The organism is Chryseobacterium gossypii (assembly GCF_041361455.1).
Taxonomy (GTDB): Bacteria; Bacteroidota; Bacteroidia; order Flavobacteriales; family Weeksellaceae; genus Chryseobacterium; species Chryseobacterium gossypii.
In genome coordinates this window covers 1-57,671 of record NZ_JBGCUR010000006.1, presented here as the reverse complement: position 1 = coordinate 57,671, position 57,671 = coordinate 1, and the positions used below count along the sequence as shown (strand labels likewise).

Annotated in this window: 50 protein-coding genes and 1 riboswitch (1 of these 51 running past the window's edge); of the genes, 29 read left to right on the top strand and 21 right to left on the bottom strand. The window is 38.3% G+C overall.

All coding sequences use genetic code 11. The annotated features are described in order from the left end of the window. From ABMQ40_RS05480 to ABMQ40_RS05460, 5 genes are all read right to left on the bottom strand, one after another. A protein-coding gene (locus tag ABMQ40_RS05480; protein ID WP_370897356.1) for a TonB-dependent receptor domain-containing protein crosses the window boundary here: on the bottom strand, positions 1 to 1,866 show its 5' portion. Its footprint begins 420 nt before the window's first position; 1,866 of the gene's 2,286 nt are visible here — the first part of the coding sequence; the start codon lies at positions 1,864 to 1,866; the stop codon falls past the left edge of the window. Between the two features lie 728 nt (positions 1,867 to 2,594). Continuing rightward, the gene (locus tag ABMQ40_RS05475; protein WP_370897354.1) at positions 2,595 to 2,936 is read right to left on the bottom strand and encodes a DUF3817 domain-containing protein; all 342 of its coding nucleotides are present in this window, start codon (positions 2,934 to 2,936) and stop codon (positions 2,595 to 2,597) included. A 68-nt stretch (positions 2,937 to 3,004) separates the two neighbouring features. Then, complete coding sequence (gene nadD / locus ABMQ40_RS05470) at positions 3,005 to 3,589, bottom strand: nicotinate (nicotinamide) nucleotide adenylyltransferase (RefSeq protein WP_370897352.1); 585 nt, start codon at positions 3,587 to 3,589, stop codon at positions 3,005 to 3,007. A gap of 7 nt (positions 3,590 to 3,596) precedes the next feature. Continuing rightward, the gene (recJ, locus tag ABMQ40_RS05465) at positions 3,597 to 5,315 is read right to left on the bottom strand and encodes a single-stranded-DNA-specific exonuclease RecJ (RefSeq protein WP_370897350.1); all 1,719 of its coding nucleotides are present in this window, start codon (positions 5,313 to 5,315) and stop codon (positions 3,597 to 3,599) included. 100 nt (positions 5,316 to 5,415) lie between these two features. After that, positions 5,416 to 7,038: an ABC-F family ATP-binding cassette domain-containing protein gene (locus ABMQ40_RS05460; protein ID WP_370897348.1), complete on the bottom strand. Its 1,623-nt coding sequence runs from the start codon at positions 7,036 to 7,038 to the stop codon at positions 5,416 to 5,418. Between the two features lie 121 nt (positions 7,039 to 7,159). On the opposite strand from ABMQ40_RS05460, the gene smpB reads away from it, so the two are divergent. The 5 genes from smpB (at position 7,160) to ABMQ40_RS05435 (ending at position 11,868) form a co-directional block, all read left to right on the top strand. After that, positions 7,160 to 7,618 carry an SsrA-binding protein SmpB gene (gene smpB / locus ABMQ40_RS05455; RefSeq protein WP_370897509.1) on the top strand — a complete coding sequence of 153 codons (459 nt, stop codon included), beginning with the start codon at positions 7,160 to 7,162 and terminating at the stop codon, positions 7,616 to 7,618. A 77-nt stretch (positions 7,619 to 7,695) separates the two neighbouring features. Continuing rightward, positions 7,696 to 9,180, top strand: coding sequence for an OmpA family protein (locus ABMQ40_RS05450; protein WP_370897346.1), 1,485 nt, complete (start codon positions 7,696 to 7,698; stop codon positions 9,178 to 9,180). Between the two features lie 94 nt (positions 9,181 to 9,274). Further along, the gene (locus tag ABMQ40_RS05445; protein ID WP_370897344.1) at positions 9,275 to 10,015 is read left to right on the top strand and encodes a YebC/PmpR family DNA-binding transcriptional regulator; all 741 of its coding nucleotides are present in this window, start codon (positions 9,275 to 9,277) and stop codon (positions 10,013 to 10,015) included. A 57-nt stretch (positions 10,016 to 10,072) separates the two neighbouring features. Next, positions 10,073 to 10,897 carry a UDP-2,3-diacylglucosamine diphosphatase gene (locus ABMQ40_RS05440; protein WP_370897342.1) on the top strand — a complete coding sequence of 275 codons (825 nt, stop codon included), beginning with the start codon at positions 10,073 to 10,075 and terminating at the stop codon, positions 10,895 to 10,897. Further along, positions 10,897 to 11,868 carry a glycosyltransferase family protein gene (locus ABMQ40_RS05435; protein ID WP_370897340.1) on the top strand — a complete coding sequence of 324 codons (972 nt, stop codon included), beginning with the start codon at positions 10,897 to 10,899 and terminating at the stop codon, positions 11,866 to 11,868. Before ABMQ40_RS05440 ends, ABMQ40_RS05435 begins: the two co-directional genes overlap by 1 nt. On the opposite strand, the gene ABMQ40_RS05430 is transcribed toward ABMQ40_RS05435, so the two are convergent. Then, positions 11,857 to 12,147: a GNAT family N-acetyltransferase gene (locus tag ABMQ40_RS05430; RefSeq protein ID WP_370897338.1), complete on the bottom strand. Its 291-nt coding sequence runs from the start codon at positions 12,145 to 12,147 to the stop codon at positions 11,857 to 11,859. The genes ABMQ40_RS05435 and ABMQ40_RS05430 overlap by 12 nt on opposite strands. Before the next feature lie 71 nt (positions 12,148 to 12,218). Beyond that, on the bottom strand, positions 12,219 to 12,968 hold the full coding sequence (locus ABMQ40_RS05425; RefSeq protein WP_370897336.1) for an RDD family protein: 750 nt from the start codon (positions 12,966 to 12,968) through the stop codon (positions 12,219 to 12,221). Between the two features lie 27 nt (positions 12,969 to 12,995). Here ABMQ40_RS05425 and ABMQ40_RS05420 point away from each other — a divergent pair, with 27 nt between their 5' ends. The 7 genes from ABMQ40_RS05420 to ABMQ40_RS05390 all read left to right on the top strand — a co-directional run bounded on the left by ABMQ40_RS05420 (position 12,996) and on the right by ABMQ40_RS05390 (position 19,889). Beyond that, on the top strand, positions 12,996 to 13,979 hold the full coding sequence (locus ABMQ40_RS05420; protein ID WP_370897334.1) for a stage II sporulation protein M: 984 nt from the start codon (positions 12,996 to 12,998) through the stop codon (positions 13,977 to 13,979). Continuing rightward, positions 13,963 to 14,925: a DUF4013 domain-containing protein gene (locus ABMQ40_RS05415; protein WP_370897332.1), complete on the top strand. Its 963-nt coding sequence runs from the start codon at positions 13,963 to 13,965 to the stop codon at positions 14,923 to 14,925. The genes ABMQ40_RS05420 and ABMQ40_RS05415 overlap by 17 nt, the downstream gene beginning before the upstream one ends. Beyond that, positions 14,918 to 15,712 (top strand): DUF4129 domain-containing protein, encoded by a 795-nt coding sequence (locus tag ABMQ40_RS05410; RefSeq protein ID WP_370897330.1) that lies wholly within the window; start codon positions 14,918 to 14,920, stop codon positions 15,710 to 15,712. Before ABMQ40_RS05415 ends, ABMQ40_RS05410 begins: the two co-directional genes overlap by 8 nt. Before the next feature lie 14 nt (positions 15,713 to 15,726). Next, positions 15,727 to 16,884, top strand: coding sequence for a DUF4350 domain-containing protein (locus tag ABMQ40_RS05405; RefSeq protein ID WP_370897328.1), 1,158 nt, complete (start codon positions 15,727 to 15,729; stop codon positions 16,882 to 16,884). 88 nt (positions 16,885 to 16,972) lie between these two features. Further along, complete coding sequence (locus ABMQ40_RS05400; protein WP_370897326.1) at positions 16,973 to 17,995, top strand: AAA family ATPase; 1,023 nt, start codon at positions 16,973 to 16,975, stop codon at positions 17,993 to 17,995. A 94-nt stretch (positions 17,996 to 18,089) separates the two neighbouring features. After that, positions 18,090 to 19,412: a DUF58 domain-containing protein gene (locus ABMQ40_RS05395; protein ID WP_370897324.1), complete on the top strand. Its 1,323-nt coding sequence runs from the start codon at positions 18,090 to 18,092 to the stop codon at positions 19,410 to 19,412. 57 nt (positions 19,413 to 19,469) lie between these two features. Beyond that, positions 19,470 to 19,889: an OsmC family protein gene (locus tag ABMQ40_RS05390; RefSeq protein WP_370897322.1), complete on the top strand. Its 420-nt coding sequence runs from the start codon at positions 19,470 to 19,472 to the stop codon at positions 19,887 to 19,889. A gap of 114 nt (positions 19,890 to 20,003) precedes the next feature. Here the strand turns inward: ABMQ40_RS05390 and ABMQ40_RS05385 are convergent, their stop codons facing one another. Continuing rightward, the gene (locus ABMQ40_RS05385) at positions 20,004 to 21,683 is read right to left on the bottom strand and encodes a T9SS type A sorting domain-containing protein (RefSeq protein WP_370897320.1); all 1,680 of its coding nucleotides are present in this window, start codon (positions 21,681 to 21,683) and stop codon (positions 20,004 to 20,006) included. A gap of 198 nt (positions 21,684 to 21,881) precedes the next feature. Next, on the bottom strand, positions 21,882 to 24,497 hold the full coding sequence (locus tag ABMQ40_RS05380) for an MGH1-like glycoside hydrolase domain-containing protein (RefSeq protein ID WP_370897318.1): 2,616 nt from the start codon (positions 24,495 to 24,497) through the stop codon (positions 21,882 to 21,884). A 189-nt stretch (positions 24,498 to 24,686) separates the two neighbouring features. Beyond that, positions 24,687 to 24,795: riboswitch (SAM riboswitch) on the top strand. Between the two features lie 59 nt (positions 24,796 to 24,854). Between ABMQ40_RS05380 and ABMQ40_RS05375 the strand changes: the two genes are divergently transcribed. The 7 genes from ABMQ40_RS05375 (at position 24,855) to metF (ending at position 34,500) form a co-directional block, all read left to right on the top strand. Continuing rightward, positions 24,855 to 25,793 carry an alpha/beta fold hydrolase gene (locus tag ABMQ40_RS05375; protein ID WP_370897316.1) on the top strand — a complete coding sequence of 313 codons (939 nt, stop codon included), beginning with the start codon at positions 24,855 to 24,857 and terminating at the stop codon, positions 25,791 to 25,793. Positions 25,794 to 25,796: 3 nt separating this feature from the next. Beyond that, complete coding sequence (locus tag ABMQ40_RS05370) at positions 25,797 to 27,335, top strand: ACT domain-containing protein (protein WP_370897314.1); 1,539 nt, start codon at positions 25,797 to 25,799, stop codon at positions 27,333 to 27,335. A gap of 86 nt (positions 27,336 to 27,421) precedes the next feature. Beyond that, positions 27,422 to 28,588, top strand: a complete 1,167-nt coding sequence (locus ABMQ40_RS05365; protein ID WP_370897312.1) for an O-succinylhomoserine sulfhydrylase — start codon at positions 27,422 to 27,424, stop codon at positions 28,586 to 28,588. Positions 28,589 to 28,600: 12 nt separating this feature from the next. After that, positions 28,601 to 29,614, top strand: a complete 1,014-nt coding sequence (locus ABMQ40_RS05360) for a homocysteine S-methyltransferase family protein (protein ID WP_370897310.1) — start codon at positions 28,601 to 28,603, stop codon at positions 29,612 to 29,614. Between the two features lie 84 nt (positions 29,615 to 29,698). Next, positions 29,699 to 30,787 (top strand): fatty acid desaturase family protein, encoded by a 1,089-nt coding sequence (locus ABMQ40_RS05355; RefSeq protein ID WP_370897308.1) that lies wholly within the window; start codon positions 29,699 to 29,701, stop codon positions 30,785 to 30,787. 7 nt (positions 30,788 to 30,794) lie between these two features. After that, positions 30,795 to 33,452: a methionine synthase gene (metH, locus tag ABMQ40_RS05350; protein ID WP_370897306.1), complete on the top strand. Its 2,658-nt coding sequence runs from the start codon at positions 30,795 to 30,797 to the stop codon at positions 33,450 to 33,452. Positions 33,453 to 33,540: 88 nt separating this feature from the next. Then, positions 33,541 to 34,500, top strand: coding sequence for a methylenetetrahydrofolate reductase [NAD(P)H] (metF, locus tag ABMQ40_RS05345; RefSeq protein WP_370897304.1), 960 nt, complete (start codon positions 33,541 to 33,543; stop codon positions 34,498 to 34,500). Positions 34,501 to 34,539: 39 nt separating this feature from the next. Here metF and ABMQ40_RS05340 read toward each other — a convergent pair whose 3' ends face one another. After that, positions 34,540 to 35,208, bottom strand: a complete 669-nt coding sequence (locus tag ABMQ40_RS05340; protein WP_370897302.1) for a hypothetical protein — start codon at positions 35,206 to 35,208, stop codon at positions 34,540 to 34,542. A 78-nt stretch (positions 35,209 to 35,286) separates the two neighbouring features. Beyond that, positions 35,287 to 36,441 (bottom strand): hypothetical protein, encoded by a 1,155-nt coding sequence (locus tag ABMQ40_RS05335; RefSeq protein WP_370897300.1) that lies wholly within the window; start codon positions 36,439 to 36,441, stop codon positions 35,287 to 35,289. Between the two features lie 88 nt (positions 36,442 to 36,529). Between ABMQ40_RS05335 and folE the strand changes: the two genes are divergently transcribed. From folE to ABMQ40_RS05300, 7 genes are all read left to right on the top strand, one after another. Further along, on the top strand, positions 36,530 to 37,195 hold the full coding sequence (gene folE / locus ABMQ40_RS05330) for a GTP cyclohydrolase I FolE (RefSeq protein ID WP_370897298.1): 666 nt from the start codon (positions 36,530 to 36,532) through the stop codon (positions 37,193 to 37,195). A gap of 128 nt (positions 37,196 to 37,323) precedes the next feature. After that, a complete protein-coding gene (cysS, locus tag ABMQ40_RS05325) occupies positions 37,324 to 38,790 on the top strand; it encodes a cysteine--tRNA ligase (RefSeq protein WP_370897296.1) in 1,467 nt (488 codons plus the stop codon). A gap of 154 nt (positions 38,791 to 38,944) precedes the next feature. Continuing rightward, positions 38,945 to 40,111, top strand: a complete 1,167-nt coding sequence (locus ABMQ40_RS05320) for a T9SS type A sorting domain-containing protein (protein ID WP_370897294.1) — start codon at positions 38,945 to 38,947, stop codon at positions 40,109 to 40,111. 125 nt (positions 40,112 to 40,236) lie between these two features. Beyond that, the gene (locus ABMQ40_RS05315) at positions 40,237 to 42,888 is read left to right on the top strand and encodes a 4-alpha-glucanotransferase (RefSeq protein ID WP_370897292.1); all 2,652 of its coding nucleotides are present in this window, start codon (positions 40,237 to 40,239) and stop codon (positions 42,886 to 42,888) included. 139 nt (positions 42,889 to 43,027) lie between these two features. Continuing rightward, the gene (locus ABMQ40_RS05310) at positions 43,028 to 44,011 is read left to right on the top strand and encodes a hypothetical protein (protein ID WP_370897290.1); all 984 of its coding nucleotides are present in this window, start codon (positions 43,028 to 43,030) and stop codon (positions 44,009 to 44,011) included. Positions 44,012 to 44,176: 165 nt separating this feature from the next. Then, the gene (locus tag ABMQ40_RS05305; protein ID WP_370897288.1) at positions 44,177 to 44,626 is read left to right on the top strand and encodes a DUF4890 domain-containing protein; all 450 of its coding nucleotides are present in this window, start codon (positions 44,177 to 44,179) and stop codon (positions 44,624 to 44,626) included. 126 nt (positions 44,627 to 44,752) lie between these two features. After that, complete coding sequence (locus tag ABMQ40_RS05300; protein WP_370897286.1) at positions 44,753 to 45,262, top strand: ferritin; 510 nt, start codon at positions 44,753 to 44,755, stop codon at positions 45,260 to 45,262. Positions 45,263 to 45,350: 88 nt separating this feature from the next. On the opposite strand, the gene ABMQ40_RS05295 is transcribed toward ABMQ40_RS05300, so the two are convergent. From ABMQ40_RS05295 to ABMQ40_RS05285, 3 genes are all read right to left on the bottom strand, one after another. Then, positions 45,351 to 45,527: an alpha/beta hydrolase family protein gene (locus ABMQ40_RS05295; RefSeq protein WP_370897507.1), complete on the bottom strand. Its 177-nt coding sequence runs from the start codon at positions 45,525 to 45,527 to the stop codon at positions 45,351 to 45,353. A 35-nt stretch (positions 45,528 to 45,562) separates the two neighbouring features. Next, positions 45,563 to 45,712, bottom strand: coding sequence for a hypothetical protein (locus ABMQ40_RS05290; RefSeq protein ID WP_370897284.1), 150 nt, complete (start codon positions 45,710 to 45,712; stop codon positions 45,563 to 45,565). A gap of 313 nt (positions 45,713 to 46,025) precedes the next feature. Beyond that, entirely contained in the window at positions 46,026 to 49,166 is a 3,141-nt protein-coding gene (locus ABMQ40_RS05285) for a UvrD-helicase domain-containing protein (RefSeq protein ID WP_370897282.1), read from the bottom strand. A gap of 182 nt (positions 49,167 to 49,348) precedes the next feature. Between ABMQ40_RS05285 and ABMQ40_RS05280 the strand changes: the two genes are divergently transcribed. The 3 genes from ABMQ40_RS05280 to ABMQ40_RS05270 all read left to right on the top strand — a co-directional run bounded on the left by ABMQ40_RS05280 (position 49,349) and on the right by ABMQ40_RS05270 (position 51,718). Continuing rightward, complete coding sequence (locus ABMQ40_RS05280; protein WP_370897280.1) at positions 49,349 to 50,098, top strand: carboxypeptidase-like regulatory domain-containing protein; 750 nt, start codon at positions 49,349 to 49,351, stop codon at positions 50,096 to 50,098. Positions 50,099 to 50,104: 6 nt separating this feature from the next. Next, a complete protein-coding gene (locus tag ABMQ40_RS05275; protein WP_370897278.1) occupies positions 50,105 to 50,890 on the top strand; it encodes a carboxypeptidase-like regulatory domain-containing protein in 786 nt (261 codons plus the stop codon). A gap of 93 nt (positions 50,891 to 50,983) precedes the next feature. Next, on the top strand, positions 50,984 to 51,718 hold the full coding sequence (locus ABMQ40_RS05270; RefSeq protein WP_370897276.1) for an SIMPL domain-containing protein: 735 nt from the start codon (positions 50,984 to 50,986) through the stop codon (positions 51,716 to 51,718). 147 nt (positions 51,719 to 51,865) lie between these two features. Here ABMQ40_RS05270 and ABMQ40_RS05265 read toward each other — a convergent pair whose 3' ends face one another. The 7 genes from ABMQ40_RS05265 to ABMQ40_RS05235 form a co-directional block, all read right to left on the bottom strand. Next, on the bottom strand, positions 51,866 to 52,378 hold the full coding sequence (locus tag ABMQ40_RS05265) for a GNAT family N-acetyltransferase (protein ID WP_370897274.1): 513 nt from the start codon (positions 52,376 to 52,378) through the stop codon (positions 51,866 to 51,868). Between the two features lies 1 nt (position 52,379). Then, positions 52,380 to 52,601 carry a PspC family transcriptional regulator gene (locus tag ABMQ40_RS05260; RefSeq protein WP_007839346.1) on the bottom strand — a complete coding sequence of 74 codons (222 nt, stop codon included), beginning with the start codon at positions 52,599 to 52,601 and terminating at the stop codon, positions 52,380 to 52,382. A gap of 2 nt (positions 52,602 to 52,603) precedes the next feature. Beyond that, positions 52,604 to 53,866 carry a DUF2851 family protein gene (locus ABMQ40_RS05255; RefSeq protein WP_370897272.1) on the bottom strand — a complete coding sequence of 421 codons (1,263 nt, stop codon included), beginning with the start codon at positions 53,864 to 53,866 and terminating at the stop codon, positions 52,604 to 52,606. A gap of 913 nt (positions 53,867 to 54,779) precedes the next feature. Then, positions 54,780 to 55,295, bottom strand: a complete 516-nt coding sequence (locus ABMQ40_RS05250) for a hypothetical protein (RefSeq protein WP_370897270.1) — start codon at positions 55,293 to 55,295, stop codon at positions 54,780 to 54,782. Then, entirely contained in the window at positions 55,259 to 55,603 is a 345-nt protein-coding gene (locus ABMQ40_RS05245; protein ID WP_370897505.1) for an RHS repeat domain-containing protein, read from the bottom strand. Before ABMQ40_RS05245 ends, ABMQ40_RS05250 begins: the two co-directional genes overlap by 37 nt. A gap of 18 nt (positions 55,604 to 55,621) precedes the next feature. Continuing rightward, positions 55,622 to 56,074 (bottom strand): hypothetical protein, encoded by a 453-nt coding sequence (locus tag ABMQ40_RS05240; RefSeq protein WP_370897268.1) that lies wholly within the window; start codon positions 56,072 to 56,074, stop codon positions 55,622 to 55,624. Then, positions 56,074 to 57,671: RHS repeat domain-containing protein (locus ABMQ40_RS05235; RefSeq protein WP_370897266.1), on the bottom strand; the 1,598-nt coding region annotated here is incomplete at its 5' end. The genes ABMQ40_RS05235 and ABMQ40_RS05240, both read right to left, overlap by 1 nt.

Below are 57,671 nucleotides of genomic sequence, written 5' to 3'. Positions count from 1 at the left end.
AAGAAAAGTATCGCCGGACGTAGGGTCTACCGCCAAAGACCCGTTGTTGATATTATGCTGTACCCCTGCATTAAAGTTCAGAGTTAAATATTGTTTGAAGAAGGTCTTCTGGATCCCCACCATAGCAGACATTTCCTGTTTATCCCCAAAGTTTGTCCGGATGTAGCGCAATACGTTCTGTGTTCCTACAGTTCCGTCCACTGATTTCACAAAACCCTGCAAAGGGACCTGGGTGATCTGATCCTTGAAATAAGAGTGGTTCAGGATCAGAAAGTATGAGTTCTTATACATATAGGTCAGCTCCTGATTATAAGTGGAAGAGGCCTTCACAAAAGGGTTGTTTTGTGTATAATTAAATTCCGTAATATAATTTCTTACAGGATTAAGCTCCCAGAAGCTGGGCCTCCTCATTCTGCTGGAGAATGAATAGGAGATGTTATTTTTATCATTGATCGCATAGTTGAAGCTTAAATAAGGCAGCAGATTATTATAGTTCCTCTCAATTCTTCTGTATTCAGGAGCGGCATTGTCTGAGGTTCCCAGACTGTTAGTGATCTCGTATCGGGCCCCTATTTTCCCTGAAAACTTGTCTGAAAACTTTTTCTCTACCGTTAAATAGGCGCCATAGATATTTTCATCATAAATGAAATGATTGAATTCTTCAGAATTTATCGGAGCCGGCAAAAGCTGTTGATCAGGGCCCGTAAACAGGGTAGTGTAGTTTTTGGTATCATTATCGGTTTTTGTCCTGTTGAAATTTCCGCCAACGGATATGGTAAGATCATTTTTAAACTTTTGAATATAATCTGCCGTTCCGGAGAAGTTATTAATGATCTGGGGTATATCCTGAATGATCTGCTTTCCTATTGTGGAATAATCAGAAAGCGTTCCGGGAACCATGGTTCGGTTATCAGAATACTGGAACCTTTTATAATTGAGGTAAGCTGCATTTACATTTAATTTGCTCCCTAAGGAATCAAGTTTCAATTCATAGTTTAAATTTACAGAGTTATTGTAGTTACGGGCATCTTCTTTATTTTTTGTCTTGGTGTAAGTATTTTTTACGGTTCCGTCTGTATTATATTCAGATAAAGTATTGAACAGGTCGATCGTTGAATTGTAGCTTTTGTTAGCCCATGAGTTCCAGGATAATGCCAGATTGCTTTTCTCGGTCAGCTGATAGTCGATATTAAGGTAGCCGCCAATGTTTTTATTAGGATCGTCAATATCACCTACAGATTCATTTTTTACCTGATCGGTTCCGTTCCGTAAGATATAGGTTTGAGGCTGGATATTTTCGCCGCCGTTGAGGTTGGCATTGATTCCTAATTTATCTTTTCTGTAATTCACGGAAAAGCTGGCCTGGCTTGAATTATATTTATTCTGGGTGTTGGCCATTCTCATATTTCCGTTTGTACCATCGCTCATCTTTTTCTTCAGTATAATATTGATGATCCCATCCGAAGACTCTACCTGGTATTCGCTTCCCGGAACTGTGATCACTTCAATTTTCTGGATATTTTCTGCCGGGGTATTTTTCAGGAACTGTACCAGAGATTCTGTATCCATATTAGTTTTTCTCCCGTTAATATAGATCAGGGCATTGTTTTTTCCCGCAATTTTTAATGTTTTATCATCTATGGTTGACAAAAGTGGGGTTTGTTTTAAAAGGTCAAAGGTGGTATTACCTTTGGCAACCGGTGATGCTGCTACATCATAGACAAAGCGATCACTCTGTTTCTTGAATACCTGTTTGGTCAGGGTTACTCCCTCTATGGTTTTGGTTTTTACCGAATCTGATTTCTTTTGTTGTGCGAAAGCTAATCCGCTGAAAAATATGGCTGCAATGAGAATAGGCGCTTTCATGACTTTATTTTTAATGTGTTATTAGCTTGTATTTGTTATTATTAAACATCACAAAGATATATAATAATTTTAGTATCTTGCAATACAAAGTACTTAAAAAATTGATAAACAAATTTTAACTTATTGATTTTTAGTAGTTAAAAATTTATGCTGTTTTTTTAAGACTTTGGGCTTTCTATATGATAGGACAACACGGATGAGGTTTTTGTTACATCACAAATCAGATTTTTTTCATCAACGAAAATTATTTAATTACATTTAGAAGCTTTTCTTTCATTACCTATGGCTGTTCAGCCAGTCCTTTTTGATGACATGATAAATCTTCAGACCTCAGAGATATCAATTCGCGGTATTTTTTCGGCAACCCATTTAAGCAATATTTCATCTATACTACCATAAATGGATATAGCATACCAAATAATAGCCAGTCTTTAAAGTTTGTGTTAGGACTTAAGAGTGTAAAGTACGGGGCCGAGTCTATCTTGAACCATATTCTCAATGGATGTGGCTGATGTTTCGGAATGGGGAACTATATACCAGTATCAGCTTGAGCTCTCGGGAGGTAATTTCAGCCAGCTACAAGCTATTCCGTAATTCAGATCGGTAATGTTAGGAGACTACATAGACTTTACGTCCAATGAATATGGCAGATGGTGAGAGGGTGAGCATACTTTCACGGCAACTGGGTACGTTAAGAGATGAAATAAAGGCCGGAAAGAATTCTTCTTTTATTCCCGGTCAAACCGGGCCAGCTTTCTATCCACCCAGATCGTTGCAAAAGGGAAGAAGGCAGACAATAGTGCAAATACAAAATCCTCATCATCCCATTGATAGATTTTTCTTGCGGGCAGACAGAGCAAAAGGTATAGGGTGAAGAACAGACCATGAATATTACCAATAATGATAATAAAAACAGTTGCCAGCGTGCCTTCATCATCATACCTTTTCCAGATCATTGCGATGCCGTACAGCAAAAAGCAGGTAATGGCTTCCGCCAAACATACTTTTTTAAACCATTTAATAACCTTTTCCTGAGGGTATTTTGAGAAAAATTTTTCAATGAAATTCATTCTTTTTAGCTATAAATTCAGAGGCCGGGATGATCCAGGCCTGAGACCACCTGCTCCTGAATACAAAATTACTTATAAAAATTGCTTCCGTCCAAATATTCAAAGACTTCCGGAGGAAGCATAGGCCTTACATTCTTACCCTCTTTGATCATTTTACGGATCTCAGTGGCTGAGATTTCTATAACAGGAGCTTTGATCAGAGAGATGTTTTCGTGCTTGAGATATTCAGGATCTTTTCTCTCACCATTAGAAACCCTCGGATAAACGATAATATGGTGATTTTTGATCAGGACTTCTGAATTTTTCCATTTATGGAGGCTTTCCAGATTATCTTCACCCATAATCAGGCTGAAAGAATAGCCAGGGTATTTTTCATGGAGATAGGTCAGGGTATCAATGGTATAGCTTGGTACCGGAAGAGAAAATTCTACATTGGAGGCTCTCATCTTCGGATAATTTTTTACGGCAAGCTGCACCATATCCATTCTGTTATGGTCTTTAAGCAAAGATTTTTTGTCTTTGAAAGGGTTTTGCGGGCTCACCACAAACCAGAGCTCATCCATATCGGAGTTTTCCAGGATGTAATTGGCCAGAATAAGATGCCCGATGTGAATGGGGTTGAACGAACCAAAAAATAAACCAACCTTTTTCATGAATGTTTTATGCCTGATCTCTAAACTTTACATCCTTAATGTTCAGGTAATGCGTAACATTTCCCTTCCAGTGATTTTCTTCCAGGGTAAAGGCCAGATCGAAATATTTATTTTTGAAATCTTCAGAGAATTGGCCCAGCTTGAACCCCACACACTCAATATTTCTTCCGGTGGACTCCTGCTTTATAAAAAACTTCAGGTGATTGTTGTCTTTTCCCATCGTTTTTATATGGCCGGAGACCTTTTGATTGGTTAAAGCCAGAATAGGCTTCATATTGTGAGGGCCGAAAGGAGCCAGCTTCCTGTGGAAATTGATAAACTCCCGGTTGATCTCATCGATCTGAATCTCAGAGTCTATAGTAATGGATGGTTCTTTCTGATGTTCCTGGATCTTTTCCGCCACCACTTTTTCAAACTTCTCTTTGAAGGCCTCAAACTTTTCCTTTTCCATTGAAAGCCCTGCCGCAGCATGATGGCCTCCGAATTTAAGGAAATATTCAGAGCACATGTCAAGAGCTTCATGTACGTCAAAATCGGAAACTGACCTTGCGGAAGCTACCATTTCACCGTTATTTCCATCAGTAAAAACCAGAGTAGGCTTGTAATAGGTTTCGATAAGTCTGGAAGCTACAATTCCTATGACGCCTTTATTCCATTCAGGGTGATAGACAATTGTGGTATGCCTTGTTTCCTGCTGGGATTCTATGATCTGGTTCAATGCCGAAAGTGTGGAGTTCATATCCAGTTCACGTCTCTCATCATTAAGGTTCATGATGTCATTCACAATTTGGTTGGCATGCTTCAGATTATCAGAAACCATCAGTTCAACAGCCGCTTTACCGTGAGAGATTCTCCCGGCCGCGTTAATCTTCGGGGCAATCTCAAAGACAATATTTGAAATCTCAAAATGAGAGAGCTTGTCTTCAGGAATTAACAGCCTTAGGCCGAGATTTCTGGTCTTTCTTAAGGTTTTTAATCCCATCTTAGCAAGGACCCTGTTCTCACCGGTCATAGAAACAATATCCGCGGCGATGGAAATGGCAAGCAAATCGGTCAGCTCAAATAATTCGGCTTCGGGAATTTTATAAATGGTGTTGAGTCCCTGACATAGCTTGAAGCCTACTCCGCAACCCGAAAGCTCTTTGAACGGATACCGGCAATCGCTTCTCTTAGGGTCAAGCACAGCGGCTGCATTAGGGATCTCTTCACCGGGAAGGTGATGGTCACAGATAATGAAATCAATACCGAGACTGTCCGCATAATTGATCATATCAATAGCCTTGATGCCGCAGTCTAGAGCGATAATTAATGAAAAACCGTTCTCTTTGGCAAAATCAATACCTTCGGTGGAAATCCCGTATCCTTCGGAGTTCCGGTCCGGAATATAGTAATCCAGGTATTTTTTTTCAACAATCTTACTGAGGTACAGGTACATCAAAGCTACGGCAGTGGTACCATCCACATCATAGTCACCGTAAACCAGGATTTTTTCTCCATTCTCAATGGCTGTGGCAATGCGCTCGACAGCTTTCTGCATGTCTGCCATTAAAAATGGGTTATGGATATCGTTTAAATTTGGTTTGAAGAACTCTCTGGCCTTTTGATAATTGTCAATTCCTCTAAGAACGAGAAGCTTAGATTCAAAAGTTCCAAAACCAAGTGACGAACTTAATCTGTCCACAATTTCCTCATCGGGTTCGGGCTTATAAATCCATTTTTGACTCATTTCACAAAAATAGGGAATTATATTTTAAAGTAAAAGTTTATTCCTGCGAGTATCCAAATAAAAAACCGTTCGTGAAGCGAACGGTTTTTTATTATGGTAATTAAGAATACATCTTTTCTCTTAACTCTTTTACCTTTTTATCTTCAAGATATTCATCGTAAGTCATCTCTCTGTCGATAATTCCTTTTGGAGTTAATTCAATGATCCTGTTACAGACCGTCTGAAGCATTTCATGGTCATGAGATGCCAGTAAGATATTTCCTTTGAAATTAGACAATGAATTGTTTAATGTCGTGATACTTTCAAGGTCTAAATGGTTGGTAGGCTCATCTAATAAGAGGACATTTGCCTTCTGAAGCATCATTCTGCTGAACATGCATCTCATTTTTTCACCTCCTGAAAGTACTTTACAGGACTTCAGCGCTTCATCACCTGAGAAAAGCATTCTCCCCAGAAAACCTCTCATGAACTCCTCGTGGCGTTCTTCATCATTTTTGGTGAACTGTCTTAGCCAGTCAACAAGATTTAAATCCTCCTGAAAGAACTCCGTGTTATCCAAAGGCATGTAAGACTGTGAAGTAGTGACTCCCCAAGCATATTCACCTTTATCAGCTGTGGAATTTCCGGCCAGGATCTGAAAGAATTCTGTAATGGCCAGTGAGTTTTTGGAAAGTACGGCTACCTTGTCTCCCTTTTTAAGTTTCAGATCGATATTGGAGAAAAGCAGCTCTCCGTCTTTGGTTTTTTCGAGGTCTTTAACTTCTAGAATCTGGTCACCTACCTCTCTTTCCATTTCAAAAATGATGGCCGGATACCTTCTTGAAGTAGGCTTAATATCTTCGATATTCAATTTATCAAGCATTTTTTTCCTTGCGGTAGCCTGTTTGGCCTTGGCAACGTTTGAGCTGAATCTTGCAATGAACTCCTGAAGCTCCTTTTTCTTTTCTTCAGCCTTTTTATTGGCCTGAGCCCTTTGTCTGGTTGCCAGTTGAGAAGCCTGATACCAGAAAGAATAATTACCGGTATATAAATTAAGTTTGGAGTAGTCTAAGTCTCCGATATGGGTACAAACAGCATCCAGGAAGTGACGGTCGTGAGATACAACAATTACCGTATTTTCATAATCGGCAAGGAAGTCTTCCAGCCATGAAATAGTATCAATATCAAGGTCGTTCGTAGGCTCGTCAAGAATCAGTACATCAGGATTTCCGAAGAGTGCCTGAGCCAGAAGGACTTTTACTTTGTCTTTATTTTCAAGTTCGCCCATCATCTGCCAGTGCATATCATCTGAGATCCCTACGTTGGAAAGCATGGTCTGCGCATCCGATTCAGCAGTCCATCCTCCCATTTCATCATAGACCACTCCCAATTCTCCTGCTTTAATGCCATCTTCATCCGAGAAATCAGGTTTTGCATACAAGGCATCCATTTCCTCTTTTATCTCGAATAATTTCTTATTTCCTCTTAATACGGTTTCAAGCACAGTATACTGATCATAGGCAAAGTGATCCTGCTCCAGTACAGACATCCTTTTTCCAGGTTCCAGAGATACGTGTCCTGTAGTCGGCTCCTGCTTTCCTGTCAATATTTTAAGGAATGTAGACTTTCCTGCTCCATTTGCTCCGATGATACCGTAGCAATTTCCTTTTGTAAACATGATGTTTACTTCGTCAAAAAGAACTCTTTTCCCGAATTGTAAAGATAAGTTTGATACTGTTAACATATAGTTTTGTAAATTTGGCGCAAAAATACAAAAAGAATTTGGGTATTTTGTAATAATGTAATAGTCAAGTTTTTAATGTACTGTATTTTTTTATATATTTCATTAACGAAATTTTAAAATGATGAAGATTGAAAAAACAGTCAATATACTGAACAGAAGAGCAAGGTTTGAGTATGAGATCCTGGAGGAATTTGAAGCGGGAATGGTTTTGACGGGTACGGAAATAAAATCTTTGCGTTCCTCCAAAGCCTCTATTGCAGAATCGTTCTGTCAGTTTATTGATGGGGAATTATACATCATCAATATGATGATAGACGAATATAAATTAGGCACATTTTACAATCACAAAACAAAAAGGGAACGGAAATTGCTGTTGCACAAAAAAGAATTGCAAAAACTTGAAAAGAAGTTGAAGGATGCAGGAAATACAATCGTACCTTTAAAACTTTATATCAATGACAGAGGCAAAGCTAAGGTGTTGATAGCCCTTGCGAGAGGTAAAAAACTTTTTGATAAAAGAGAAGCGATAAAAGATAGAGAAAATAAACGAAACCTGGACAGAATATTAAAGAAAAGTTAAAAATCATTTGAAAAACTTTGTATATAAAGAAAAATTATATTTATTTTGCATTATCAATTATTTAATCATTTAATTCTATGAAAAATCTAAAATTAGGAATTTCAGCATTGGCACTTACTGTTGCTTCTACTGTATTCGCTCAGACTACCAACAATCCGTGGTTGATCGGAGTTGGTGCTCATGCGGAAAACCATATGGCACAGCAGAACAACTTCAGTAATACGTTCTCTGCTAATAATTTAACGAAGACTTTGTTCAATATGAACAACTTCTCTATTACTCCACCACTTTCTAAACTTACAGTTGCAAGAAACGTTGGTAAAGGTTTAGTAATTGACTGGCAGACTTCAGTTGGAAATGTTGAAAACCAAAGATTCAACATGGGGAAAGAATTTTTCCTTATGACAGGTCTTGGTTTCCAGGCTAAAGCTGCAGGTCTTTTATGGAATGAGGAGTCTTGGTTTGATCCATATTTAAGAGTTGGTGCTAACTATTTAAGACATGACTATACAGCACTTACTTTCCCAAGAACTGACGCTAACGGACACGTGATCACTAATGGAGATAACGGTGATGAAAACGGTAAAGCAAACTTCTTTACAGTTTCTACAGGTGCAGGTGCTAACTTCTGGGTAACTAAAAACTTCGGTTTAGGTATTCAGGGAGATTATGTATCAACTCCTGGTGATAAATCTACTGTTGCTAACTTTTGGCAAGCTTCTGCATCTTTATTATTCAGATTTGGAAACAGAGATAGAGATAAAGATGGTATCCTAGATAAAGACGATCTTTGCCCTGATACTCCAGGTTTACCAGAATTCCAGGGATGTCCTGATACAGACGGTGACGGAGTTCCAGATAAAGACGATCAATGTCCAGATGTAGCTGGTCCTGTTGAAAACAACGGTTGTCCTTGGCCAGATACAGACGGTGACGGTGTTATCGACAAAGATGATGCTTGTCCTACAGTAGCAGGTCCTGCTGAAAACAACGGTTGTCCTTGGCCAGATACAGACGGTGACGGTATCCTAGATAAAGATGATGCTTGTCCTACTGTTCCAGGTCTTCCAGAGTACAACGGATGTCCTAAGCCTAAAGAAGTGATCGCTCAAGAAGCTACAGGAGCTCTTAAAGATATCTTGTTCGACTTCAACAAAGCTACAATCAGACCTGAGTCTAGTGGTAAACTTGATCAAGCTGCTGAAATCATTAAGCAATCTAACGACGGTACATTCTTAGTAACTGGTCACACAGATAAGAAAGGTTCTGACGCTTACAACTTGAAACTTTCAAGACAAAGAGCTGCTGCAGTAGTTGCTGCTCTGGAATCTAGAGGTGTTAACGGAAGCCAATTAAAATCTGTAGGTGTAGGTGAAAGAGATGCAACAGTTTCTGAAAAAGCTTCTGATGCAGAAAGAATGGTAGACAGAAAAGTAGTTGTAGAAGCAGTGAACGGTGCTGCTTGGGATGCACTTAAGAAGTCTGACCTTGAAGTTGTAGAGAAAAAGACTACAGTGAAAAAAGCTCCGGCTAAGAAAAAAGTAGTAAGAAAAAGAAAATAATTAATTTTTCTAAATAATAAATACCTCCAAATTTTTGGGGGTATTTTTTTTTCATCCACTTTTAAGTATTTTTGTTGAAAATTTTAAAATAAAAATGGGAAGAGCGTTTGAATATAGAAAAGCTTCTAAAATGGCCCGCTGGGACAAGATGGCCAAAACTTTCTCTAAAATCGGTAAAGATATCGCATTAGCCGTAAAAGCAGGTGGACCAGATCCGGATTCAAACCCTGCGCTGAGAAGATGCATCCAGAATGCCAAAGGAGCGAATATGCCAAAAGATAATGTAGAAAGAGCCATTAAAAAGGCAAGTGGTGCAGATGCAGAAAACTACGAAGAAATCACTTACGAAGGATATGGCCAGGGTGGAGTGGCGTTTTTTGTGGAATGTACCACAAATAATACAACAAGAACCGTAGCCAATGTAAGGGCTATTTTCAATAAGTTTGACGGAAATCTTGGGAAAAATGGTGAGCTGGCGTTTATTTTCGACAGAAAAGGGATTTTCAATATAGACCTGTCGCAGATTAAAATGGATTGGGATGATTTTGAAATGGAAATGATCGATGGCGGTGCAGAAGAAATTGATAAGGATGAAGAAGAAGTAATGATTACCACCGCTTTTGAAGATTTTGGCTCCCTGTCTCATAAACTGGATGAGCTGGGAATTGAAGCTAAAAGTGCGGAACTTCAGAGAATCCCTAATAATACCAAAGAGGTCAGCGAAGAGCAATTCAAGGCTAACATGAAGATGCTTGAACGTTTCGAGGAAGATGACGATGTACAGAATGTATATCACAATATGGAAATCACAGAAGAGTTAATGAACTCTTTGTAAAATATAATATAACATTCATATACAGTTAATTTTCAATTAGTTTCTTTGCATAAAATTATGAAAAGAAACGTTGAGTTAGTTGTGATATCGGATGTTCATCTGGGAACTTACGGATGTAAGGCTAAAGAATTATTGAGATATCTTAATTCCATACAGCCTAAAACTTTGGTTCTGAATGGCGATATTATAGATATCTGGCAATTCAAAAAGTCTTACTTCCCTAAACCCCATCTGAAAGTGATCAAAAAGATTCTTTCATTTGCTACCAAAAATACAGATGTTTACTATATCACCGGAAACCATGATGAAATGTTCCGGAAGTTTACCGACTTCGAATTAGGTAAACTGAAAGTCTGCAATAAAATCTGCCTGGATATCAACGATAAAAAAACCTGGATATTTCATGGAGATGTTTTCGATGCCTCCGTTCAGCATTCCAAATGGATCGCTAAACTCGGAGGAAAAGGATATGATCTGCTGATCATGATCAATAATGTTGTAAACTGGTTCCTGGAGAAAATGGGTAAGGAAAAGTACTCCTTTTCAAAGAAGATTAAAAATAATGTAAAAAAGGCCGTAAAGTACATTGGTGATTTTGAATTGACGGCATCCGAGCTTGCAATAGACAATCATTATGAGTATGTAATTTGCGGACACATTCATCAGCCTCAGATCAGGAAAGTGATCAATAAAAAGGGCTCCTGTACCTATCTTAATTCAGGGGATTGGATCGAAAACCTTTCTGCTTTGGAATATCATGATAAGGAATGGAAGATTTTTTATTACGATGAACACAAACATTTGCTGAAGGATGACGAGGCTGAAGAAATTCAGGATATCAACACTTCCGAGCTTTTAAAAATAGTAACCAGCTTTACCTGATGAAAGTTTTATATGCATTTCAGGGAACTGGAAACGGACATATTGCACGGGCCCAGGAGATTATCCCCCTTCTTAAAAAGCACGCTTCGGTAGATACCCTGATCAGCGGGCACCAATCGCAGTTAAAGGCTGATTTTGATATTAATCTCCAATACAGGGGGATTTCCCTTCTTTACAATAAAACAGGCGGCCTGTCTTACCTTAAAACCTTTACGGATAATAGGTTCTTTGAAGCGATAAAAGCGATCAGGGATCTGGAGCTTTCACAATATGATTTGATCATCAATGATTTTGAGCCCCTGACGGCCTGGGCATGCAAAATAAGGAAGCTCCCGGTAATAGGATTAAGCCATCAGGCTTCAATGAGCTTTAAGGAAACACCCAAACCTGAGAAAAAAGATTTTTTTGGAGAGCTGGTCCTAAAATATTATGCTCCGGCTGAAAAAAAGCTAGGCTTTCATTTTGAAAATTACCATCCGCAGATCAAAAAGCCGGTTATCAGGAAAAAGATCAGAAATCTGAATCCTGAAAAAAAAGGGTATTACCTGGTATACCTGCCCAGCTTTTCAGACGAAAACATTATCAGGGTCCTGAAAGAAATCCCTGTGGAATGGAAGATATTTTCCAAATACAGTAAAATACAATTTAAGGAAGGAAATGCCGAAGTTTTCCCGATTGATGAGATCCAGTATTTAAAATACTTTGAGCATTGTGACGGAATCCTGTGCAATGCCGGCTTCGAAACTCCTGCTGAAGCTCTTTTCATGGATAAAAAACTATTTGTGATACCCATCCACAATCAATATGAACAGGAGTGTAATGCCTGTGCTCTGGATAAAATGGGAATTCCTAATTCCAAGGTTTTAAAAGCCGAAGAAATAAGAAATTGGGTAGCTTCAGACTTTCACCTTAAAGTCAATTACCCTGATAATATTGAAGACATATTGATAAATGAGGTTTTAGCTCTTTAAGAAGATGTCATCCACATCATTCATTCTCATCATTACCGATCTTGCATAGGAACAATGGGGATATACCTTCCAGTTATTTTCCCTTGCAAACCTGATGGCCTCTTCCACTAAGAATTTACCCATACCTCTTCCTTCAAATTCCGGGTGTACCAATACAAAGGAGATAATGAATTTATTCTGTTCAGGAAAGACGGTATAGGTGAGCCTTCCGATTTCTTTTATTTCATTATTCAGAGTGATGACTCCGCCATTCCCGGACTTATTATTGACAAATTCCATAATTAATCTTTATTGAATAAAGATACAAAAACTACACCGATACTATATTTGACATAGGTTAAGAAAAACACCTAGTGGTCCTTCCCGGTGTAATAGTTGTAATCTTTAATGATGATATTGATGAATTGCCTTTCCGTCATTTTTGTAGGGTCGATTTCAAGCTTCAGCGTGCTTTTGATTTTATCGGATAGCTTACTGATGATCTGCCGGTCGTCAATCCTAACCGCCTTGGTGTAATTGTCTTTTATAATTCTCATATCATTGTCGCTCAGGGCAATTACCTGGGGAAATGACGGGATATAGTCTTCATGGATGTTCTCTAAAATGGTATGAGAAATATTGATATTGTTTTTTAGAGATATGACGGCGGTACCTGAAGCGATATCGCCTAACCGTTGATTATTTTTGGAAACGATCATGGAGATCAGGCCTACAACTCCCATAAATGAAATATCAATCAGCCTGAAAACCCATCGGATCAGGTAATCTCCAAACCCGGCCTGATACCCGTCGATCTTCACCACCTTTATTTTCATAAGTTTTTTTCCGGGGGTCTGGCCCTCCATCAGGCTTTCCAGGACCAGCGGATATATATGGACCGGTAAGGTAAGGGCAATATAAATTGCTACTACAGACCATTGGTCCAGCCCGTACAACAGATATCCCAAATCAAAAACATTGAAAAAAAGATAAAAGATAAAGATCGTATAGGCCACCTTTATCAGCAGATCAATGATAAAGGCCAGCATTCTTTCACCAACACTGGCAATGCTGAAATTAATATTTACATTTTGTGAAGTATTAATCGCAATTTGAGACATAAATTTTATTATTTTAGCCTAACAATTATGAGAGAGGTTTATTTTATAAAACAAAATAAAGAAAAATGGTTGGGAATTGAACAGGTTATTCAGGGGAAAATAAAAAAAAATCCTGATGACTTGTCTTCGCTGTATATCAACCTGATCAATGATCTTTCTTTTGCACAGACGTATTACCCCAAAAGTAATACTACGGTTTATTTAAACTACTTATCCTCTCAGATCTTTCAGAAAATTTATAAGACAAAAAGAGTAGAGCAGAACAGGATCCTTTACTTTTTCGGTACGGAGGTCCCTTTACTGGTATATCAGTACAGAAGATATCTTGTGTATGCATTTCTGTTTTTCATCCTGTTTACATTAATAGGAGTACTCTCGGCCATTTATGATAAGGATTTTGCCAAGATCATTCTCGGCGAAAGCTATGTAAATGAGACTATTGAAAATATTAAAGAAGGAAATGCCGTAGGGATTTATCAGAGTGGCTCTACCTGGGGAAGCACAATAGGGATCATATTTAATAATATCGGCGTAGGGGCAAAGCTATATATTTACGGAATATCCGGTGGTGTAGGAACTTTGTATGTATTGCTTAGAAACAGCCTTATGCTGGGAACCTTCCAGTATTTCTTCTATGACTACGGAGCTTTAAAAGACAGTGCAAGAGGGATATGGCTGCATGGGGTCTTTGAAATATTTGCTATGGTGATTGAAGCAATGTGCGGATTAATTTTAGGGGCATCCATATTATTTCCCAGAACTTTTTCCAGATTTAATTCCTTTAAGAATGGTTTTAAAGATTCGTTTAAAATATTTCTGAGCACCATTCCTTTTACAATCTGTGCCGGGATTATTGAGGGATATGTTACTCGGCATGCCTTAAAGATGCCCTTGTGGATGAACCTGATTATTATCTTCGGATCATTGGCCGCTATCGGCTTTTATTATCTGATATACCCGTCTATTATTAACAAAAACGCTAATAACTATACTAATGATGCAGTTCTATAAAAAAAGGGATTTTGGCACCTTTATAAGCGATACCTTCAATTTTTTCAAGCTTTACGGTAAAAATTATTTTAAGAATTATTTTTTGATCAACGGATTGCTGTTGATCCTGCTTGTTGTGGTAGGGATTTTGGGCTTTCGGGAGCTTTTCGGACAGTTATTTGGTTCAAATATCGCCGGAAACGGCTATTATTTTGAACAGTATTTTGAAGATAACTGGGGGATGCTCATCATTACCGGAATATTGATGTTTCTGCTTTATTCAGCATTGACATTGGTGAATTTCCTGTTTCCCGTCTTCTATACCAAAAGAGTTTCTTCAGGGCAAACAAAAATAAAAACGGATGAGATCATTAATGATTTTAAGATTAATGCAGCTAAGGTGTTCAAACTTTACCTGGGCCTTACATTTCTTGTTATTCCTGTATCAATAGTGATATTCAGTATCTCCTATCTCCTGATATTCATTCTAATAGGGCTTGTCATCATATTGTTCGTAGCCCCTACACTGTTTAATGTGATAACCATCCTAAGCTATGACTACTTCAATAGCAGCCGTCGTTTTTTTGAAAGCCTGAGCTATGCCATAAGGTCACAGTTCTCTTATCCGAACGGAAGAGAAGGCTCACCTTACTGGAAATATTGGGGTTCCACTCTTATCCTGGCCATTATTTACTATGTGACCAGTTTAATATTCTCAATTGTTCCGATGATATTTTTTTATGGCTCCCTTTTCACTTCGACGCCGGATGCAAATTTTGAGCAAAATCCTTTGACGGGAACTTTCGGGATGGTAATTTTTGTTATCTATGGAATATCAGCATTGGTTTCACTGATAATGATGAATTTATTATATGTTAATTCAGGATTGATTTATTATGACAGCAGGACAGATCTGCATCAGAAAATGGAATTTGCGGAAATAGAAACCATCGGGATCAATGAATAAACTGTTCTTTTGTTTGATCTTGTTCTCTTCCGGATATGCCTGTGCACAGGATGAGGTGGATCCTCCGCCAATTTCGGAAGTATATGTTGATTCTGCATATACAGGACACTATAGGAATATGTATCCTGCGGATTCGGTGCTGATGAAAAATCCTGTTACCGAAAATACGGTATATCCCAAAACTTTCAGGGAAAATTTACGGGCCAGGTATAAAAGCAGTGAATTTGATTATACAACTTCTAAACCGAGGGAATCGTTCTGGCAGAAATTTCTGAAAAAAATAGACAGGATCCTGCAGAGTATTTTCGGGGAAACTCTTTTCAAAGGGTCCGCCAATATAGCAGGTCTCCTTATTCGTTTATTTGCGATTATCCTGGTTGGCTTTCTGCTCTATTTCATTGTCAGATATCTGTTAGGGAAAAACGGAAACGCTTTTTTTGCCCGAAAAAATAAAAAAGTTGATATCAATGATGAAGAGCTGCACGAGAACATCCATGAAATTAATTTCCCTGAAAGTATAGCAAGATTTGAGAGATCGGGGGATTTCCGTTCGGCAATTCGTTACCAGTTCCTGTTTACTCTTAAAAAGCTGAGCGACAAAAAGCTGATCAGCTGGAATCCTGAAAAGACCAATAAAGATTATGTGGCCGAATTCAAAGCACTGCATCTGAAAAATGATTTCCTTAATCTTTCCTATATCTTTGAATATGTCTGGTATGGGGAATTCGATATTGATGAGCAGAACTATGTTAAATTTAAAAGCCAATACCAGTCGTTTAATCCGTAGCCAATATTTCAGCCATGAATAAAACTTTCAAAATATATGCTTTAATTTTCATCATTGTTCTGGTGATCATGGCATTGCTTGAAGTCAATAAAAAAGAAACAACAGATTGGCGTAAGAATTTTGATGTTAACGAAAAATCTCCATTTGGGTTATTTATCTTTAATGAAGAGGTAGAGGGGCTTTTTAAGGGCAAGCTTAAAAAGATAGGTCAGACGCCCTATGATTACTATAGCCAGCATCAAAAGAAAGCTCATAATATTTTGGTGATTGAAAGTGAAATAGATACAGAATCCTGGAACAAGATCCTGGATGAAGTGTCCAAAGGCTCGGATGCAATGCTGATTGTAAGCCGGATCCCGAAAGAAATATCGGACAGCATCGGATATTATGATTCTACGCTTTCCTTTGAAGAAGAAAATGTACTGAAACTGACGGACAAAAAATATCAGAATGATTTTATCCGGCTGGATAAATTCCCTTCCGGCAGAGGATTCACATTTATTAAGCCCGGCGTTGAAGTTCTCGGTAAAACAGTTGAGAAAAACAATTCCGATCAGGCTAATTTTATAAAGTCAAAGTTTGGAAAAGGGACTATCTATGTTCATAGTGAGCCGCTTTTTCTGACGAATTATTACCTTCTGAAATCAGGAAATATAAAATATGCACAAGATGTTTTTTCGTATCTTGATGACAAAGAAACCCTATGGTTTGTTGAAAACAATACAGAGGTCTCCCGTTTTTTTATGAGATTTGTATTATCCAATCCGGCATTGAAATATGCATGGTGGGTATTCCTGGGGAGCCTGGTGCTGTTTATATTCTTTAATGCTAAAAGAAAGCAGCGGGTGGTTCCGGTTATCGAGCCATTGAAAAATACTTCCGTAGATTTTGTGAAAAGTATCGGCAACCTATATCTGCAGGAAGGAGACTTCCATGACATGATGGCTAAAAAAGCCCAGTATTTCCTGAATAGAGTAAGGATGGACCTGCTTATCGATACCCAGAAATTAGATGAAGAATTTGCCAAAAAGCTGCATTTAAAAACCGGAAAACCTCTGGAAATGATTGATGAGGCCATAAGCCTTATCAAAAAGGCTCAGGATCCTTATGCCGGTGTAATGAAGGAAGATCTGCCAAAAATGAATAAGCTGCTGGATGAGATTCTAAGATAAGAACGGGCAGAAAAACAAAAGAATTAATATTATTCAAATTAAAAATAAAACATAAATTTGGTGTGACACCAGAATAAAAGATAGATTTATGGAAAACCTTGAAAGCCAGAACGTAAGTCAAAACGATATAAATACTAAGGAAGATCAGTTCCAGTCAAGAATAGACATGATAGAGCTCCGTGCCAGTCTGGAGAAAGTGAAACATGAAATTGCAAAGGTGATAGTAGGCCAGGAAAGTATGATTGAGCATCTTTTAGCCGCGCTTCTGTCAAACGGCCATGTTCTGATCGAAGGAGTTCCCGGAGTAGCCAAAACCATTACGGCCAAATTGCTGGCTAAAACCATAGATGCGGGATTCAGCAGGATTCAGTTTACTCCGGATCTGATGCCTTCAGACATTCTGGGAACATCAGTTTTCAGTGTGAAGACCTCCGAATTTGAGTTTAAAAAAGGCCCCATATTCTCCAATTTTATTCTGATTGATGAGATCAACAGGTCCCCTGCGAAAACCCAGGCTGCACTATTCGAAGTAATGGAAGAAAGACAGATCACTATGGATGGCATCCGCTATACAATGGAGGAGCCATTCCTGGTTGTAGCTACCCAAAACCCGATAGAGCATGAAGGTACTTACAGACTCCCGGAAGCTCAGCTTGACCGTTTCCTGTTTAAAATCAATGTAAATTACCCGAATCTCGAGCAGGAAATATCCATTATCAGAAATCAGCATGAGAGCAAAACAGAAGATAAAACCGAAGTAGTAAACCGTGTTATCACTGCTGAGCAGTTAAAAAATTATCAGCATCTGGTAAAAGATATTATTGTTGAGGCCCAGCTGATGGAATATATAGCCAAGATTATTATCAATACCAGAGAGAACCAGTTTTTATATCTGGGTGCGTCACCGAGGGCAAGTTTGGCATTGTTAACTGCATCCAAAGCCTTTGCAGCCTTGAGGGGAAGAGATTTTGTCACCCCTGAGGATATCAAGGAAGCAAGCTATGCAGTATTAAGACATAGAGTGATCGTTGCTCCTGAAAGGGAGATGGAAGGCCTTACGGCTGATGAAATCATCCGCCAGATTTTGGAAGGAATAGAAATCCCAAGATAACGACCCGGAACCTGCACTGGCATAACCATTATTTTAGAAACGGGTGTCCGGATCTGTTCCGCACTCTTAAATTAAGCTAAATCCACATAACAAAATGAAAAATCTGTACATCAATAACCGCTTTTTTTTCGCACTTGCTGTAGTGGGGATATTGTATGTTCTGGCATTTTTCTTTCCGTTTGTTATGATAGTTGCCCACATCGTTTTATTAAGCTGTTTTCTTACGGCCATGGTTGATTATCTCTTACTTTTTAACCAAACAAACGGTGTGATGGCCCAAAGGATTCTACCTGAAAAACTTTCTAACGGTGATGAGAATCCTGTGAAAATAGATATCAAAAACAACTATAGCTTTAAAATTGATGTCAGAATAATTGATGAAATTCCGTTTCAGTTCCAGAAAAGAGATTTCCTGATTCAAAAGCATATCGAATCAGGAAAAAACAGCTATTTCCAATATATCCTGGAGCCTAAAGAAAGAGGAGAATATAACTTCGGGAGCTTAAATATTTATGCCTCATCACTGGTAGGGTTTGTGTCAAGAAGGTATAACTTTCAAAAAGGTGCCCTCTTACCATCCTATCCTTCCTTTATTCATCTCAGGAAATATGAGTTGATGGCTCTTCAAAGCGAATTTTTGTTAGGAGGAATCAGGAAAGTCAGAAAGCTTGGGCACACCATGGAATTTGAGCAGATCAAGGACTATGTCCCGGGAGATGATGTCAGAACGATCAACTGGAAAGCGACATCCAAGACCAGCCGTTTAATGGTAAACCAGTTCCAGGATGAAAAGTCCCAGCGTATATTTATGCTCATTGATACAGGAAGAACGATGAAAATGCCCTTTAAGGGATTAAGCCTTCTTGATTATTCCATCAATGCAACCATGGCCTTGTCCCATATCATCCTCAAAAAGGGAGATCGGGCAGGAATGATGACCTTCTCAAAAAAAACCGAGAATAAGGTGGCCGCAGAAAATAAGTCCGGACAATTAAGGAAAATTTCAGAAGCGCTCTACAATATCAAAACCGATTTTTTTGAAAGTGACTTCAACCGCTTATACCAGGATGTGAAATATTCCCTGAATCAGAGAAGCCTCATTTTACTTTTTACCAATTTTGAAACTCTGGACGGATTAAACAGACAGCTAAAATACCTCCGTGGAATTGCCAAAAGCCATCTGCTGGTGGTAGTGTTTTTCAAAAACGCGGAACTACAGACGCTGATCCATAAAAACCCTGAGAATATGCAGGAGATTTACGATGAAATCATTGCCGAGAAATTTGAGTTCGAAAAAAAACTTATTATTCAGGAGCTTAGGAAATATGGTATTTACACCGTTTATACCCTGCCTGAAAACTTAAATATCGATGTTATCAATAAATACCTTGAAATAAAAGCGAGAGGGATTTTGTAATTTCGCGTATTCACAATATCTTCATTTGATGAATCAAATTGTTTAAATGACCTTACAATGAAAATAACACTTAATAGAATAAACGACGATTTTTTGTTTGAATGTACCAACTCTCAGGGAAATTCTATCCTTCTGGACAATACTACGCAGCCCGGAGCAAAAGGAGTATCCCCTATGGAGAGCGTATTGATGGCAGTTGCCGGCTGTAGTGGGATAGATGTTGTTTCCATTCTCAAAAAGCAGAGACAGGAAATCTCGGGCTTTAAAGCCGAAGTAGAAGGCGAAAGAGTTCCTGTGGAAGATGCAAAGCCTTTCAGGTCTATGAATGTCAGGTTCTTTTTGGAAGGAGATATTGATCCTAAAAAAGCGTTAAAAGCAGCGCAGCTGTCTTTTGAAAAATACTGTTCCGTTTCCAAAACTCTGGAGCCAAATGTGGAAATCGGATACGAAGTTTTTGTGAACGGGGAAAAAGCATAATGTAAAATTCCGGGATCAGATATTCTGGAAATAAAACGGCATAACATTCATGATTCAAAATAAGGAACCGGGCCCCTCAGGGGCCCGGTTCCTTGTAATAATATCAGGGTCAGATTATTTTTTAATCATTTTTGAGCTTTTAACAGAGCCGTCTTTCATATTCAGTGTTAAAATATAAATTCCGGCTTTAAGATCTTCCAGATGGATTACAGAAGAAGGATTGTCTATTGTTTTTACCGTTATTCCTGAAAGATCGGTAATAGAAACGCGTTTTACATTTCCTGCTTTTTCAATAGTCACTGTATCACTGAAAGGGTTCGGATAAGCTATTCTTTCTTTAGCCTTTGCAGCTGTTTCATTTACTGCCAGCGCTATTGGCTCAAGAGTTACGGTAACTTTGAAACTGTTATTATCCACTTTATTATAATCTGCATTACAGTCGGAGCCTCCGTACATTCTCCATGCCCTTAATTCAAAGTTAACATTTCCTGTAAGCTCATTGGCAAGGGTAAGGCCTGTTCTGTTATAAGAGTAGGTTCCGGTAGTTGATCCTGATCCTGAAGATACGGAAGCTTCAGTAGTGCTGTTAGTTAAACAGACAAGTAAGCTTCTTTGTTCAGACATCCATCCGTTTCCTGCTGTGGTCATGGTGTATGAAACATCAGTGGACTTTATTTTATAGCCGGCAGGAACGCTTATGGTAAGAACTCCCGGGCAGCTGGTCGTAGAATTGGTATCAGGGGGAACTGAGCTGTACATGGTGTTGATATCTCCGGCCGTATAGGTTGCTGAGATCTGGCCGGTTGCAAACTCTTTCAGTTTCCAGAAGCCCTGGGAAGATCCACAGTTAGATCTAATCCATAAATAATACGTTTGGCCTGTTGCCAATGTATCCAGGGTTAATGTAGTGGCTCCTGCCGCCACACTTCCGGTAGGAGTGGTGGTAGCTGTAGGAGGAGTAGGGGAAGTACTCAGATAATAGTCGTATCCTGATGAAGGTGCACTGGAAGGAGCAGTCCAGCTAAAGACCGCACCATTCATGGTAGAAGTGTACGTAATATTGGTAGGTGCCGGGCAAGGGCTGTAGGCATCAGCAGAAAACGCGAAAATATTCGGGATCCCGCCTGTTCCGGTTTTGGTTACCGTAATGCTCTGGATAGGTTTCGACTGATTGGCTGCGTCAATAGCCAGAGGAATCTGGTATAGTCTTGGGTTACTTCCGGATCCGGACTCCAGATTGTCATTGCTAATATTAATCCTTCCGATACCCTGGATAGCATAGTTACTGCCACCATACCAGTCTTCAATGCTGATCCCTGAAAAGCTCTGAGAAGTATTATCAGAAAAATTCACATCGATATCCACCGTACAGGAGCCGCTTCCTCCCGTAGCCAGCATATAAAAGCTTATAGCAGGAATAGGAGTGGCAAAAACAATCGTACCATTATCATTGGCATTGGCCAATCTTAATGAATTGTTCGCGCTGTAAGAGGCCATCTGATAACTCAACCCCGGGGTAGATCCCACTGCGGAATTGATGATCCCGTTTACAGGCAAGCCATACGTAAGCGGTGAGCTTGTTGTAGTCAATTGAAAATCCTTTGAAACAAACGCAAAATTTACTCCGTCTACGTCTGCTGTGGTGGAGGTAGCAGAAGATCCGATGCCGTTTGCGATAACATCAGCGTTAAAACCACTTTGAATGGGGATTGGCTGATATTCCTGGGCATTAGCTTTTGAAGTGAGCATGCTTAAAAATACTAAGCCTGCTACAGATAGTAATTTTCCTTTCATAAATTTTTTTTTTAATAATGTTGTGCTAATATAGGTAATTCGGTATAAATAATTCAATATGGTTTAAAAATTAATATTGAAAATACACCTATTGTTAATCATTATTGATTTTTTAAATAATTTAAATAAAAAATACCCTCTCAAATCAATGAGAGGGTGTATAAGATAGGATTTATCTATATAATAGCTGTAGGGCAATTACAAAGTTAACCTTGGCTTCATCAGTTTGGCGACAGTGGCAGTCCATCCTGTCTGATGCGATGCGCCTACTCCCCGGCCGTTATCCCCATGAAAATACTCATAGAAGGTAATATAATCTTTGAAGTGCTCATCATAATTAAATTTTGGATTTCCTCCATTGAAAGGCCTCTGTCCGTTCTCATCCTTTAAAAAGATTGAGCAAAGCCTGTTACTGATGTTCTGGGCCACTTCATCAAGATTTTTTTTCTCTCCGCTGCCGGTAGGGAATTCAACCTTCAAGCTGTTGCCGTAATAAAAATGAAAACGTTGCAGGCTTTCAACAATTAAAAAATTGATCGGGAACCAGATAGGGCCTCTCCAGTTACTGTTTCCGCCAAATAATCTGCTGTCGCTCTCTGCCGGAGTATAATACACCACATTCTCAGTACCATGAACGGAAAATATAAACGGATTTTCCTCATATACTTTAGACATCGCACGGATTCCGTAAGAGCTAAGGAATTCTTTTTCATCAAGCATTCTCGTCAGTACTTTTGTAAGCCTGTTTTTACGTAAAATACTCATCAGGTGCTTTCTACCATGCCCTTCTTCATCCCAGTGCGAAACCAGCTTGGTAAGTTCCGGTTTGTTTTTCAGTACCCAATCCATTCTTTCTCTGAAGTTGGGCATATTTTCCAGTAATTGATGATCGATAATCTCCACGGCAAACATAGGGATTAATCCGACAATGCTTCTAAGCCTGAGAGAAACGCTGTCGCCATTCCCAAGCTGCAGAACATCATAGAAAAAGCCGTCTTCCTCATTCCATAGCCCTTTAGTGCCTTCTCCAAGATTTTCCATGGCCTCAGCAATATAAAGATAATGCTCAAAGAACTTGATCGCCATATCTTCATATACCTGATAATATTGGGCGAGTTCCATAGCCATCCGCATCATATTGAGAGCGTACATGGCCATCCAGCTGGTACCGTCTGCCTGCTCCAGATGCTGGCCGTCCTTTAAGACCATGTTTCTGTCAAAAGCTCCGATATTATCGAGTCCCAGAAAACCGCCTCCGAAAATGTTCTTGCCATTTCTGTCCTTACGGTTTACCCACCAGGTGAAATTGAGAAGCAGCTTTTGAAAAACCTTTTCGAGAAATAGTAAATCCGGCTTTCCATTTTGTTTTTCGTCAATTTTGAATACCCTGAAACAAGACCAGGCATGAACAGGCGGGTTCACGTCACTTAAATTCCATTCATAGGCAGGCAGCTGCCCGTTGGGATGCATATACCATTCTTTGGTCAGTAGAAGAAGCTGTCCCTTCGCAAACTCGGCATCGATGATCGCATAGGGAACGCAATGAAAGGCCAGATCCCAGGTAGCGTACCACGGATATTCCCATTTGTCAGGCATAGAAATGATATCCTTATTATGAAGATGATTCCATTCCGTATTTCTTACATATTCGTTGAAATTCCTGGGAGCATCAAAATTAGGATCCCCTTTCAGCCATTTCCCGACATTGTAGTGATAAAACTGTTTATTCCATAATAATCCTGCAAAAGCCTGCCTCTGTACATTCCTTTCGTCGTCTTTTAGGACATCCTGCTGGATTTCATTATAAAACTCATTGGCTTCGGCAATTCTCGTTTCAAAAATTTCATCAAAACGATAAAACGGCTCATCCGTTTCATTGGGGGATAATCTGAAATCAAAAACTTTTGATTTTCCGGCTTCAATCAGCTCATCAATTAAAAAAGCGGCTTTCGTACCCCTTTTTTCAGGATTGATGGTGCTGTTTTTATAAATAACATACTCATTAATGCCGTCTTTGTAATAGGCCCCCTCTTTAGCGGGAACCCCATATAGCTTTGGAGTATTCGTCTCATTTTCACAAAAAACACTTTCTGCAGCGGCGTTCCTGGAATAGAATTTCTTGATAGAAATACTATCGTGATTAATGTCTATGCAGCCTTCATAAGAAGCATTCAGCCCGGGTTTATAAGTATTATATCCCCATTTCCAGTTATTTCTGTACCATACCGTAGGAATCACCATGATAGGGGCATCGTTCCGGCTTCTGTTGCAAACAGTTACCCGCACCAGAATATCATCGTGATCAGCTTTACAATACTCAATGAAAATATCAAAATATTCATCGTTGTCAAAAATCCCGGTATCAAAAATTTCATATTCAGGCTCCTTTTTGCTGCGTCTTCCGTTTTCATCAAGGATATCATCATAGGGAAACTCATTGATAGGGTATTTATACACCATCTTCATGTAGCTGTGAGTAGGAGTATTGTCAAGATAGTAGAAGATCTCCTTGATATCTTCACCGTGATTTCCCTGAGGGTTGCTTAACCCGAAGAAGCGTTCCTTTATTATTCTATCTTTTTTATTCCAGAATGAAAGTGCGAAGCATAAAAGCTGTTTGGTGTCCGAAATACCGGCTATGCCTTCTTCTCCCCAGCGGTAGGTATAGCTTTCCGCATTATTATGGTTGGTAAAGTGCCAGGCATTACCGTTTGGGCTGTAATCTTCACGCACATTTCCCCATTGCCGGTTACTTACATATGGCCCCCAGTTTTTCCAGCTGATATCTTTTAATCTCTGTTTTTCAGCAATCATATTTCATCCTTTTTCAGATACGAAGGTAGTTTTTTTGAAAAAAAATTCCAATTCTTTCTGTCTGAATAATCCTTAACACACCTTAGGAAACCACCGGAATACAGGCTTTCGAAGAGAAAAAAAATATTTTTTTTAAAAAATTGAAATAAAAAAATTATCTTTGCACCATCGTTCATTTAAATATTGAAAATGTTATCAAGAAAGGTTGAGGGAATAGACCCTGTGAAACCTTAGCAACCCTTTGCGAAAGCAATGAAGGTGCTACGTTCTACCAAAATGATTTTTGGACAGATAACTTACTGAAGTTCTTCAGCCATTTTCTGTGGCATTTTCAATTGTGTTATAAATATAATAGAATTGGAAGCGGAACTAAACTATATTAATTTACCGTATCAAACCCATTCCGGAAAGGAATATCATATCCCGTTGAGCTACCAGCTCTTCGGTCAAAGGCCGTTTTCTGCACCCGTTATCGTGGTGAATCACGCATTGACCGGCAATTCAAACGTTTCGGGAGAAAAGGGCTGGTGGAAGCAGCTGATTGGTAAAAATCAGGCTATAAACACAGATAAATATACAGTTCTCTGCTTCAATATTCCCGGAAATGGATATGATGGGCTTTTAATAGATGAATATGAGAATTTTACTCCTTCAGATATTGCAGATATATTTTTAAAAGGCCTTGACGCTTTAAAGATTGAAAGTCTGTATGCCATCATCGGGGGCTCGCTCGGAGGAGGGATCGGGTGGGAGATGCTGGTTAAAAGACCGGAGCTCGCGGAAGCTTTTATCCCCATTGCCTGCGATTTCAAAACCCATGACTGGCTTCATGCGCAATGCCTGATCCAGAAATTCTTGTTGGATGATCATGAAAAACCATTACAAAAAGCCAGAATTCATGCAATGCTGTGCTATAGGACACCTCAGTCTTTAAATGACAGGTTTCGGAATCAGTATAATCAGGAAAAACAGATCCTTGAATCAGAAGATTGGCTGAGATATCACGGAAATGCATTAAACGAAAGATTTAGTCTGAAAGCTTATAAACTTATGAATCATTTGCTGATGAATATCAACGCTGATGAAAACGGATTGGAGAAAATAAAAGCAACAGTACATCTCGTTGCGGTAGATTCAGATTTATTTTTTCCTGCTTCCGAGATCAGGAGCTGTTTTGAAAAACTCAGCAGAAAAAAAGAGAATGTATCCTATCATGAAATAAGATCAGTTCATGGGCATGATGCTTTTTTAATGGAATACGGACAATTAAATAATATCATAAAAAACATTTTATAGAAGATGGAGAAAGTTAACGAAATAAAGCTGTTGAAAAACAGGTCGATCATCAAATTTGAAGGAAAGGATTTCTTGGGTGAAATAGGCATCGATGGAAGGATTTTTAAGGCGCTTACCCTGGCAAGGATCAGCGTAGGGGTGATTTCCCAGCAGGCCATAGAAAATGGCATTTCAATTCTGGTACATGAAGATGATGCTGAAAAAGCGGTGGACTGCCTGATCGAAGAATTCCAGGAAGAAAGAAGATCCGGGAAAGTATCCCAGATTTACAGTATAAATAATGTTTCCGTATTGGGCTTTGTAGCTGAGGATTTCAATAAAATACTCGCCGAGCTGGCAAGAAATAATGTTTTCCCGTTGCTTTTGAATCAGATTGCAAGTGAAAAAAGAGTCAATATTGTGGTAACCTCTTCACAGGATGAGAAAACCAAAAACATTATAGAATCGGAGATCTTTAAGAAACCCAAAACGGTCCACCTGGCGATCATTGGCCACGGGAATGTAGGTAAAACCCTTATTGATCAGGTACTGGAATCTTCGGAGGAAATCAAAAGGCGTAAAAAAATCGATCTGAAAGTGGTTGCCGTGGCTAATTCAAAAAAAATTGCCTTTAATAAAAAAGGTTTTGATGCCCGTTGGAACGATGAGGTAACGGTAGCGAAAAACCCTTCAGATGTTCAGGAACTGATCAGGTTTTCAAAGGAGAACCAGCTGGAGAATCTTATTGTGGTAGATAATACGGCAAGTAAGGATTTTGTGGCAAACTATCATACCCTGGCGGAAAACGGATTTGATCTGGTTTCTTCCAACAAGATATTCAACACCCTTCCTATCGAAGAATATCGCAAACTAAGATATACGCTGAATAAAAATAACAGGCGTTATCTGTATGAAACCAATGTAGGAGCAGGATTGCCGTTAATTGACACCATAAAGCTGTTACACCTTTCAGGAGAGAATATCACCAGGATAAAAGGAGTCTTTTCCGGATCATTAAGTTATATTTTCAATAATTTTTCTGTAAGAAACGATAAATTCTCGGCCATCATCAGAGAAGCAATGGATAAAGGATATACAGAGCCGGATCCCCGGGAGGACCTCTCAGGAAATGATGTCGCAAGAAAACTATTGATTCTGGCAAGAGAGCTAGATCTGATTAATGAATTTCATGATATCAATATTCAGAATCTGATTTCTGAACACCTTCTTTCGATAGAAAAGGATGAATTCATCTTAAGACTGGAAGAACTGGATGAAAAGTATCAGAAACTTAAGGAAAGCCAGGAACCCGGGCATGTTTTACGGTATGTGGGAGATCTGCACGGGGATCTGCAGAAAGAAAAAGGAGAGCTGGATGTAAAACTGATTTCTGTTCCTGCCGGTTCAGCATTGGGGCAATTAAAGGGTTCTGATTCGATTTTTGAAATCTATACGGAAAGTTATGGCGAAAATCCGATTGTTATTATGGGAGCAGGAGCGGGAGCTCAGGTTACGGCAAGAGGAGTTTTCGGAGATATTTTAAGGCTAAGTGAAACAAAATAATATAACAATTAATATCATATCAATTGACTGTCATTCCGAACCAAAGAGCTCTTGGATGATACTTTAAATTGACAAATTAAAACTTTATGGAAAACTTTGAAACATTCGCAATAAGGGCTCAGACTGAAAGAACCCAGTTTGATGAGCATTCTACCCCTCTTTATCTCACATCCAGCTTTATTTTTCAGGATGCGGAAGATATGAGGGCCAGCTTTGCAGAAGAAAAAAACAAAAACCTGTATAGCAGGTTTTCAAACCCTAATGTCACTGAATTTACGGAGAAAATAGCGAAAATGGAAGGGGCGGAAGCCGGCTATGCCTTTGCAACGGGGATGGCTGCCATCTATTCTACATTTGCCGCTTTGCTGAATGCCGGAGATCATATTGTAAGCTGCCAGTCTGTTTTCGGATCCACCCATACATTGTTCACCAAGTATTTTCCAAAATGGAATATCAATACCACATATTTTAAAGCCGAAGATGCGGAGCGTGTTGAACAATATATCCAGCCCAATACAAAAATTTTATATCTGGAAACCCCTACCAATCCGGCCATTGAGATATTGGATTTAGAATTTTTCGGAAAGATTGCCAGAAAGCATAATCTGATTTTCATTGTAGATAACTGTTTTGCAACCCCTTATCTTCAGCAGCCGGTTCAATATGGTGCGGATATTGTTGTACATTCTGCGACGAAACTGATTGACGGACAGGGACGGGTACTGGGAGGTGTAGCCATAGGAAAAGCAGATCTGATCAGGGAAATTTACCTCTTTGCAAGAAATACGGGACCTGCGATGTCGCCCTTTAATGCATGGGTATTGTCAAAAAGCCTCGAAACTTTGGCAATACGTGTGGAAAAACACTGTGAAAATGCACTGAAGGTAGCTGAGTTTTTAGAGAGCCACCCGAATGTGGAATGGGTAAAATATCCATTCTTACCCTCTCATCCCGGTTATGAAATAGCAAAAAAACAGATGAAGCTGGGGGGAAATATCGTTGCATTTGAAGTAAAGAACGGGATTGATGGTGGCAGAAAATTCCTGAACAGTATAAAAATGTGCTCGCTTTCCGCTAATCTGGGAGATACCAGGACTATTGTGACACATCCTGCGTCTACTACCCATTCAAAACTTACCGATGAAGAAAGAAATGAAGTGGGGATTACGGCAGGACTGGTCCGCTGTTCGGTGGGACTTGAAAACGTGAATGATATCATTACGGACTTAAAACAAGCTTTGGAAAGCCTTTAACCAATCTGAAAAATGAAAAATTCTGAACAATTATATAAAGCTTTAGAAGAGAGAATCCTGATCCTGGACGGGGCTATGGGAACCATGCTCCAGCGGTATAAGTTCGAGGAAGAGGATTATCGTGGCGAACGTTTCAGGGATTGGCAATACCCTGTAAAAGGAAATAACGACCTGCTGTCACTGACACAGCCTCAGGCCATCGAGGAAGTGCATAAAAAATACCTTGAAGCGGGAGCAGACATCATTGAAACCAATACTTTCTCCGGTACGACTATTGCCATGGCAGATTATCATATGGAAGATCTGGTGTATGAGCTGAATTATGAATCGGCAAAAATCGCAAGGAAAGTATGTGATGAATATACTGCCAGAAATCCTGAAAAGCCAAGATTTGTAGCAGGATCTATCGGGCCTACCAACCGGACTGCGAGCCTGAGCCCGGACGTGAATGATCCGGGCTACAGGGCAATTACTTTTGAAGAACTGAGAGTGGCTTATAAACAGCAGGCTGAAGCTCTGTTAGACGGAGGCTCGGATATTTTGCTGGTAGAAACGATTTTCGATACCCTGAATGCCAAAGCGGCCTTATTTGCCATCGATCAGATCCAGGAAGAAAGAGGGGTTAAAATCCCGATCATGGTTTCGGGAACCATTACGGATGCTTCAGGAAGGACCTTAAGCGGGCAGACAGCAGAAGCTTTTTTGATCTCAGTATCCCATCTCGATTTATTAAGTGTGGGGTTCAACTGCGCATTAGGGGCCAATCAGCTAACCCCCTACCTCGAAACATTAGCGCATAACTCGGAGTTTTATGTTTCAGCTTATCCTAATGCCGGTCTTCCGAATGCTTTTGGAAAATATGATGAAACCCCCGAGTATATGGCTGAACAGATAAAAGAATATGTGGAAAAAAGTTTAATCAATATTATCGGAGGTTGTTGCGGAACAACTCCGGATCATATAAAAGCCATTGCAGAGCTGGTGAAGGGTTATAAACCCAGAAAAAAATTGAAGGAATTTGTCTGATTTAATAGATATTTTTTATTAAAAAGACAAGGATAGACAAGGTTATAATATTATCTTTAAGTGAAACAGTAAAAATTAAATATAATGGCAAAACCTAGTTACTCAAAGAATGCTGAAGAAACAAAACTATTTAATGAACTACGAAAAAAAGTAAACGCTAGAGTGGAAGCAATTCCGGAAAACAGGGAAATTTATATCAAAATAAAGGCTATTATCCTGCCTTTGGTCTATTTTGGATTATATTTTTTAGCAGTCTTTTCTGAGCGGTCTTGGGTTTATATTTTATGTTTTGTTTTGATGGGAATATCGTTGGTATTGATCTATCTGAATCTTATCCACGAGGCAGCCCATAATAATATTTATAAAAATAAAAGATTAAATTGGCTCATACTCCATATTTTTGATTTTATTGGTGCTAATTCCTATATCTGGAAAAAGAGACATATAGCGAGCCATCACGCCTACCCGAATGTGGACGGCTGGGATACGGATATAGAGCAGAGCGGCCCGATTTTGATTGTTCCGGGGGTAGAAGCAAAGGGAGTGCAGAAGTATCAGCATAAGTTTTTCTTTTTTGTATATCCTTTGTATTTATTCAACTGGATGTTTATCAGGGATTTTAGAGATTTTTTTGATAAAAATCGGGTGATCTATAAAACTCAGGGGAAAATTCCTGTTGGGGAGAAAATAAAAATGATAGCTTATAAAGTATTCTATTTCTTTTATCAGATCGCAGTTCCGATATTATTTTTTAATGTCTCCACAGGCCTGGCCGTGGGAGCCTGGTTCTTACAGGTGATTACAGCAAGCATTTTTGCTTTGTTTGTATTGCTGCCACTGCACCCGATCCCGGATAATGCCTTTCCGAAACTGGATGAGAATGATAACCTTCCGTTCAGCTGGATCCGCCATCAGCTGGAGGTAACCAATGATTTAACTGAAAATAACTGGTTTATAAGAAATGTTCTGGGAAACTTCAACTTCCATGTTGCCCATCACCTTTTCCCGAATTACAGTTATGTATATTATAATGAAATTACAGAAGAAATAGAAAAGTTTGCAGCAGAACATGGTCTCGCCTATAAAAAATTCCCTCTGATAACAGCTTTAGGCAAGCACAGGGAATTGCTGAGGCAGAATGCGAACAATGCCTACTATATTTTAGAAGAATAAAAAATTAATGAAATATTTAAGATTGTCGGGGCTGGAGCCTCTTATCATAACACCGGAAAGTAACTTTATTAATGTTGGTGAGAGAACCAATGTTGCCGGATCCAAGAAATTTTTAAGGCTGATCAAAGAAGAAAAATTCGCTGAAGCTCTGGATATTGCCCGCCATCAGGTTGAAGGAGGCGCCCAGATCCTGGATGTTAATTTCGACGATGGATTGATCGATGGAAAGGCCTCCATGATAAAATTCCTTAACTTGATCGCCTCAGAGCCGGATATTGCAAGAATCCCTGTTATGATAGACTCTTCCAAATGGGAAATTCTTGAAGCAGGATTGCAGATTGCCCAGGGAAAATGCGTTGTAAATTCAATCAGTCTGAAAGGAGGAGAGGAAGAATTTATCAGGCAGGCAAAAGCAATCAAAAGGTACGGGGCTGCGGTGATTGTCATGGCTTTTGATGAAATGGGGCAGGCCGATAATTATGACCGGCGAATAGAGATTGCCAGGCGCTCTTACAATATCCTTGTCAACCAGGTAAAATTTCCGGCAGAGGACATCATTTTTGATTTAAATATTTTTCCGGTAGCTACAGGAATGGAGGAGCATAGAAGAAATGCTGTGGATTTCATTGAAGCTACCCGGTGGGTAAGGCAGAACCTTCCATATGCTTCCGTAAGCGGAGGGGTAAGCAATGTGTCATTTTCCTTTCGTGGAAACGATACGGTGAGAGAAGCCATGCATTCGGTCTTCCTTTATCACGCCATTCAGGCCGGAATGAATATGGGGATCGTAAACCCTGCTATGCTGGAGGTATATGATGAGATTGATAAAGAACTTTTAGAGCTGGTAGAAGATGTAATCCTTGACAGAAGAGATGACGCTACGGAAAGACTTTTAGATTACTCCGAAAAACACAAATCCGTTAAAAAGGAGAAAGCTGAAGATTTAGAGTGGAGGAATCACCCGTTACAGGACAGGATCACTCATGCCCTGGTAAAAGGTATTGACCGTTTTATAGAGGAGGATGTTGAAGAAGCAAGACTATTGGCATCAAAACCATTGGAAGTTATTGAAGTTAATCTGATGACCGGAATGGGAGTCGTGGGAGATTTATTCGGAAGCGGTAAAATGTTCCTGCCACAGGTTGTAAAGTCAGCAAGGGTAATGAAAAAAGCAGTCGCCTACTTACAGCCATTCATTGAAGCGGAAAAGGACAATTTAAAGCCTGCCAACGGAAAAATCCTGATGGCTACGGTGAAGGGTGACGTTCATGATATTGGTAAAAATATTGTAAGTGTGGTTTTAGGCTGCAATAATTATGAAATTGTTGACCTTGGAGTAATGGTTCCGGCGGAGAAGATCATTCAGACGGCCATTGAAGAGAAAGTAGATGTAATCGGACTAAGCGGATTGATCACGCCAAGTCTGGATGAAATGGTATACATCGCTTCGGAGCTGGATCGCCAGAACCTGAACTTTCCCCTGTTAATTGGAGGGGCTACAACTTCAAAGGCACATACGGCCGTAAAGATTGATCCGAAATATAAAAACTCTGTAGTTCATGTTAATGATGCTTCCAGAGCTGTAAATGTGGTAAGTGCCTTGTTGGGTGACAGAAACAAGGAATATGTTGAAGATCTGAAAAATGAATATTCAGAATTCCGCGAAAAGTTTCTGAGCAGGCAGGTTGATAAAGATTATGTTTCCATAGAAGAGGCAAGGCGTGATCATTTCAAAATAGACTGGGAGAATGAGGTGATTTTCACACCGAACAATTTAGGAGTAAAAGTCATTCAGAACCAGGATCTGAATGAGCTGATCCCTTATATTGACTGGTCTCCCTTTTTCAGAAGCTGGGATTTACATGGCAAATATCCGGATATCTTAGACGATGAGATCGTAGGGGCACAAGCCAGGGAGCTGTTCCGGGATGCCAGAATTATACTGAAGAAGATTCTTGATGAAAAGCTCTTAACCGCAAAAGCAGTCTTCGGGATTTTCAGGGCCTGCTCAAATGAAACGGATGATATCCTGATCCTCGATGAAAATAACAATGAGCAGGCAAAATTCCTGACGTTAAGACAGCAGGCTCAAAGGTCGAAAGGTAAAGAATATCTTGCCCTTAGCGATTTTGTTGCACCTAAAAGTTCCGGAAAAACAGATTACATAGGTGCCTTTTGTGTCACCGCCGGTTTTGGTACAGACGAACTGGCAGGCCGGTATGAAAAAGCCAATGATGACTATAATTCCATCATGGTAAAAGCTCTTGCAGACCGGCTCGCTGAGGCTTTCGCTGAATTCTTGCATAAAAAGGTAAGAACGGAATATTGGGGATATGCTGGTCAGGAAAGTTTAAGTAACGAGGAGCTGATCGCCGAGAAATATAAAGGAATCCGTCCCGCGCCGGGATATCCGGCATGTCCCGACCATTTGGAGAAAAAAACGATCTGGAAGCTTTTGCGGGTGGAAGAAAATATCGGGGTTTTCCTTACTGAAAGCCTGGCTATGTTCCCTACGGCGTCAGTTTCCGGTTATTATTTCGGAAGTCCCCATGCAAAATATTTCGGGTTGGGAAAAATCACAGAGGACCAGCTTAAAGATTATGCAGCCAGAAGAGGGTGTAGCATAGAGGAAGCAGAAAAATGGCTGTCGCCTAATTTAGCATAAAAAGGTTGAGGTTGATAGCTGTTGGTTGCCGGTTGTTTGCAATCAGGACTATCAATTGCCAGTCGTTTACTAACAACTAAAATATAAGATGAAGATTACAGAACATATAAAAAATGCAAATGGCAAGGCTTTATTCTCTTTAGAGGTTGTTCCGCCACAAAAAGGGATTGGTATTGAGGATTTGTACAGGAACATTGATCCATTGATGGAGTTTAAACCTCCGTTTATTGATGTTACCACTTCCAGAGAGGAATATATTTATATAGATAAAGGAAATGGATTGATGGAGCGCAGAGTTACAAGAATGCGTCCCGGTACCCTCGGGATCTGTGCCGCCATTCAGCACAAATATAATGTGGACACTGTTCCCCATCTGCTTTGTGGAGGCTTTACAAAAGAAGAAACAGAATATCTTTTGGTAGACTGTATGTACCTCGGAATTGATAATGTAATGGCACTTCGTGGTGATGCCATGAAAGGGCATCAGTATTTTGAACCGACCCCGGGAGGACATGCCAGTGCCATGGACCTCGTGCATCAGATCAATAACCTGGGGAGGGGGAAATATCTCCACAATGAGGATCAGGAGTGTGATGAACACAATAAATTCTGTGTAGGAGTGGCAGGGTATCCTGAAAAACATATTGAAGCCCCGTCAATGAATTACGATTTGAAATGGTTGAAGCAAAAAGTAGATGCAGGTGCAGATTATATCGTGACCCAAATGTTTTTTGATAACAAAAAATATATCGAATTTGTTCAAAAGGCAAGAGAAATGGGGATTACCGTTCCTATTATTCCCGGAATAAAACCCATTGCTACCAAAAAGCATTTGAAACTTCTTCCTCAGGTATTCAAAATTGATTTACCAGAGGAACTGATCAGCGAAGTGGAAAATGCTAAAAATAATGAAGCGGTCAAAGAAATCGGAATAGAATGGGCCATCACCCAATGTAAAGAGCTGCTTGATTTCGGTGTACCCGTATTACATTTTTATTCCATGGGAAAAAGCGATAATATCAAGAAGGTAGCAGGAGAGCTTTTTTGATAAAAAACGAAGCCTTGTGATTCACAAGGCTTTGTTTTTTTATTGATTCAGGAAAGTTACAAATTTTATTAAATCTTCTTCTCTGTTGAATTTAATTTTATTTGTTTTTACAAAAGTCTCGATGGCTTCCTTTTTATCCGGGATCTGCTCAATAACTTCTTTTTGATTCTTTGGTTTTTTTATAAAGCCCTTCTCTGTTTTGATATAATATATAGGGTCTAATGTTTTAAAAGAAGCCGGCTTATCTGTTGCATAGGAATTGGCAGCCGGTACAAAGTCAATAAATTTTGTCTTAACTTTTTTATAAAGGACATTTTTGCCATTTACAAGCTCAAAGAAGTACCCCTTCATATCATCAGCCGTATCTAAAAAAACAAGGGTTTGTTTTGGTGAAAGAATCTCAACTCTGGAAAATTGAGGTTCATTGGGAAGAACCATTGTTTTGTCGTCCTTCTGAAACTCTATTTCGTCTTTAAAGCTGTTATACCTTACAGGAACTTTTTCATAATTGTCAGAAACCTTAGCCAGGTTGAAATTTTTAGTTAAATAGGGAGATCCCACAATTTCATCATAAGTTAATGATCTGCCGGCGCCTTGTGAATTAACTTTAAAAAAAACCTGATGAGTATTTTCATTTACCCGAACAAGATTTTGAGCATAAATAAAACCTGATGAGGCTAATAATATAGATAAAACTGTTTTTTTCATTTTTATGGTAAAATGTTTTTGATTTGGTTATCAAATTTACAAATATTATTTTGAAAACTTAAAAATACTTTATATTTTTCATAAAATAGGGTGCCTTTCAAATTCTTTGGATCTGTCAAACAAATAACGGTAGGTAGCTAACTTCCGTGTCACGGTTGTATCAAGGTTTTCAGCAATTCTTATCATTTTGGGGTTAAAGTCTCCTATCCACTGAAGTTCTGTGACCTTAAAGTCTGTATGCTTTCTTAAATGCTGTGTCCCTTCCCAGATCATGTAGCCGTCGATTCCTTTTTTCTGCCATTCAGGGACAACCCCGAAAACGATACCAACCATTTTTTCATTTTTCCTGAACTTCTTAAGCCACAGAAACTTGATTTTTTCAATCAGGCCGAACTTTCCGTTCAGATATTTGAACCATTGATTGAGATCCGGAATATTTATCCACATGGCGATAGGTTGGTCATTTTCATATACAAACCATGAAATATGCTCATTAATCACAGGCTTCATGGTTTTAAATATTTTCAGAACCTTTGCTTCTTCCATCTGTTTCCCCTCTCCGTGAGAAGCCCATGCCTTGTTATAGATTTCGGTGAAATCCTTGGCGAATTTCTTAAGGTTATTCTTTTTGAGCGGCTTTGCCGAAATGGATGGATTTCTTTTATGCTTATGATGGGCTATCGTGAATACCCTGGACACCTCTCCAAAAACAGGCCTGGAAAAGCATAACTGCTCAAAATAGATCTTAAAGCCATAGTTTTCAAAGAGATCCTTGTAGTACGGGAAATTGTAATTCATGCCGTATAAAGGCTCAATAAAACCTTCGATAAGAAGTCCCCAGAATTTATTCCGTTCACCGAAATTTATCGGGCCGTCCATAGCTTCGATACCTCTTTCCTGAAGCCAGCCCCTGCAATGGTCAAAAATAAAATTGGCCGTTTCCTGATCATTGATACAATCAAAGAATCCGATTCCTCCGGTAGGTTGTTTTTGTGTGTAGCGCCTATTTATAAAAACCGCTATTTTACCAACGATCTCATTATCTTTGTTTTTAAATAAGAATCTTTTACATTCCCCATTTTTAAAAAGCTTATTCTTATCAGGGCGGAAAACATTTTCAATATCTTTATCTAACGGTCTTATGTAGTTTTTATCATGTTTATAAAGCCTGGCCGGAAATTCTAAAAATTCCTTTTTCTGATTCTCGTTCTGTACTTCTTCCGCAATGATCATAACTTTATGCAAATGAAAGCTAATGTTTTAGTTTGAATTGAAATAAACGAATAAATATTATCCGTATTTTTGTTGCAAATTAATAAAAATGGTTGATTTTACTGACAACGACGATGATATTTTCACTGGAAAAGAACATACGCCTATAAGGGAAGATGCTTTTGATAAATCGCCAGAAGAAAAAATAGAAAAAATTACCCACTTATTTGGTGAGATCATGGAAACTCTGGGACTTGATATGACAGATGATTCCCTTAAAGATTCTCCAAGACGTGTGGCAAAAATGTATGTAAATGAAATTTTCGGAGGTCTGCTCCCTGAAAATAAGCCCGGGATTTCTACATTTACCAATAAATATAAATACCGGCAGATGCTGGTAGAAAAAGATATTACCGTATATTCTTTCTGTGAGCACCATTTTTTGCCGATCATCGGGAAAGCCCACGTAGCTTATATCTCAAACGGTGAAGTAATCGGCCTTTCCAAAATCAACAGGATTGTAGACTATTACGCCAGAAGACCACAGGTTCAGGAAAGATTGACAATGCAGGTGGTAAATGCTTTAAAAGAAGCCCTGGGAACAAAGGATGTTGCCTGTATCATAGATGCAAGGCATCTTTGTGTAAACTGCAGAGGAATTAAAGATACGGCCAGCTCTACCATTACTGCAGAGCTAAGCGGTATTTTCCGGACCAATCCTATTACCAGACAGGAGTTCCTGCATTATGTAGGAAGCCATGCGAAATTAGATTAGGCTATCTTTAATTATGATAAAATTTAAAAAGATTTCAAAAAAGATTTTTGTCGCAACAATTATTTGTTGGGAAAGATTTTTTATTTAATTTTTAAATCTTTAATCATTGAATCTTAACTTTAATAAAAATGCAATTAAAAATATATAACTCGCTTTCAGGAGAAAAAGAAATCTTTAAACCCATTTTAGAAGGAAATGTAGGGATGTATGTCTGCGGGCCCACCGTGTACAGCAATGTACATTTGGGAAATGTAAGGACATTCCTCTCCTTTGATTTTATATATCGTACCCTGATGCATCTTGGGTATAAAGTGAGATATGTAAGAAATATTACAGATGCAGGCCATCTCACAGATGATGGTAATGTGGAAAATGACAGGTTTGTAAAGCAAACCCGTCTTGAAAAACTGGAGCCGATGGAAATCGTACAGAAATATACGGTTGATTTCCATAAAGTACTGGATATGTTTAACCTGCTTCCCCCGAATATTGAGCCTACGGCAACAGGCCATATCGTTGAACAGATCGAGCTGACACAGAAGCTTATTGAAAGAGGATTTGCTTATGAAAGTAATGGTTCTGTTTATTTTGACGTTCTTGAATATAACAGGAGAGGTCTGAATTATGGCGAGCTTTCAAAACGTAATATTGAAGAGCTTTTTGCTAATACCCGTGATCTGGATGGACAGGGTGAGAAGAAAAACCCGCAGGATTTTGCTCTCTGGAAAAAAGCCTCGCCGGCACATATAATGAGGTGGAACTCTCCGTGGGGAGAAGGCTTCCCGGGATGGCACCTGGAATGTACGGCAATGAGTACAAAATATCTGGGCGAGAATTTTGATATTCATGGCGGTGGAATGGATTTAAAATTCCCTCACCATGAATGTGAAATAGCTCAGGGAAAGGCATGTAATGATACTGCGCCCGTCAATTACTGGATGCATGCCAATATGCTGACGATGAATGGTCAGCGTATGAGCAAATCCACAGGGAACTATATTCTGCCGATGCAGCTGGTTTCAGGAGAAAATGATTTCTTCGAAAAGCCTTTCCATCCTTCAATCGTACGCTTTTGCTTCCTTCAGGCCCATTACAGAAGTGTTTTGGATATCTCCAATGATGCAATGACAGCAAGCGAAAAAGGCTTTATCAGATTAATGGAGGCATTTAAAACCCTGAATTCAATCATTCCGAATGAGGGCAAACCGTCAGAATTTAATCTCGGAGAATGGAAGAACAAATGTTATGATGCTTTGACGGATGACTTTAACTCTCCGGTTTTAATCGCCCATTTATTTGAAGCGGTAAAATACATTTTCGCCCTGAATGATGGGAAAGAAACAATCTCAGCAAAGGACCTGGAAGATTTAAAATCAGCCCTGAGTGCTTTTATTTTTGATGTTTTGGGCTTGCAGGCTATTGAAGAAAATAATAACGAAAAGCTGGATCAAACCCTGAAGGTATTGATAGAACTAAGAAATCAGGCAAGGAAAGCTAAGAATTTCGAGCTTTCAGACCAGATTCGGGATAAACTTCTGGCTGAAGGCATCGAGCTAAAGGATGGCAGGGATGGCACAACCTATGTCCTGAACTGATATCCGGCCGCCCCAAGCCGCTAAATGGAAAATACAAACAATTAAATGAAACAATTATAAATGTTTATTCAATTGGTAGAGATTTTTTGTTATTCAATCCGGATTGTGTAACTTAGTAATATTAAAATAATTACAATCTAAATCCTACATTATTATGAAAAAACATTTATCCTCTTTATTCTTGCTGTGGCTGGGTGTGAGCACTTACGCACAGCAAGATTTTTTTGCCCTTACCGGAAAAGATACTCCGGGTATTGTTTTCAATGACTTCCGGGCGATAGACGTTACCAGCGGAATCTCCGGAGAAGCTGTCTTTAAGGCCGATTCTCCTGCAAAAGTATTTTCCCAGACAAGGAATTCCTCAATAGCAGAAGATAAGAATTCTTATAACAATTCCCAGGCGATTACCATGGCTACCCTGGCTTTTGACTCCCGTAATAACAATCTGGTGTACATGCCGATGTTTTCATCCAATATTTATATTTTAAACCCGGAAACGAAAAATATTACCCTGGTGGAAAATAATGTTGTGAATGTAACATCCTGCGATATTAATTCCCATATGACCAGAATGACAACAGGATATGACGGGAATATTTATGCCATCAACAATTCCGGAACCCAGTTTATCCAGATCAGCAGAAAAGGGAATCAATATGTTGTCAATAATCTGGGGATTATAAAAGATGATACGGCGAACGGAAAAAATTCTTTTACAACTGTCGAGACAGGTTTCGGAGGTGATATGGTAGCAGACACAGATAACAATTTCTATGTTTTTTCAACCTCAGGAAATGTGTTTAAAATAGAGACAAAAAAATTAAAAGCTGAATTTATCGGAAAAATTACAGGGATCCCGGAAAACTATTCTGTAAATGGAGCCGCAGTGAACGCAAAAGGAAACATAATTATTGCCAGTGCGAAGGGAGCCCCATTATACGAGGTAAACCTGGAAACTTTACAGGCAAAACAACTGCCGGGAAATCTGAATCTGCATATTTATGACCTGGCCAGCAAATACTTTGTAAATGACAAGGCAAATTCTATCAATTCACTGGCTAATATTGATATCTATCCTACTAAAGTGGATGAACATTTTATCAACGTCAATGTCAATGACAGATCGGTAAAAGGAAACCTGAAGATGAATGTTTTTGATATGTCCGGTAAAAATGTAATGAAACAGAATCTGTCGGTAAAAGGAGGATTATTAAATCAACAGGTATATCTGAAAAACCTTATCAATGGTGCATATCTTATAAGCATTACAGATGAATCGGGAAAAATATTATTGAACAAGAAAATTCTGGTAACAGAATAATCTGTTAACTTTGCCGGAAAATTAAAAACCTTTTCGAACCTTTTGAGAAGGTTTTTTTAATGAATATTTGATATTCAATAAGTTTTATTTTTCGAGATTAAAATGTACTTTTATAAAAAAATATAATGAAACTATACTTTAATATAGGTTACAGTGCCGGATCGGGGGAAAATTTGCAGTTGGTTATCAATCAGGAAGACGCTGTTTCCCGAACCCATAAAATGTTCTATGATGAAAATGGTTTATGGAAATGTGAAGTAGATTATTTTTCAAAAGCGGTTTCTTATAAGTATCAGCTTATAGATGAAAGAGGAAATCTATTGAGAGAGGAATTTGTTCCGCACCATCTTAATTTTCCTCATAACTATAAGGAATTTATAATTTTTGACGAATGGAATAACAAGAATTTTCCGGAGAATTACCTTAACAATAAAATCCTTCATAATAAACTGAACCAATTTGTTCCCGAGAAGAACTCAGTTTTGAAAAAACATACACACTTATTCAGGATTGAAGCGCCGTTGTACAATTCGGACTGGAAAATCGTTTTGTTCGGAAATACAGACTCTCTGGGAAACTGGGATTACGAAAAAGTTATCCATTTATCCCAGACCGAATTGGGAGTTTGGGAAACATCGGTAGAGATCCCGGAAAATGGGTTTGTACAATATAAGTATTGCATTTACGATAGGATCCAGGAAAGAGTCATCGATGTGGAAACGGGTGAAAACAGGTTTACAACCGCAAATCCGTTAAAGGATGTCCTTCAGATTGTTTCCAATCATTACTTTAAGTTTAAGCTCTACCAGATGTACCACGATGCAGGTGTTGCAGTTCCTGTATTCTCATTGAGAAGTGAAACGGGGTTTGGGGTAGGTGAGTTCGCGGATATCAGGAAGCTGGCGGACTGGGCTGTTCAGACGAATCTCGGAATCATTCAGATTCTTCCTATCAATGATACCACGGCTAACTACTCATGGACAGATTCTTATCCATATGCGGCAGTTTCCGTATATGCCCTGCATCCGCAGTATATCTCTTTAGAAAGTCTGGATTTTCCTTTACCGGCAGAGCTGATAGAAGAATACAGTTCAGAAAAGGAAGCGCTGAATGCCCTTGAGCTAATTGATTATGAGCGGGTCATTTCAGGAAAGTGGAAATATCTGAGAGCCATTTTCAATGCCGAAAAAGAAAATATTTATAAGGACAGGAATTTCAAAAAGTTTATAAAAGAAAATGAAGATTGGCTGATACCGTATTCTGCATTTTGTGTATTAAGGGATAAATATAAAACTCCCAATTTTAACGAATGGAAGACCCATAAAAAGTATATCGCCGGAAAAATTTCCCAATTCTTTTCTGTAAAAAACAAGGAATATGATTCGGCAATGCTTCATGCCTGGGTTCAGTATCAGCTTCATCAACAGCTGAAAGAAGCTGTTGATTATACGCATAGTCTCGGGATTTCCTTAAAAGGGGATCTGCCGATCGGTATTTACCGGTACTCTGTAGAAGCATGGAAAGAGCCGGAATTATTCGGAATGGATTTCCAGGCAGGAGCCCCGCCTGATCAGTTTACAGAGCTTGGTCAGAACTGGGAGTTTCCTACCTATAACTGGGAGGCTATGAAGGCAGATGACTACAGATGGTGGAAAAACAGATTCAAAGCATTGGAACAGTATTTTGATGCCATGCGGATCGACCATATCTTAGGGTTTTTCAGAATCTGGAGAATGCCGGTTTCGGCTACCCAGGGTATCCTGGGATATTTTTATCCGGCTGTTCCCGTTGTTTCGGATGAATTTAAAGCTTACCATATTCCGTTTAGCTTTGACAGATATTGTAAGCCGTTCATTAATGATCAGATCCTCTGGGATTATTTCGGAGAGAACAAGGAAAAAGCCTTTGAGTTTATTGATAATAATTTTGATGGGACCTATTCTTTTAAAGAAGAATTCAATACCCAGAGAAAGCTGGTGGATTTCTTTAAGAAAAACCCGAGGGGTCCAATCGAAGACCGGCTGATCGCCCTCTGTGCCAATGTATTGTTTTTAACGGAAGAAAGAGACGGGGAAACGGTTTATCATCCGAGATTTAATGTTTACAATACAGATTCTTACAAATTCCTGTCAGATTGGGAAAAGAAAGCCATCTATGACTTATACCATGATTATTTCTTCAGAAGACAGGACTATCTTTGGTATAAAAAGGCAATGGAAAAGCTCCCTGTGATCTTAAATGCCACTAAAATGCTGATCTGTGGTGAAGATCTGGGAATGGTTCCGGATTGTGTTCCGGTAGTTATGGATGAGCTGGCAATTATTGCATTGAAGGTTCAGCGCATGCCCGCAGAGAGCATTCCATTTTATAATCCCAAGCATGCCAGCTATTTGAATGTTGTTACTGCCTCGTCACATGACAGTTCCACTCTAAGGCAATGGTGGAAGGAAGATCCTGTACTTACCCAGCAATATTTTAATCAGCAGTTGATCCAGTACGGAAAGGCCCCCGAAGAGTTAAGTGTTCATTTGGCGGAGATCATTATGAAACAGCATCTTTATACCGATGCCATGCTGGCTATTTTCCCGATACAGGAGTTTTTCGCTACTGATGAGGAGCTGATCAATGAGAACCTGGATCACGAAAGAATCAACAATCCTGCTGTTTTCCCGCATTACTGGCGCTATAGGATGCATTTAAAGCTTGAAGATCTGAAAGAAAAGAAAGCATTTAACCAAAAAATTGCGACCTGGATCGAAGATAGCGGAAGAGTATAAATTTTTTATCTGATTATCAATTAATTAACAATAATTTAAAAGAAGTTTAATCAAAAGATTTAACTTCTTTTTTTTATTGTAATCAAAAAGATAGAATAGAGATATTCTACTGCATACTAACCAATTAACAACTATAGGAATGAAAAAAATATTTATAGGATTAGCTTTGAGTTTATCGGCATTGTCGTTTGCTCAGCAATATCCGAATGACGGTTGGGATGACGACGGGTACTACGATAACGGAGGGTATTATACTGATCAGGATGATCAGAACTATTTTCCTGATGACTATTATTATAACTATCCTTCGGATTATTATCCAAATGATTATTACCAGAGCTATTATAATGACTACAGAAACAGTATTGTTAATATCAACTGGAATGTATTCTTTACCCAAAACAGATTATCACGCTGGCAGATCGACCAGATCCTGCATCTGAATAATCTTTATGTAACTTTCTCTGCCTGGAATAATTTTTACAGATATAATCCTGACAGATGGTATTACGACAGATTCTATGCACTGCAAAGAATCATGGGACCAAGAGTATTCATTGTTTTCCAGAGGAATTATTATCATGGATATAATCCGGTAGTTTACTTCCAGAATTACAGAAGAACATATTATGCTCCGCGATTCAGGCCGATCCCTCGGTACAGGAACGTAAACATCAATATTTACAAGGTTGAAAGAAGCAGATTCCGTCAGGATAACCCGATTTTAAATGTTGTTAGGGTTAACCGTAATAATCCCGGAGGTTTCAGAGGATCCAACGGTAATGGAAATACAGGAGGTTTCCGTGGGCAAGCTGACAATGGTGTAAGAAATAATTCAGGAGGATTCCGCAATTCTGATAATGAAAAAGGCATAAGAAGCAATGGAGGTTTCAGAGGAAATGCGGAGAAAAATAATGGAGGCTTCAGAAATAATAATGGTTTTAGAAAAAATCAGGAGGCAATAAGAGAAAAATCGCCGATGAGAAGGGCTGACAATAATGGATTTAGAAATGGAGGCGGATTCCGTCAGGAAAGAATTGAAAACCCGGCCCCAAGACAGAATAACAACAGAGGAAATGATAACAGAGGGGGAGGATTCAGGCAAAGATTAGTAAAAAATTAATTTTCATATATTATATTTAAGTGGTGTGAAGGGCAGGTTTTATAATCTGCTCTTTTTTTTATTGTTTTAGTATTGAAATTTAACATTTTTTATGAATTTTATCGCTTAACTTTCTTTTTAATGTATAATCAAAAAGATGTATAACAATTAATTAATTATTTAAAAATGAAAAAATTAGTTTTAGCAATAGCATTTATCGGTTTCGGAAGTCTCGCAATGGCACAACAGACCCCTACTTCCCAGGATAAAGAAGCAAGAAGAGCAGAATTTCAGCAAAAAATGCAACAGAAAGAGCAGGACCGTCTGGCAAAGATGCAAAAAGATTTAAACTTAAATCAGTCTCAGGTAGATCAGATCAAAGCTCTTCATGAGAAAAGGAAGGCAGAAATGAAAAACGAGTTTGAAAAAAATAAGGCTGACAGGCAAGCGAGAATGGAGCAGATGAAAGCCAAAAGAGCACAAATGGATGCCGACATGAAAAAAATTCTAACGCCGGAACAATATGACAAATGGCAGGCTGACAGAAAAGCTAAAATGGAAGAGAGAAAAGCAAAAATGAAAGACGGAAAAATGAAAAGGCAAATGAATACAGTGGCTCCGGCAACTAACTCATAGCATATAATTTTGATTTTTTAATGTGTTTTGGGCGGAAGAAATTCCGCTCTTTTTTTGTATTAATTTTCCTTAATCTTTTGAATTCGGGGTTTATTTCCATAATTTTGAAATATAAATTTTATCAATATGATCAGCGAAAAAATTGCAAAATTAATTAATGAACAAATTACCCATGAGCAATATGCGGCCCAATATTATCTTTCAATGTCAGCCTGGTTCTCGGCTAAAGATCTTGACGGGATTGCCAATTATTTTAGAGTGCAAAGTAAAGAAGAATTAATGCATGCAGATAAGATGTTCGATTACTTAAATGATGTAGGCGGAGAAATCATTATTGGAGAGATCCCGAAACCGCCTCATGAGTTTGCCAATACAACGGATATCTTTGAAAAAGCATTGGAACATGAGAAAAAAGTAACCCAAAGTATTTTTAATATTGTTAAAAATGCCAATGATGAAGGAGATTTTGCAACCACGTCATTCTTACAGTGGTTCATCAATGAGCAGGTAGAAGAAGAGGCAAGCGCCTCTCAGCTGGTAACCAAAATTAAAATGGTTTCTGACAACCCATCCGCACTTTATCTTTTTGATCAGGAATTGGCACAAAGAGTATTCACACCGGATACAAAGGCTTAATTGAATATTATTCTAAATATAAAATTTTTGGGGCCTCGTCAAAGACGAGGCCCCAAAAATTTAAACAATTTACTCTTTTCCAGTACCCTCAATCCGTATTTTTCAATTTAAGATTTTTTTCAAAATAATTCTTTACTACATCACTTACATATTTTTCATCTTCCAATGAGTGATCCCGCTGAGGCATTAAGAATAAATCATACGGTTTATTAGCTTTAATTAAGGCATCAATCATTCTTACTGTAACAGAAAAAGGAGCACTGATATCACTCGTTCCATGAATGAAAAGCAGTTTGCCTTTCAGATGGTAGTGGCAAATTCATAACCTTTTTCATTATCTTTCCATAATCCCATATAAGGTTCGTTTACGGCTCCTTCGGTTACATCACCTGGTGCGGAAGCAATTCCAACATGGTAAGTATCAGAAAGGCAGTAAAGCCCGTAATGCAAAATAACCTCCCAGGAATGCCCGTAAATACCGACCCTTTTAAGTCCATATAAGGATGCTTTGCGGCAAGTTTTTGTAAAACGGCAGATTTCATATTTTCCGATATTTCCATAACTGTCTGTAAGTTTTTAATTTCAATGCTGTAAAAAATAGTTTGTTCTGCCTGTACCATAATTGAATTTTATTGATACAATATAATTGATATATCAATAAAAAATAATTTGTTTTATATTTTTACAATTAATCTATTTTAGTGTTTTTAGACTTGATTGAAAGCTTCTGCGGCCTCGTCAAGACGAGGCCGCAGAAGCTGTTTTACAAATAAATAAGCTGTGTTTTCAAAACTTTTCTTCCCAAACCTTCCAATATTTTTTTATAATTTTCAATTTGTCTTTCATTTTTTTCTGTTTCTTCTCCTGTTTTAAAATCAACGATAACATAGCCCTCATCATTCTTTAAAATCCGGTCAGGACGATAAATTCTGTTTTCTCCATTTTCCGAGATCATGATGTCTTTTTCATTAATAACTTCCCATTTTTCATCAAAAAATTCAGAATATGTTACAATGATCTGTTGTAGATTTTGTTGGATTTCATTTCTTTCTTCCAGAGTAATCTGCCCTTCCAGCACATAGCGCTCGAGCACTTTATGAATGTCTTTTGCTGTATTTATTTGTGATAAGAGTTCATGCACAAAAAGGCCTATTCTTACTTTTTCATTACGGACCTGGTAGTTTTTGGAAGGAGTGGCAATTCTTATTGAAGTGCTCTTTTCATTAATATTTTTGAGGTTGCGAATATCCCTTGTCCTGAACAATGAAATTTTATCCTTGGAATGCTTTCTGAGTATTTCCGGGCTTACTTCATACACATCAAATTCATCGGCGTTCCCCGGATTTTTAGTTTGCAGGAATTCCAGCAGCTCAAGGTTATTGGAAGTTTTATTCGCTTTCTGTATATAGAAAAACAGCTGTTCTACAGGTCTTGTTGTAGCAACATATTGCAGGCATAGCCTGTCTATAAAGTTCTTGTAGGAATTTTGCCTGTTGAATCTCTGTATCTCTTCATCATAAACTTCAAGGTTTTTGCTGAACTGGTTGATATTTACAGATCTTAAGGATTCATTATTACTGGTTTCAAACCAGTGGGCAAATTCTGTATCCCGGTTTTTGTTCATCATAGGGATAAAAACCACAGGAAACTCCAGTCCTTTTGCTTTGTGGATGGTCATGATCTGAACGGCATCAATATTTTCCGAAGCCTGAATGGTGAATTTTGAGGCTTCCTCATCCCAGTATTTCAAAAATTCTTTGGTGCTGGCCCCCGCATTTTGTGTAAAATTAAAGAGCATTTCCAGGAAATTGAGAAGGAAATCCGTTTCCTTATTTTCGTAGGAAAATTCATTGATGTAATATTCCACAAAATTATAGAGGTTAAATTTTGGAAAACTATCCTGCTTAAGCTTTAAAGAGTATTTACGCTGAATAAACCGCAGAATTTCTTCATGGGACTCTATTTCAAGAATTTCTTTCATTTCCAGTGTAAAATCTGTCATATGGATTCTGCCCAGCTTATTCAGGTAATACATCATCATGATCAGATCAGGCTTGTTTTTAGGATTGGTTTCCCATTTCAGGAATTCAATCACCGCTTTTAAGGTATCAGAAAGCTCCAGGGTAAGTCCTTTTTCAGAAATCGTTTTGATATTGACCTCTTCACCGTTGTAATTTACCTTCAGATTACCCAGCCTTTGGGAATAGCTGAAAATATCAAAGTTGCCGCGACACAGAATGGTAATGTCTGAAAATTTGAAGCCATTGTTCAGACATTCCTGAATGTCTTTTCGCATTTTTTCTGAAGAGTCATTGTAAAAATCCTCGTTGGTGAGATTTTCAATGAGATTCACTTTTACCCGGCCTTCAATGGTAGATTTAGGAGTTTGTTCGGCATCCGTTCCGAAAATTTTTCTGTGCTCTTCCTCCAAAATATCGGAATGGAATCTGTACAGCTCATTATTAAAGTTTACAATGTTTCTTGCGCTCCGCCAGTTGTCTTTTAATACCAGTAGTTCCGCCTCTTTCGGTGAAGTTTCCTTTTTATTGATAATATCCAGCATCAGCTTGCTTTCTCCGCCCCGGAATCTGTAGATGCTCTGTTTGGGATCTCCTACGAGAGTAAAGGAAGTATTTTCAATGGAAACACTATGATCCCTTAACGGGATGAAATTTTGCCATTGCAGTTCTGAAGTATCCTGAAACTCATCAAAAAAGTAGTGTTGGAATTGTGACCCTACTTTTTCATAAATAAATGCAGACGGCTCATTTCTCAGATTTTCGTTGATAAGGATATTGAATTTGGAAAGCAGCACCAGGTCGTTTTCTTCTTCAATTTTCTTTAATTCATCCTGAATATCTTTATTTACCTTTAAGGGAAGAAGCGCAGACAGGATTTTTTCCTTTTTTTGGGTTTCAATATGTAAAAGGATCAGCCGCATCCTGTTCTCAAGCAACTGGTCCAGAATCTCAAAAATCTCACTCTCCTTGTGTTTTGATTTAGAAGCGGCTCCTTTTCTGTAATTATTGACTACAGATTCTTCCTGCGTGGTAGGAAAGGGGAATCCTGTCCGTTTCTGATGATAGAAATCCAAAACTTTTACAAAAAAGCCTCCTATGCCATTTTTTCCCTGGGCAAAATCCTCAATGTCAATATTTCTGGATTTAAACAGTTCAATGGACTTTTCGGCAAGCTCTACAGAATGCTTCCTGTTAAGCACAATCTCCTTCCGGATCGTATTTTTAATGTTTTCGTAGCTGGTATCATCAAAACCTTTATTGTTTTTCAGATGCTCGTAATGGATATCTTTTACAAATTCCTTGGCTGAATCATAAAGACTTTTGTTAAGGTTGATCCTTTCATTATTTTCCAGACTGTAATCCACATAATCCATAAATGATTTGGAGATGGCTTCATTTTCCCCGATCTGGTCAAGCATCTTATCCACAGCTTCAATCAGGAACGGCTCTGCTTCTATTTCCAGATTAAAGTTTTTAGCCAGCCCCAGTTCATAGGAAAAGCTTCTTACAAGCCTTGAATTGAAACGGTCTATGGTGCCGATATTCAGAGTGGAGTAGTTGTGAAGGATATAATCCAACAGCTTTTTAGACCGGAGATGAAGCTCGTCGATGGTTATTTTTATTCCTTCTTCCTCAAATGCTTTCTGAATATTCTTTAGATCCGGATTGTCTGCAAAGCTTTCCCCGGAAAAATTTCCCAGCCATGACAGGATCCTTTCCTTCATTTCGTTAGCCGCCTTATTGGTGAACGTCAACGCAAGGATATTCCTGATCGAATGTTGCTGATTAGGATAACGAAGACAGATCATCAAAAGCCGCTGAACTAGGGCATACGTTTTCCCTGATCCTGCGGAAGCGTTGATAACTGTATAGGAATTTTGCATGCTTATGATAGGAATTGGATATGCAAGTTAGCTAAAATATAAGTGAATTTTAACAATTTCAGGAAGCTATTTAACAAAATTAAGCAGCAAAATCTAAAATAAATCCTAAAACACGTTAACTGTGGTTAAACTTATGCTATAATCTAAAAATAATTTTAGTTTTGCGTTATAATAAACAGCCCGTGAAACTTAAATTATTCTTTTTCTTATTTACCATACTTTTCATCAATGCAAATGCTCAGGAATATATTTTTGGTAAGGTAGTTTCGGAAGATAACGCAGAATTGCCCGATGCTACGGTAATTAATATCAGGACGGATGAAAGGGTTAGCACAAACAGGGATGGGCATTTTATGATTGCCGGAAGATCCGGGGATGAACTTCGTATTGTAAAAAATGGCTACGAACGGGCCAACAGGAAAATAACAACGGAAAATATCGGCTCTCCGATCAATATTGCCCTTGTGAGAGCGGCAACATTGATCCCTGAAGTTGAAATCAGGCAGGGCATCACCGGTGACCTGAAAGTGGATTCTAAAAACCTGAACAGACCCAGAAAGGTCGAAAAGCTGGCAAAAGATATAGACCGCTATATTGCCATGAAATCTGATCCGAAAACAATGGCCCCGAAACCGGGTGAATTTGTACAGCCCGTTACCAAAGGAACATTTACCATAGGAAAGATAAAAGATAAATGGGATGACCTGGACCTGATGAAATATTTGATAACAGCTCTGGGCGATCAGTATTTTGAAGATCTGAAAATTGAAAAACCCCTGATTGAGCATTTCGTTCTTCATGTCCTTAAAAGTGGCTTTGAAAGAAAAGCTATTTTAAAATACGGCTATTGCAGTAATGCGGATCTGTACAGGTTCCAAAGAGCAGTGCTGACGAAGATCTCATCATACAGAGCACCGCAAACTCAAAAATAACAGCTGATGGTAAGGCAGGCTGCTAAGGGTTTATACATAATCTCTCTCTTTATTTTTGTCGGCTTTCATGCACAACAGATCGTTATTGGCAGCGTCACCAATGAAGATGACTTTTATCTGTCTGGTGTTACGGTCATCAATATATCTACGGATACCAAAGTCTTAACCGATGCAGAAGGTCAGTTTTCTATCCCGGCGTCAGCTAATGATGAGTTGAGGTTTGTAAAGCCCGGCTATGAAAGAATGGCAAAAAAAGTTTTAACGGATGGTATCAATTACCGCCTGACCATTACCATGGCCAGGATTCCTGAAGAAATAAAAGAAGTAAATGTAAGAAAATTAACCGGTGATCTATCGAAAGATTCAAGATCTGTTGCCAAGATTGATCGGGGTGAAATTGTAGAAAACGCAGTAGGGCTCCCGCAGCCGGTGGGTAAGATGAGGGAGAAACCTGCGGAGGTAAAAAGCGTTCTCCTTCCAATGTTGCTGGGAAACCTTAATGTACAAGGGGTTTATGATCTGATCAGCGGTAAGGCGAGAAGGCAAAAGCGACAATACAGATATGATGATCTTCAGGAACATATTTCCTGGATACGTAAGCGGGTAGAGGACGAATATTTTACAAAAGCAGGGATTCCTGCCGAAAGGATCTCCGAGTTTATCGAATTTTCATTTGCTGTGAAACCCCAGGTAAGGACTTATGTAAAAGCCAGAAACTTATCCGGAGTGTTGCTGAGAATGGAAGAAACAATTCCATTGTATCTTGAAAGGCTGAAAGGTAATAAACATTAATTTGGTGTTTTAAAATAAATAGAAATAAGGAATTGATATTATTGCAATTAAATGCTTAGCTTTAATAAATTATTAATCAAATTCACAAATTTTATGAATAAAAACATTATTGCAATTGCTATCGCCGCTCTCGGCTTTATCATCGGGTTAGGCTTATTGGGGAATGCTGTTAAGAACAGGAATAAATCGGAAAACACCATTTCAGTTACCGGATTGGGAACTAAACAATTCACCTCTGATCTGATCACCTGGTCCGGAAGTTTTTCCAAAACTAATTTTGATCTGAAATCGGCTTATGACGAGCTCGCCCTGGACAGAAAGATCATTAATGATTATCTTCTTTCCAAAGGGATTAAGCAGAATGAGATCGTATTTTCTTCCGTAGACATTCAAAAGCAGTTCAGGAGCTATAATGACTCCAATGGAAATTATGTTCAGGGGGAATTTTCGGGATATAATCTGACACAGAAAGTTTCCATTGAAAGTAAGGAGGTAGCCAAAATTGAAAATCTTTCCAGGAATATTACGGAAATTATCAACCGGGGAATAGAGTTTACTTCTTCTCCGCCTTCTTATTTTTTCACCAAATTAGCTGCCGTAAAGCAGGAAATGATTGCTGCCGCCACAAAGGATGCTAAAGAGCGTGCTGAAAAAATTGCTGAAAACTCAGGCAGCAGTTTGGGGCCGCTTAAAAAAGCGACCATGGGAGTTATCCAGATCACTGCTCCTAATTCTAACGAGGATTATTCATATGGCGGTACTTTCAATACTTCTTCCAAAGAGAAAGAGGCGAGTATTACCATAAAGCTGGAATATGAGGTTAATTAGATCTAATATGGAATATTTAAGCTTAAAGAACTATAAAGAGGCTGTCTCAAAAGGTAAATTAACGCTCTGAGAATCTCTTAAATGACAAAAGTTGTCAGACAGGAGTCCGAGAGAGGGGGTACTTTTGAGACAGCCGCTTTACTTATTTTAATGATATACAACATCATAGATCTCTTCTTTTATTTCCTTTAAATTCTCGGGGGAATAATTGGCCAGCAGCCAAAGATCAAGTGTTTTCTTTCCATGGCCATAACTTGGCTGCACATACATTTCATCGATCAGAGTAAAACCGTTTTTCAGGTAAAATGAATATCTTTTCCTGGCTTCTTCACCCAAATGGTCAGGCTCGATTTCCAAAACAATTTTCGGATAGCTTCTGAGCAAATGGGCCGTAATATCTGAACCCAGCTTCCGGTTTCTGTAATGAGGAAAAACTTCAAAATGCTCTACAAAAACATAATGGCTTAATTCCCATATAATAAGATAGCCCGCGTCTTCGGATTCATGCAGAACAGAGATTATTTTGACTTTCGGATTTATAAAAAGGTTCATAAACTTATCCCTGTCTCTTCTTTCATCTTCGGGGAAGGTGTCAGAATATGAATTATAGATTTCTTCTACTCTGTAATCATCAGGTGAGGTAACTTGCAAAAATTCCATATTACAGATCAAAAACGCTTGGTCTTCTTGTAATGAAAATATCCTTGATCCAGAGTGTAAATGCCAGCCCGAGGTAAATCAGGAAGAAAAACCCTGCTGTTGCAAAGGTAGAGTAGATGAAAAAAACTCTCAGTTTAGACACAGGAATTCCCAGTTTGGCTCCCATTCTGGTGAGTACACCAAACCATTCTCTTTCCATTTTATGGCGAATATTATCAAGCATTTTTATGAATCTTTTAAAAGTTTAAATCCGATACTGCAATTTAAGCAATTTTTTTCTTCACAACAGCTTTTATAATGATAAATGAGACTTTGGCTTTCCAAAGCGGTTTTAATTTGCAATCCCAGATTTTTCCAACTGTTGATTACGGAATTCTTTTCCGGAGAAATGCTTTTATAAAATTCCAGGATCTCATCTGCAATTTCCTCGTGATGGTATTTATGATAAGTATATTTTAAGGGAAGAATGGTATTTAAAGTAATTAGCTCTATGAAATCACTGCTTAAGAATTTGGGTTGATTGACTTTTGAGATCTTCCCGAAATTAAAACGGTTGTTCCAATATGCTGAGGCTTTCACGTCTTTAAAAATTCCGGCTAGTTCATCAAAGCTTTTTGCGGAAATCACTTTTGAGAAAAGATTTTGTTGCTGATAGAGGCTCGCGAGTTGTGACAGACGGATAGTAGGGAAGTTAGGAGGTCTTAATCTTAAAAATTTCGGATGGAAATGTAAATTGGTGATCCGAAACTTTGCTTTCAGGAAATCAAATTCCCTTTTCCATATTTCCATTTGTTCGTCCCCGGGACGTTCCAGCCATCCTGAGATCCCAAAGAATAAAGCTTCCAGCTGAGAATTATTCTGCCGGATTTTGTTGATGATACTGAAGTCTATGCTTTCAGCAATCTGCCGGAAGATCAGAGCATTAACTTTCAATCCGAAAGAATAGGCAAGACTGTGAAATAAAACGGCCTCAAAATTATTCTTGTATTGTTCAAGACTTTCTTCCAGCTCTAAAGATTTTTCTTCCAGCTTTTTCAGGACATTCCCTTCATGAAAGCCAACAGGAACTTTCCCGGTGTCAAAAATATTTTCGCAGGCTATGAATTGTTGCCCGCTGACCAGTTTCTCGTATTTCCAAAGCAGATTTTCTGCGATATGATCTTTTAATTCTATAGTGGGAATATTCCGGCTTTTTAGCTCATCAAGATCCATATCATTTTGGAAAACCACATGAAGGATGACATTCTGATAGTTAGGATCTCCGGAGTGGTTGTGGAAGATCCAGTCGGATGATTTAATGTGAATCTCGATATTTCCGGCAAGAACCAGATTGTTGATTTTAATTTTCGCATTCAGAAAATCAGGGCCCGCATCCAAATTCCATTTTCCAAAATCCAAAATCTCAATAGGATTTCCTTCAATGTCCTTGAAGTCAAAATATTTGAGAACCTTATAGTTCCAAAGGTATTGAAGTAGTTTTTCCGTCATAAGTGTGTTTAACAAATATAATGAAATATTGTAGTTGAATAATTATGTCTTTGTATAATTTGACAATTAAGTTATCTGATTGGTTCTTGGATAATACGGGATCAGAATGAAGCATTATATTTTATCATTGGCGGTTCTCCGTCCACTTTAATTATCCTATTACACATTGTAAGGCTGGAAGGAAGCGTTCCACCTATTTCTTGTTGAGAATTTGGGAAGCTAATTGTAAGTATTTTTTTGTTATTGATGCTTTGGTGAAAGATAAAGCTAAATAAGAGTATTCACTGTAAGTTTGTACTTTTTATAAACACAAAGAAGATGCCCTTTTGACACCTTCAAGCGGCGGGTTTTGTTATTTAGCAAAGTCTCCCGAATTTGAATAGGTTTAATCTTCTAAGAAAAGTCACTATTAATATAAAATATATAATATTAATTATCTGAATAATTATAGCTTTTTTCATGGTTTCTTCTCTTCTTTTTGATTTAACTCTCTAACTACTGCATTATATGCATTATAGCGATATTTATTGTCAATTTCAGTATGTGAAGCATGTACAGGTACATTCAATATTTTGGTTTTTTATTGTTAGCACAAAGTTACAAACTTTGCGGAGTGGATGTTTTTCTATTTTTTCAATAGCTTTACTAGGAAATTATATATCTTCAAACCAATATATATATAACAGAACTGTATTATAAAAAACAATATAATATATAAGGGAAATGTAATCACAAATACTAATAATGATTTTACTCCAGTAACCTTTTCATCATTTAAAGTAGAAGATGTCCACCCTAAAGCATTGAAAATAACACTAATAATAAACATTGGTATTAAAATTCCTATAGTGGAATATTTAACAATATTTACAATTTCTTTACTACTTAGATTCAAGTTGTTTAGTTTCATATCTTAGTTACTATTTATTTTCTCTTTTACATCGTTTATTTTCTCTTGGAAATAGTTTCCTACTGCCGTCCCTACCATATTTATAGCATTTACAGTTCCTTTTATAGCCTCACCTACATTTACTTCAGCTCCAACATGAACAGCTTTAAATAATTTAACTTCTCCACCAATTTTTAAATCCGACAAATCTAATGAAACACTACCATTTGTAATCTTCCCTTCTACCTTTCCTCCTTCAGCATTAAAACTTCCAGAAGGTCTACCATTCTTTATTGTTCCTTCTCCTTCCATTGAAATTGCAGAAGCACTACCTTCCATTTTAGCATTCTTAACTCCTAATGATCCTTCTACAGATAAACCATCAGCTTTTACATTAACAGATGGCTTTTGTGTATTTAAAGAACCTTCAACTTTAGCAACGGCACCACCTACATGCCCCTTCAATGGTCCTAAACTTACTCCTACTTCTCCACCTAGAGCACCTAATTTTGGTTGTACAGATAATTTACCATTAAACACATTACTAAAATTATTTTTAGCCTCCGCCGCATACGCTTGAACTCTTTTATCCGAAATTGCCCTTTGCTGAGGGATAATCTCTTGTTTAAATCATTAAAACTTTCTAAACCTTCTAACTCTTTTGCGTGAACAGGTTGATTAGATGAAAATTGATAAGGTGTATAATCATCATACTTTTCCGCAAGCGGATCTACATTAAAAAATCTTCCCACATCCGGCATATAATTTCTCCATTTAAAGCTATACCATCCTGTTTCATTTTGTAATTCCTGTCCTTGAAATTTATATTGATAGCAACACCATTTGATAAGTGGTGTTGCTATTATTTATTTATCCCAACCTATATGGTTTTGTAAAATTACTGGATAGTATATCTTATCAAGTCCCATTTGTTTGTAAAACATCAGTGTTATAATCAAAGGTTTTTTCAGATTATTACTATCGTTCTCTTTCTTGTATGTATACTGAACATATTTCATTTTAACACTTGGAATAATATCTGTAGTATCCTTTATCCTAATATTATTTAAAACGTTTTCTTTTGAGTTAATTACATCATAATTCTTGTTTAAAAAAAATAATTCGGACGCAGTGACACCAAGATAATTTTCTGAATCGTAAATTAAGCTATTATATGATTTTAAATCATTTTCCTTAACCGCTTTCCAGTATTTAATAACTGTTTCTTTGATTTGCTCTTCATCCTTTTTCTTCTGATTTACACAGCAACTTATATTCAATAAGAATAGTATTCCTAAAATGTATTTAATTGTTTTCATTATTGAGGTATATTTCTACTTTTTGTTGTTAATTGTTCATCAAGTGGTTGAATAGGGATGCCATTAGTTCTCATAATTTCTGCTCCATTCTGGATGATTAAGGAATTTGGCATTAATCCTGCATTAGGGTCAGGCAATGTTCCATCAAATACATAATTTACTACATCATTCCTAGTCTGTTGATTCATTTCAATTCCACTTCCGTCAACATATTTAATTGCTTGATCCATCGTCACAGCCTGAGACTTTACTGCTGTAACATCATTTACTGCCTGTACATAGTCGCTTGTGCTTTTAATAGCATCAGGAATATTCGCTCCTAATTTTGCCAATTTTACAATCTCCTTTATGCCACTACTTGCTGCACTTGCTTGATCAGCTCGGTACTGTTTAATATTCCACATTTCCGCACCTGTTTTTGTGGTTTTAAAACTCTGGCGAACTTTAGTTGATATTTTATCTCTTGTATTTTGCATCTGCACTGCATCAGGCACAGGTCCGTCATATTTATAAGAATCAAGTCTTAAGCCTGTATTTCCTGAAGACATTCTTGCCCCATTAGGATTGTAGCCACTCGTAGACAGTCCAATATCTCCAGCTGTAAATGTAGGGCTTCCATTACTATCTCTTTGAGAAATAGGAGCTCGTTTGACTTTCATAGCATTTCCATGAATAGCAAAAAAGCCTGTATGATTTTTCAATAATTCCAACCCCTCCAGCTCAATGCCCATTCCTAACTTATTCTCTTGGAAAGCATACGTAGAATTATAAGGATATTTTTCAGCGAGCGGATCTACTTGAGCGAAGCGTCCTATATCAGGCATGTATTCACGCCATTTAAACGAGTAAAAACCAGTCTCTTGCAATTCCTGTCCTTGGTACTTATACTGATAAGAAGGATTTCCTGCCAGCCCATTATATCCCTGATGCTTCAATCCAAAAGGGTAATAGTTATTCTCTTCAAGAACTTCTGCTCCGCTACCATTGTTAAAATAGCTTAAACGAACATTTCCCAGATGATCTGTATAATTGTAAATATACTTATTATTTTCAAAATTGTAATAGCCTTCTGTAGTGGGAACAAACTTTAATATCCTGGCCACCTTTGTTGAAGTTCCTTGTCCTTCATATTGGAAACCGTCAAGGTAATCTGTAAGGGTATAAGCTTCCGAACTGCTTTTGGATATACCATAAGTATATACCTTACTTAACTTTCTTCCGTCAGCCCTATACAGATATTGGGTGGTAATATTGCGTGTTTCCGGGCTTCCGGAGAATTGATCTCTTACAATATAGATTCGGTCAAAGATTAATTTACCAGGAAGATTAAGATAATTGTAATCTATTTGTAAAATCCCTTTATCCTTATGGCTGGTCATATTTCCATTATGATCATAAGAAATAGTATTTCCGGATACATCGGGATAACCGGCATAATTCTGACTGGCATCAGTAACGGTGTTCAGGCGGTTTCCAGTATATGCATAAGTTAAATTATCAATCTGCATGGCCATCCCATTGGTAGTATTTTTAGCATTTCTGTAAAGACGGGTGATATTTCCGTTAAGATCATATTCTATCGATTCCCCGAAATAAT

Coding starts and splice junctions, on each gene's coding strand:
- ABMQ40_RS05450 (WP_370897346.1), top strand. CDS start 7,696: ATGAAAAATCTAAAATTAGGAATTTCAGCATTGGCACTTACTGTTGCT.
- ABMQ40_RS05255 (WP_370897272.1), bottom strand. CDS start 53,866: ATGACGGAAAAACTACTTCAATACCTTTGGAACTATAAGGTTCTCAAA.
- ABMQ40_RS05240 (WP_370897268.1), bottom strand. CDS start 56,074: ATGAAAACAATTAAATACATTTTAGGAATACTATTCTTATTGAATATA.
- ABMQ40_RS05390 (WP_370897322.1), top strand. CDS start 19,470: ATGAAAATAACACTTAATAGAATAAACGACGATTTTTTGTTTGAATGT.
- ABMQ40_RS05415 (WP_370897332.1), top strand. CDS start 13,963: ATGATGCAGTTCTATAAAAAAAGGGATTTTGGCACCTTTATAAGCGAT.
- ABMQ40_RS05335 (WP_370897300.1), bottom strand. CDS start 36,441: ATGATCATTGCGGAAGAAGTACAGAACGAGAATCAGAAAAAGGAATTT.
- ABMQ40_RS05320 (WP_370897294.1), top strand. CDS start 38,945: ATGAAAAAACATTTATCCTCTTTATTCTTGCTGTGGCTGGGTGTGAGC.
- cysS (WP_370897296.1), top strand. CDS start 37,324: ATGCAATTAAAAATATATAACTCGCTTTCAGGAGAAAAAGAAATCTTT.
- ABMQ40_RS05260 (WP_007839346.1), bottom strand. CDS start 52,601: ATGCTTGATAATATTCGCCATAAAATGGAAAGAGAATGGTTTGGTGTA.
- ABMQ40_RS05315 (WP_370897292.1), top strand. CDS start 40,237: ATGAAACTATACTTTAATATAGGTTACAGTGCCGGATCGGGGGAAAAT.
- ABMQ40_RS05370 (WP_370897314.1), top strand. CDS start 25,797: ATGGAGAAAGTTAACGAAATAAAGCTGTTGAAAAACAGGTCGATCATC.
- ABMQ40_RS05430 (WP_370897338.1), bottom strand. CDS start 12,147: ATGGAATTTGTCAATAATAAGTCCGGGAATGGCGGAGTCATCACTCTG.
- ABMQ40_RS05365 (WP_370897312.1), top strand. CDS start 27,422: ATGGAAAACTTTGAAACATTCGCAATAAGGGCTCAGACTGAAAGAACC.
- ABMQ40_RS05445 (WP_370897344.1), top strand. CDS start 9,275: ATGGGAAGAGCGTTTGAATATAGAAAAGCTTCTAAAATGGCCCGCTGG.
- ABMQ40_RS05395 (WP_370897324.1), top strand. CDS start 18,090: ATGAAAAATCTGTACATCAATAACCGCTTTTTTTTCGCACTTGCTGTA.
- ABMQ40_RS05360 (WP_370897310.1), top strand. CDS start 28,601: ATGAAAAATTCTGAACAATTATATAAAGCTTTAGAAGAGAGAATCCTG.
- metH (WP_370897306.1), top strand. CDS start 30,795: ATGAAATATTTAAGATTGTCGGGGCTGGAGCCTCTTATCATAACACCG.
- ABMQ40_RS05385 (WP_370897320.1), bottom strand. CDS start 21,683: ATGAAAGGAAAATTACTATCTGTAGCAGGCTTAGTATTTTTAAGCATG.
- smpB (WP_370897509.1), top strand. CDS start 7,160: ATGAAGATTGAAAAAACAGTCAATATACTGAACAGAAGAGCAAGGTTT.
- ABMQ40_RS05310 (WP_370897290.1), top strand. CDS start 43,028: ATGAAAAAAATATTTATAGGATTAGCTTTGAGTTTATCGGCATTGTCG.
- ABMQ40_RS05475 (WP_370897354.1), bottom strand. CDS start 2,936: ATGAATTTCATTGAAAAATTTTTCTCAAAATACCCTCAGGAAAAGGTT.
- ABMQ40_RS05305 (WP_370897288.1), top strand. CDS start 44,177: ATGAAAAAATTAGTTTTAGCAATAGCATTTATCGGTTTCGGAAGTCTC.
- nadD (WP_370897352.1), bottom strand. CDS start 3,589: ATGAAAAAGGTTGGTTTATTTTTTGGTTCGTTCAACCCCATTCACATC.
- recJ (WP_370897350.1), bottom strand. CDS start 5,315: ATGAGTCAAAAATGGATTTATAAGCCCGAACCCGATGAGGAAATTGTG.
- ABMQ40_RS05265 (WP_370897274.1), bottom strand. CDS start 52,378: ATGGAATTTTTGCAAGTTACCTCACCTGATGATTACAGAGTAGAAGAA.
- ABMQ40_RS05340 (WP_370897302.1), bottom strand. CDS start 35,208: ATGAAAAAAACAGTTTTATCTATATTATTAGCCTCATCAGGTTTTATT.
- ABMQ40_RS05410 (WP_370897330.1), top strand. CDS start 14,918: ATGAATAAACTGTTCTTTTGTTTGATCTTGTTCTCTTCCGGATATGCC.
- ABMQ40_RS05405 (WP_370897328.1), top strand. CDS start 15,727: ATGAATAAAACTTTCAAAATATATGCTTTAATTTTCATCATTGTTCTG.
- ABMQ40_RS05270 (WP_370897276.1), top strand. CDS start 50,984: ATGAATAAAAACATTATTGCAATTGCTATCGCCGCTCTCGGCTTTATC.
- ABMQ40_RS05355 (WP_370897308.1), top strand. CDS start 29,699: ATGGCAAAACCTAGTTACTCAAAGAATGCTGAAGAAACAAAACTATTT.
- metF (WP_370897304.1), top strand. CDS start 33,541: ATGAAGATTACAGAACATATAAAAAATGCAAATGGCAAGGCTTTATTC.
- ABMQ40_RS05435 (WP_370897340.1), top strand. CDS start 10,897: ATGAAAGTTTTATATGCATTTCAGGGAACTGGAAACGGACATATTGCA.
- ABMQ40_RS05400 (WP_370897326.1), top strand. CDS start 16,973: ATGGAAAACCTTGAAAGCCAGAACGTAAGTCAAAACGATATAAATACT.
- ABMQ40_RS05275 (WP_370897278.1), top strand. CDS start 50,105: ATGGTAAGGCAGGCTGCTAAGGGTTTATACATAATCTCTCTCTTTATT.
- ABMQ40_RS05285 (WP_370897282.1), bottom strand. CDS start 49,166: ATGCAAAATTCCTATACAGTTATCAACGCTTCCGCAGGATCAGGGAAA.
- ABMQ40_RS05420 (WP_370897334.1), top strand. CDS start 12,996: ATGAGAGAGGTTTATTTTATAAAACAAAATAAAGAAAAATGGTTGGGA.
- ABMQ40_RS05425 (WP_370897336.1), bottom strand. CDS start 12,968: ATGTCTCAAATTGCGATTAATACTTCACAAAATGTAAATATTAATTTC.
- ABMQ40_RS05380 (WP_370897318.1), bottom strand. CDS start 24,497: ATGATTGCTGAAAAACAGAGATTAAAAGATATCAGCTGGAAAAACTGG.
- ABMQ40_RS05440 (WP_370897342.1), top strand. CDS start 10,073: ATGAAAAGAAACGTTGAGTTAGTTGTGATATCGGATGTTCATCTGGGA.
- folE (WP_370897298.1), top strand. CDS start 36,530: ATGGTTGATTTTACTGACAACGACGATGATATTTTCACTGGAAAAGAA.
- ABMQ40_RS05460 (WP_370897348.1), bottom strand. CDS start 7,038: ATGTTAACAGTATCAAACTTATCTTTACAATTCGGGAAAAGAGTTCTT.
- ABMQ40_RS05300 (WP_370897286.1), top strand. CDS start 44,753: ATGATCAGCGAAAAAATTGCAAAATTAATTAATGAACAAATTACCCAT.